At 69.4% G+C, this 54,815-nt stretch carries 61 protein-coding genes and 2 pseudogenes (1 of these 63 running past the window's edge); 34 read left to right on the top strand and 29 right to left on the bottom strand.

The window, feature by feature from the left end; translation table 11 throughout:
- Both ACFQ4H_RS25105 and ACFQ4H_RS25100 read left to right on the top strand, forming a co-directional pair.
- Positions 1-331 (top strand): annotated as a pseudogene (locus ACFQ4H_RS25105) (hypothetical protein); its annotated part reaches 554 nt to the left of the window's first position; the annotation flags it as partial.
- Positions 328-930, top strand: coding sequence for a hypothetical protein (locus ACFQ4H_RS25100; RefSeq protein ID WP_377574873.1), 603 nt, complete (start codon positions 328-330; stop codon positions 928-930). The pseudogene ACFQ4H_RS25105 and the gene ACFQ4H_RS25100, both read left to right, overlap by 4 nt.
- Positions 931-950: 20 nt before the next feature.
- Here the strand turns inward: ACFQ4H_RS25100 and ACFQ4H_RS25095 are convergent, their stop codons facing one another.
- A complete protein-coding gene (locus ACFQ4H_RS25095) occupies positions 951-1,652 on the bottom strand; it encodes an SDR family oxidoreductase (RefSeq protein WP_377574870.1) in 702 nt (233 codons plus the stop codon).
- 57 nt (positions 1,653-1,709) lie between these two features.
- Here ACFQ4H_RS25095 and ACFQ4H_RS25090 point away from each other — a divergent pair, with 57 nt between their 5' ends.
- Positions 1,710-2,183, top strand: coding sequence for a MerR family transcriptional regulator (locus ACFQ4H_RS25090; RefSeq protein WP_377574868.1), 474 nt, complete (start codon positions 1,710-1,712; stop codon positions 2,181-2,183).
- Here ACFQ4H_RS25090 and ACFQ4H_RS25085 read toward each other — a convergent pair.
- Entirely contained in the window at positions 2,167-3,198 is a 1,032-nt protein-coding gene (locus tag ACFQ4H_RS25085; protein WP_377574890.1) for a UDP-N-acetylmuramate dehydrogenase, read from the bottom strand. The genes ACFQ4H_RS25090 and ACFQ4H_RS25085 overlap by 17 nt on opposite strands.
- 123 nt (positions 3,199-3,321) lie before the next feature.
- Here ACFQ4H_RS25085 and ACFQ4H_RS25080 point away from each other — a divergent pair, with 123 nt between their 5' ends.
- Both ACFQ4H_RS25080 and ACFQ4H_RS25075 read left to right on the top strand, forming a co-directional pair.
- Entirely contained in the window at positions 3,322-4,098 is a 777-nt protein-coding gene (locus tag ACFQ4H_RS25080) for a maleylpyruvate isomerase family mycothiol-dependent enzyme (protein ID WP_377574865.1), read from the top strand.
- Between the two features lie 124 nt (positions 4,099-4,222).
- Positions 4,223-5,602: a GH1 family beta-glucosidase gene (locus ACFQ4H_RS25075; RefSeq protein WP_377574862.1), complete on the top strand. Its 1,380-nt coding sequence runs from the start codon at positions 4,223-4,225 to the stop codon at positions 5,600-5,602.
- 19 nt (positions 5,603-5,621) lie between these two features.
- Here ACFQ4H_RS25075 and ACFQ4H_RS25070 read toward each other — a convergent pair whose 3' ends face one another.
- Positions 5,622-6,365: an N-acetyltransferase gene (locus ACFQ4H_RS25070; protein WP_377574859.1), complete on the bottom strand. Its 744-nt coding sequence runs from the start codon at positions 6,363-6,365 to the stop codon at positions 5,622-5,624.
- A 215-nt stretch (positions 6,366-6,580) separates the two neighbouring features.
- Between ACFQ4H_RS25070 and ACFQ4H_RS25065 the strand changes: the two genes are divergently transcribed.
- Positions 6,581-7,192 (top strand): CatB-related O-acetyltransferase, encoded by a 612-nt coding sequence (locus ACFQ4H_RS25065; protein ID WP_377574888.1) that lies wholly within the window; start codon positions 6,581-6,583, stop codon positions 7,190-7,192.
- On the opposite strand, the gene ACFQ4H_RS25060 is transcribed toward ACFQ4H_RS25065, so the two are convergent.
- Both ACFQ4H_RS25060 and ACFQ4H_RS25055 read right to left on the bottom strand, forming a co-directional pair.
- Positions 7,183-7,428, bottom strand: coding sequence for a hypothetical protein (locus ACFQ4H_RS25060; RefSeq protein WP_377574886.1), 246 nt, complete (start codon positions 7,426-7,428; stop codon positions 7,183-7,185). The genes ACFQ4H_RS25065 and ACFQ4H_RS25060 overlap by 10 nt on opposite strands.
- 121 nt (positions 7,429-7,549) lie before the next feature.
- Entirely contained in the window at positions 7,550-7,831 is a 282-nt protein-coding gene (locus ACFQ4H_RS25055) for a hypothetical protein (RefSeq protein ID WP_377574856.1), read from the bottom strand.
- 389 nt (positions 7,832-8,220) lie between these two features.
- Between ACFQ4H_RS25055 and ACFQ4H_RS25050 the strand changes: the two genes are divergently transcribed.
- The 4 genes from ACFQ4H_RS25050 to ACFQ4H_RS25035 all read left to right on the top strand — a co-directional run bounded on the left by ACFQ4H_RS25050 (position 8,221) and on the right by ACFQ4H_RS25035 (position 10,549).
- The gene (locus ACFQ4H_RS25050; protein WP_377574853.1) at positions 8,221-8,985 is read left to right on the top strand and encodes a helix-turn-helix domain-containing protein; all 765 of its coding nucleotides are present in this window, start codon (positions 8,221-8,223) and stop codon (positions 8,983-8,985) included.
- On the top strand, positions 8,976-9,167 hold the full coding sequence (locus ACFQ4H_RS25045) for a DUF397 domain-containing protein (protein WP_377574850.1): 192 nt from the start codon (positions 8,976-8,978) through the stop codon (positions 9,165-9,167). The genes ACFQ4H_RS25050 and ACFQ4H_RS25045 overlap by 10 nt, the downstream gene beginning before the upstream one ends.
- A gap of 309 nt (positions 9,168-9,476) precedes the next feature.
- Positions 9,477-9,734, top strand: coding sequence for a hypothetical protein (locus ACFQ4H_RS25040; protein WP_377574847.1), 258 nt, complete (start codon positions 9,477-9,479; stop codon positions 9,732-9,734).
- A gap of 194 nt (positions 9,735-9,928) precedes the next feature.
- Positions 9,929-10,549, top strand: a complete 621-nt coding sequence (locus ACFQ4H_RS25035; protein ID WP_377574844.1) for a class I SAM-dependent methyltransferase — start codon at positions 9,929-9,931, stop codon at positions 10,547-10,549.
- A gap of 20 nt (positions 10,550-10,569) precedes the next feature.
- On the opposite strand, the gene ACFQ4H_RS25030 is transcribed toward ACFQ4H_RS25035, so the two are convergent.
- Together ACFQ4H_RS25030 and ACFQ4H_RS25025 are read right to left on the bottom strand one after the other, a co-directional pair.
- Positions 10,570-11,208 carry an NAD(P)-dependent oxidoreductase gene (locus tag ACFQ4H_RS25030; protein WP_377574841.1) on the bottom strand — a complete coding sequence of 213 codons (639 nt, stop codon included), beginning with the start codon at positions 11,206-11,208 and terminating at the stop codon, positions 10,570-10,572.
- Positions 11,209-11,211: 3 nt separating this feature from the next.
- On the bottom strand, positions 11,212-11,646 hold the full coding sequence (locus ACFQ4H_RS25025) for a hypothetical protein (protein ID WP_377574839.1): 435 nt from the start codon (positions 11,644-11,646) through the stop codon (positions 11,212-11,214).
- Positions 11,647-11,781: 135 nt separating this feature from the next.
- Between ACFQ4H_RS25025 and ACFQ4H_RS25020 the strand changes: the two genes are divergently transcribed.
- A complete protein-coding gene (locus ACFQ4H_RS25020) occupies positions 11,782-12,597 on the top strand; it encodes a helix-turn-helix domain-containing protein (RefSeq protein WP_377574836.1) in 816 nt (271 codons plus the stop codon).
- 11 nt (positions 12,598-12,608) lie between these two features.
- Here the strand turns inward: ACFQ4H_RS25020 and ACFQ4H_RS25015 are convergent, their stop codons facing one another.
- Positions 12,609-13,133, bottom strand: coding sequence for an O-acetyl-ADP-ribose deacetylase (locus ACFQ4H_RS25015; protein WP_377574833.1), 525 nt, complete (start codon positions 13,131-13,133; stop codon positions 12,609-12,611).
- 158 nt (positions 13,134-13,291) lie between these two features.
- Between ACFQ4H_RS25015 and ACFQ4H_RS25010 the strand changes: the two genes are divergently transcribed.
- Positions 13,292-13,663: a hypothetical protein gene (locus tag ACFQ4H_RS25010; protein ID WP_377574830.1), complete on the top strand. Its 372-nt coding sequence runs from the start codon at positions 13,292-13,294 to the stop codon at positions 13,661-13,663.
- A 29-nt stretch (positions 13,664-13,692) separates the two neighbouring features.
- Positions 13,693-14,568, top strand: coding sequence for an alpha/beta fold hydrolase (locus ACFQ4H_RS25005; RefSeq protein WP_377574827.1), 876 nt, complete (start codon positions 13,693-13,695; stop codon positions 14,566-14,568).
- Between the two features lie 102 nt (positions 14,569-14,670).
- On the opposite strand, the gene ACFQ4H_RS25000 is transcribed toward ACFQ4H_RS25005, so the two are convergent.
- Positions 14,671-15,483: an EI24 domain-containing protein gene (locus ACFQ4H_RS25000; RefSeq protein WP_377574824.1), complete on the bottom strand. Its 813-nt coding sequence runs from the start codon at positions 15,481-15,483 to the stop codon at positions 14,671-14,673.
- A gap of 76 nt (positions 15,484-15,559) precedes the next feature.
- On the opposite strand from ACFQ4H_RS25000, the gene ACFQ4H_RS24995 reads away from it, so the two are divergent.
- Positions 15,560-16,528, top strand: a complete 969-nt coding sequence (locus ACFQ4H_RS24995) for a helix-turn-helix transcriptional regulator (protein ID WP_377574821.1) — start codon at positions 15,560-15,562, stop codon at positions 16,526-16,528.
- Between the two features lie 70 nt (positions 16,529-16,598).
- Here ACFQ4H_RS24995 and ACFQ4H_RS24990 read toward each other — a convergent pair whose 3' ends face one another.
- The gene (locus ACFQ4H_RS24990) at positions 16,599-17,513 is read right to left on the bottom strand and encodes an SDR family oxidoreductase (RefSeq protein ID WP_377574884.1); all 915 of its coding nucleotides are present in this window, start codon (positions 17,511-17,513) and stop codon (positions 16,599-16,601) included.
- Between the two features lie 141 nt (positions 17,514-17,654).
- On the opposite strand from ACFQ4H_RS24990, the gene ACFQ4H_RS24985 reads away from it, so the two are divergent.
- The 3 genes from ACFQ4H_RS24985 (at position 17,655) to ACFQ4H_RS24975 (ending at position 20,727) form a co-directional block, all read left to right on the top strand.
- The gene (locus ACFQ4H_RS24985) at positions 17,655-18,464 is read left to right on the top strand and encodes a methyltransferase domain-containing protein (protein ID WP_377574818.1); all 810 of its coding nucleotides are present in this window, start codon (positions 17,655-17,657) and stop codon (positions 18,462-18,464) included.
- Between the two features lie 155 nt (positions 18,465-18,619).
- Positions 18,620-19,321, top strand: coding sequence for a nucleotidyltransferase domain-containing protein (locus ACFQ4H_RS24980; RefSeq protein WP_377574816.1), 702 nt, complete (start codon positions 18,620-18,622; stop codon positions 19,319-19,321).
- 197 nt (positions 19,322-19,518) lie between these two features.
- Positions 19,519-20,727, top strand: coding sequence for an MFS transporter (locus ACFQ4H_RS24975; RefSeq protein ID WP_377574814.1), 1,209 nt, complete (start codon positions 19,519-19,521; stop codon positions 20,725-20,727).
- Positions 20,728-20,754: 27 nt separating this feature from the next.
- On the opposite strand, the gene ACFQ4H_RS24970 is transcribed toward ACFQ4H_RS24975, so the two are convergent.
- From ACFQ4H_RS24970 to ACFQ4H_RS24955, 4 genes are all read right to left on the bottom strand, one after another.
- Positions 20,755-21,642: an alpha/beta fold hydrolase gene (locus tag ACFQ4H_RS24970; RefSeq protein WP_377574811.1), complete on the bottom strand. Its 888-nt coding sequence runs from the start codon at positions 21,640-21,642 to the stop codon at positions 20,755-20,757.
- Positions 21,639-21,953 carry a DUF2516 family protein gene (locus ACFQ4H_RS24965; RefSeq protein WP_377574808.1) on the bottom strand — a complete coding sequence of 105 codons (315 nt, stop codon included), beginning with the start codon at positions 21,951-21,953 and terminating at the stop codon, positions 21,639-21,641. Before ACFQ4H_RS24965 ends, ACFQ4H_RS24970 begins: the two co-directional genes overlap by 4 nt.
- Before the next feature lie 69 nt (positions 21,954-22,022).
- Complete coding sequence (locus ACFQ4H_RS24960; protein ID WP_377574805.1) at positions 22,023-22,868, bottom strand: hypothetical protein; 846 nt, start codon at positions 22,866-22,868, stop codon at positions 22,023-22,025.
- On the bottom strand, positions 22,868-23,491 hold the full coding sequence (locus ACFQ4H_RS24955) for a helix-turn-helix domain-containing protein (protein WP_377574802.1): 624 nt from the start codon (positions 23,489-23,491) through the stop codon (positions 22,868-22,870). The genes ACFQ4H_RS24960 and ACFQ4H_RS24955 overlap by 1 nt, the downstream gene beginning before the upstream one ends.
- 111 nt (positions 23,492-23,602) lie before the next feature.
- On the opposite strand from ACFQ4H_RS24955, the gene ACFQ4H_RS24950 reads away from it, so the two are divergent.
- A complete protein-coding gene (locus ACFQ4H_RS24950; protein WP_377574799.1) occupies positions 23,603-24,406 on the top strand; it encodes an alpha/beta fold hydrolase in 804 nt (267 codons plus the stop codon).
- 104 nt (positions 24,407-24,510) lie between these two features.
- Here the strand turns inward: ACFQ4H_RS24950 and ACFQ4H_RS24945 are convergent, their stop codons facing one another.
- The 6 genes from ACFQ4H_RS24945 to ACFQ4H_RS24920 all read right to left on the bottom strand — a co-directional run bounded on the left by ACFQ4H_RS24945 (position 24,511) and on the right by ACFQ4H_RS24920 (position 29,310).
- Positions 24,511-25,470, bottom strand: a complete 960-nt coding sequence (locus ACFQ4H_RS24945) for an asparaginase (protein ID WP_377574797.1) — start codon at positions 25,468-25,470, stop codon at positions 24,511-24,513.
- A gap of 163 nt (positions 25,471-25,633) precedes the next feature.
- Positions 25,634-26,014, bottom strand: coding sequence for a VOC family protein (locus ACFQ4H_RS24940; protein ID WP_377574794.1), 381 nt, complete (start codon positions 26,012-26,014; stop codon positions 25,634-25,636).
- Positions 26,015-26,120: 106 nt separating this feature from the next.
- Positions 26,121-26,960 carry a beta-keto acid cleavage family enzyme gene (locus ACFQ4H_RS24935; protein WP_377574792.1) on the bottom strand — a complete coding sequence of 280 codons (840 nt, stop codon included), beginning with the start codon at positions 26,958-26,960 and terminating at the stop codon, positions 26,121-26,123.
- Between the two features lie 99 nt (positions 26,961-27,059).
- Positions 27,060-28,172, bottom strand: a complete 1,113-nt coding sequence (gene ygfZ, locus ACFQ4H_RS24930) for a CAF17-like 4Fe-4S cluster assembly/insertion protein YgfZ (protein WP_377574789.1) — start codon at positions 28,170-28,172, stop codon at positions 27,060-27,062.
- Entirely contained in the window at positions 28,172-28,567 is a 396-nt protein-coding gene (locus ACFQ4H_RS24925; protein ID WP_377574881.1) for a Fur family transcriptional regulator, read from the bottom strand. The genes ygfZ and ACFQ4H_RS24925 overlap by 1 nt, the downstream gene beginning before the upstream one ends.
- An 80-nt stretch (positions 28,568-28,647) precedes the next feature.
- The gene (locus tag ACFQ4H_RS24920; RefSeq protein WP_377574787.1) at positions 28,648-29,310 is read right to left on the bottom strand and encodes a DinB family protein; all 663 of its coding nucleotides are present in this window, start codon (positions 29,308-29,310) and stop codon (positions 28,648-28,650) included.
- Between the two features lie 100 nt (positions 29,311-29,410).
- On the opposite strand from ACFQ4H_RS24920, the gene ACFQ4H_RS24915 reads away from it, so the two are divergent.
- On the top strand, positions 29,411-30,481 hold the full coding sequence (locus ACFQ4H_RS24915) for a helix-turn-helix transcriptional regulator (protein ID WP_377574785.1): 1,071 nt from the start codon (positions 29,411-29,413) through the stop codon (positions 30,479-30,481).
- Positions 30,482-30,568: 87 nt separating this feature from the next.
- Entirely contained in the window at positions 30,569-31,465 is an 897-nt protein-coding gene (locus ACFQ4H_RS24910) for an aminotransferase class IV (RefSeq protein WP_377574782.1), read from the top strand.
- 88 nt (positions 31,466-31,553) lie between these two features.
- On the opposite strand, the gene ACFQ4H_RS24905 is transcribed toward ACFQ4H_RS24910, so the two are convergent.
- Positions 31,554-32,153 carry a heme-binding beta-barrel domain-containing protein gene (locus ACFQ4H_RS24905; protein WP_377574779.1) on the bottom strand — a complete coding sequence of 200 codons (600 nt, stop codon included), beginning with the start codon at positions 32,151-32,153 and terminating at the stop codon, positions 31,554-31,556.
- 150 nt (positions 32,154-32,303) lie between these two features.
- Positions 32,304-32,408: a small membrane protein MtfM gene (gene mtfM / locus ACFQ4H_RS24900; protein ID WP_377574776.1), complete on the bottom strand. Its 105-nt coding sequence runs from the start codon at positions 32,406-32,408 to the stop codon at positions 32,304-32,306.
- A 14-nt stretch (positions 32,409-32,422) separates the two neighbouring features.
- Here mtfM and ACFQ4H_RS24895 point away from each other — a divergent pair, with 14 nt between their 5' ends.
- Positions 32,423-32,797 (top strand): DsrE family protein, encoded by a 375-nt coding sequence (locus ACFQ4H_RS24895; protein WP_377574773.1) that lies wholly within the window; start codon positions 32,423-32,425, stop codon positions 32,795-32,797.
- A 26-nt stretch (positions 32,798-32,823) separates the two neighbouring features.
- On the opposite strand, the gene ACFQ4H_RS24890 is transcribed toward ACFQ4H_RS24895, so the two are convergent.
- The gene (locus tag ACFQ4H_RS24890) at positions 32,824-33,750 is read right to left on the bottom strand and encodes a hypothetical protein (RefSeq protein ID WP_377574770.1); all 927 of its coding nucleotides are present in this window, start codon (positions 33,748-33,750) and stop codon (positions 32,824-32,826) included.
- Positions 33,751-33,771: 21 nt separating this feature from the next.
- The gene (locus ACFQ4H_RS24885; protein WP_377574879.1) at positions 33,772-34,200 is read right to left on the bottom strand and encodes a winged helix-turn-helix domain-containing protein; all 429 of its coding nucleotides are present in this window, start codon (positions 34,198-34,200) and stop codon (positions 33,772-33,774) included.
- Positions 34,201-34,539: 339 nt separating this feature from the next.
- On the opposite strand from ACFQ4H_RS24885, the gene ACFQ4H_RS24880 reads away from it, so the two are divergent.
- From ACFQ4H_RS24880 to ACFQ4H_RS24835, 10 genes are all read left to right on the top strand, one after another.
- The gene (locus ACFQ4H_RS24880; protein WP_377574767.1) at positions 34,540-38,925 is read left to right on the top strand and encodes a S8 family serine peptidase; all 4,386 of its coding nucleotides are present in this window, start codon (positions 34,540-34,542) and stop codon (positions 38,923-38,925) included.
- A gap of 267 nt (positions 38,926-39,192) precedes the next feature.
- The gene (locus tag ACFQ4H_RS24875; protein ID WP_377574764.1) at positions 39,193-39,801 is read left to right on the top strand and encodes a carbonic anhydrase; all 609 of its coding nucleotides are present in this window, start codon (positions 39,193-39,195) and stop codon (positions 39,799-39,801) included.
- Between the two features lie 660 nt (positions 39,802-40,461).
- Positions 40,462-41,373 (top strand): GHMP family kinase ATP-binding protein, encoded by a 912-nt coding sequence (locus ACFQ4H_RS24870; RefSeq protein WP_377574761.1) that lies wholly within the window; start codon positions 40,462-40,464, stop codon positions 41,371-41,373.
- On the top strand, positions 41,370-42,410 hold the full coding sequence (locus ACFQ4H_RS24865) for a cysteine synthase family protein (protein WP_377574758.1): 1,041 nt from the start codon (positions 41,370-41,372) through the stop codon (positions 42,408-42,410). Before ACFQ4H_RS24870 ends, ACFQ4H_RS24865 begins: the two co-directional genes overlap by 4 nt.
- A gap of 26 nt (positions 42,411-42,436) precedes the next feature.
- A complete protein-coding gene (locus ACFQ4H_RS24860) occupies positions 42,437-43,864 on the top strand; it encodes an argininosuccinate lyase (protein ID WP_377574755.1) in 1,428 nt (475 codons plus the stop codon).
- Complete coding sequence (locus ACFQ4H_RS24855) at positions 43,861-45,132, top strand: ATP-grasp domain-containing protein (protein ID WP_377574752.1); 1,272 nt, start codon at positions 43,861-43,863, stop codon at positions 45,130-45,132. Before ACFQ4H_RS24860 ends, ACFQ4H_RS24855 begins: the two co-directional genes overlap by 4 nt.
- Positions 45,133-45,170: 38 nt before the next feature.
- A complete protein-coding gene (locus ACFQ4H_RS24850; protein WP_377574749.1) occupies positions 45,171-45,989 on the top strand; it encodes a formyl transferase in 819 nt (272 codons plus the stop codon).
- Complete coding sequence (gene rarD / locus ACFQ4H_RS24845; RefSeq protein WP_377574746.1) at positions 45,986-46,948, top strand: EamA family transporter RarD; 963 nt, start codon at positions 45,986-45,988, stop codon at positions 46,946-46,948. Before ACFQ4H_RS24850 ends, rarD begins: the two co-directional genes overlap by 4 nt.
- Positions 46,949-46,957: 9 nt before the next feature.
- The gene (locus ACFQ4H_RS24840; RefSeq protein ID WP_377574744.1) at positions 46,958-47,704 is read left to right on the top strand and encodes an alanyl-tRNA editing protein; all 747 of its coding nucleotides are present in this window, start codon (positions 46,958-46,960) and stop codon (positions 47,702-47,704) included.
- Positions 47,701-48,360, top strand: a complete 660-nt coding sequence (locus tag ACFQ4H_RS24835) for a phosphatase PAP2 family protein (RefSeq protein ID WP_377574741.1) — start codon at positions 47,701-47,703, stop codon at positions 48,358-48,360. Before ACFQ4H_RS24840 ends, ACFQ4H_RS24835 begins: the two co-directional genes overlap by 4 nt.
- A 242-nt stretch (positions 48,361-48,602) precedes the next feature.
- Here ACFQ4H_RS24835 and ACFQ4H_RS24830 read toward each other — a convergent pair whose 3' ends face one another.
- The 5 genes from ACFQ4H_RS24830 to ACFQ4H_RS24810 form a co-directional block, all read right to left on the bottom strand.
- Positions 48,603-48,938, bottom strand: a complete 336-nt coding sequence (locus ACFQ4H_RS24830) for a DUF1416 domain-containing protein (protein ID WP_377574739.1) — start codon at positions 48,936-48,938, stop codon at positions 48,603-48,605.
- Between the two features lie 2 nt (positions 48,939-48,940).
- Positions 48,941-49,789, bottom strand: coding sequence for a sulfurtransferase (locus tag ACFQ4H_RS24825; RefSeq protein ID WP_377574736.1), 849 nt, complete (start codon positions 49,787-49,789; stop codon positions 48,941-48,943).
- A 171-nt stretch (positions 49,790-49,960) separates the two neighbouring features.
- A complete protein-coding gene (locus ACFQ4H_RS24820) occupies positions 49,961-50,038 on the bottom strand; it encodes an Ms5788A family Cys-rich leader peptide (RefSeq protein ID WP_311202345.1) in 78 nt (25 codons plus the stop codon).
- An 83-nt stretch (positions 50,039-50,121) separates the two neighbouring features.
- A complete protein-coding gene (locus ACFQ4H_RS24815; protein ID WP_377574733.1) occupies positions 50,122-50,916 on the bottom strand; it encodes an LmeA family phospholipid-binding protein in 795 nt (264 codons plus the stop codon).
- Between the two features lie 79 nt (positions 50,917-50,995).
- Positions 50,996-52,078, bottom strand: coding sequence for a hypothetical protein (locus ACFQ4H_RS24810; RefSeq protein ID WP_377574730.1), 1,083 nt, complete (start codon positions 52,076-52,078; stop codon positions 50,996-50,998).
- Between the two features lie 249 nt (positions 52,079-52,327).
- Here ACFQ4H_RS24810 and ACFQ4H_RS24805 point away from each other — a divergent pair, with 249 nt between their 5' ends.
- From ACFQ4H_RS24805 to ACFQ4H_RS24795, 3 genes and pseudogenes are all read left to right on the top strand, one after another.
- On the top strand, positions 52,328-53,041 hold the full coding sequence (locus ACFQ4H_RS24805) for a winged helix-turn-helix transcriptional regulator (protein ID WP_377574727.1): 714 nt from the start codon (positions 52,328-52,330) through the stop codon (positions 53,039-53,041).
- Between the two features lie 461 nt (positions 53,042-53,502).
- Positions 53,503-54,333 carry a polysaccharide deacetylase family protein gene (locus ACFQ4H_RS24800; RefSeq protein ID WP_377574876.1) on the top strand — a complete coding sequence of 277 codons (831 nt, stop codon included), beginning with the start codon at positions 53,503-53,505 and terminating at the stop codon, positions 54,331-54,333.
- A 45-nt stretch (positions 54,334-54,378) separates the two neighbouring features.
- Positions 54,379-54,815, top strand: a pseudogene (locus ACFQ4H_RS24795) (hypothetical protein); the annotation flags it as partial.

The following is a 54,815-nucleotide window of genomic DNA, read 5'->3' as shown; positions in this document are numbered from 1 at the left end:
GCTGATGACCATCCAGGTCGATGATCGCAGCCACCTCGCCTCCCCGAACGACCTCGTGCCGCAGATCGTGGCCCGGGTGTTCAGCAACCAGAGTCGATGCCCCGACGGGCTGAGTTCGTCGGTCGTGCGGGCGGCCACGTACTGGTTGGTCGGCACCGAACCGCCGGCGGAGCCTGGCTTCGACGACGGCGGCGAGTGGAACAACCAGGTCCGCCAACTGTGGCAGAGCCTGCGGGAACTACCCGAGGCGGAGGCGCTGGCCCGGGTGACGGCAGTACGCGAGGGCGCCCTGAACTGCGCCGACCTCGACGAGATCGTGCGCGGCAAATGATGCGGTGGCTGACGCTCTACCTGCGGTCACGTCGGGTACCGGTGGCCCTGGCCACGGCCCTCGGAAGCACGGTGGTGATGTGGGTGCTCGGATCGGTCGTCAGCGACGGCCCCCCGGGCGTCACGATGGTCGTGCTCACCGTTCTCCTGCTGGTCGTGGCGCTCACCGCCACGCTGGGCGGCCCCGACGAGGAGCTCGACCGCACCGCCGCGCTGCCCTGGGCACCGCGCCGGGTCACCCACCTGCTGGCCGCACTGGCCGTCGTGGTCGGCCTGCCGCTCCTGACCCACCTCACCGGAACCAGCTTCGGGCCAGCCTGGCTGGTGATCCGGGACGCTGCCGGCCTGCTCGGTCTGACCGCGCTGGGCGCGCCACTACTCGGGGCCGGCCGAGCCTGGTTCGTGCCGCTGGGCTGGACCCTTGCCGCAACGGTCTATCCGGCAACCGGCCACCTGCTCGGGGAGATCCTGACCTGGCAGTCCCAGGCACCCGGCAGCACACCGGCGGCAGTGACAGCCGTGCTGCTCGCGGTCGGCGGTCTCATCGCGTACGCGATCGCCGGCCCGGCCCGGCGCGCACCCGCCGAGACCGCCCTTTGAAGAACGGCTCGGTCGGCTGGCTACGTCTGCTGGCCGATCGGCCGGACGATCACGGTGTTGACGTCGACTCCGCTCGGCTGGTTGATCGCCCAGGTGATCGAGTCGGCGAGGTGGTCAGCGGTCAGGAGCTGGCAGTCCGGCAGGCCGCCGAGGTCGTCCCAGAACGGGGTTTCCACCCGGCCCGGCGCGATCAGGGTCACGCCGACCCCGTCACCGGTGACCATGCGCCGGGTGTTCTCGGCGAGCCCGGTCACCGCCCACTTGGTTGCTCCGTACACGTTGCCGGGCGAGGAGATGAACCCGGCGACGCTCCCGACCAGGATGATCCGTCCACGCGTCTCCTTCAGTGCCGGCAGGGCGGCCCTGATCAGCAACGCCGGGCCGAGCACGTTGGTCAGCACCATCTCGCGCCACTGGGCGGGATCACCGGTGGCCAGGTCGTCGCGGGTGGCGAAGCCGGCGTTGGCGACGACGTTGTCCAGTCGCCCGAACTCCTTGACGGTGGACTCGACGGCCGATTCCACCGCCGCGTAGTCGGCTGCGTCGCCGGGCAGGGTCAACAGCCCGGCCGGCTCGGCCAGCGACTCGGCAAATCGGCGGAGCCTGGCTCGGTCACGTCCGGTGACAGCGACCCGGTGCCCCTGGTCCAACAACCTTCGTGCGGAGGCCGCTCCTATGCCGCTGGAGCCGCCGGTGATCAGGGTGACAGGAGAGTTCGTCATGTCCGGGAACCCTAGAAGCTAGAGCCGACTCCAGGTCAAGGCGTTACCCTGGGCGCCATGCCTGAGGTCACCCCCGGTCTGACCATCGGCCAGGTTGCCGAGCGCACCGGGCTGAGCGTGCACACCCTGCGCTTCTACGAGCGTGAGGACATCCTCGCCGGTCCCGTACGACGCGGGCCGGGCGGTCGCCGCGCCTACACCGAGCAGGACGTGCAGTGGCTGATCTTCTGCACCAGGCTCCGCGCCTCCGGCATGCCGCTGACGACGATCCGCCGGTACACCGAACTCGTCCGGCTGGGCCCCGGCAACGAACCGGACCGGCTGGCCGTACTGCGCCAGCACCGCGAGGACGTGAGCCGTCAGATCAGCGAACTCACCGAGTGTCTGACCCTGATCAGCCACAAGGTCAAGATGTACGAGGACAGCCTCACCCGGGACGGCACCGGACCCTGGCGGCACGGGGCCGTCGAATCACCGGACCGCGACGGTTCGACCGACAGTGGTGGTTCGCCGGTCAGATCTCGCAGTTGACCAGGACCGGTTCCGGGTGCAGGGTGACCCCGAACCGGTCGTGTACGCCGTCACGGATCTCCCGGGCCAGGCCGAGCAGTGCCTCGGTCGTACCGTCGCCCCGGTTGGTCAGCGCCAGGGTGTGCTTCGACGAGATCGCCACCCCACCGGCCCCCTGGTACCCCTTGGTGAAGCCGGCCTTGTCGATCAGCCAGGCGGCGCTGACCTTGACCACTCCACCGGCTCCCGGCCAGGACGGCGGGTCGCCGATCTCCTTCGCACGGGTGCACAGTTCGGCGTACGCCGCCTCGTCGAGCACGGGGTTGGTGAAGAACGAGCCCACCGAACGGGTGTCCAGGTCGTCCGGGTCCAGCACCATGCCCTTGCCAGCGCGCAGCGTCAACACCGCCGACCGGGCGTCGGCCAACGGCACCCGGTCGCCGACCTCGACGCCGAGTTTGCGGGCGAGTTCGGCGTACCGGATCGGGGTGGACAGCGGTGAGCGGGCCAGCTTGAAGTCGACGGTGAGCACCGCCCAGCGGTCGCTGTGCCGGAAGATGCTGGACCGGTAGGCGAAGCCGCATTCGTCCGCGGGCAGTTGGACGGTCCCGCCGGTGACCCGGTCGTACGCCCCGACGGCGGTGACCGTCTCGGCGACCTCCTGGCCGTAGGCCCCGACGTTCTGGATCGGGGTGGCACCGGCCGAACCGGGGATGCCGGACAGGCACTCCAGCCCGGACCAGCCGGCCTCGACCGTGGCGGCGACCAGGTTGTCCCAGGTTTCGCCGGCCTCGGCCCGGACGGTCACCGTCGTCTCGTCCTCGGCGACGACCCGGAAGCCCTGGGAGCGGACCAGTACGACCGTGCCCGGGAATCCGCCGTCTCCGATGACGACGTTGCTGCCGCCGGCAAGAATCAGTACTGGCTGATCGAGCAGCTCGGCTTCCCGTACACTTTGTGCGATTTCATCCGCATTTTTCACCGTAATGAGCTGGCGCGGCGTTCCCCCGAGGCGCAGCGTCGTGTACCTCGCCAGCCTCTCCGGCTCGGCAGGGTCTACGGCGAAGCCCGATTGGGCACTAACGTCTGGCACACCTTCACCCTAGGCTGAAGGACAGCCGGAACACCCACTGGTAGGCCGGTCGCACGGGAGGACGTCATGAGCAGGCCGCATGGCAGCAAGGACTTCTGGGTCGGAGCACTACGCGTCGAAGGGCCGGCCTTCCGGGCCGCCGCCGCCGAGGCCCCGCCCGACACACCGGTACTCTCCTGTCCCGGATGGACCGTGACCGATCTGGTCCGCCACCTCGCCTCGGTCTACTGCGCGGTCCGTGGCTTCGTCACCCAGGGCAGCACCGAGCGGCCCACCAGCTTCCAGTCGATCGTCGACCCGCCGCCGGGGTCCACCGCCCTGGACCTGTGGCAACAGGAGTTCGACCAACTCGTCCGCCTGCTCGACGGTATCGACCCGGAAGCACCAGCGTGGAACTGGGCCCCACAGCCGAAGAAGGCCGGATTCTGGCCCCGCCGGGTCGCCCACGAGACCGCCATCCACCGGTGGGACGCCCAGATGGCGATCGCGGCCGGTGAGCCGATCGAGGCCAAGCTCGCCTCCGACGGGGTGAGCGAGGTACTGGACACCTGCCTTCCCGCCGGCCGACGACGCGCCTCCGACCAGCAGTTCCACGGCGTGGTGCAGCTCACCGCCTCCGACACCGACCAGCAGTGGTATCTGCGGCTGCGGGGCAGCGGCATCGCGCTGCTCGACACGGACACGATCCTGGACACCCACGACCCCCGCGCCCGCGTACACGCCACCGGCACGGCCAGCGACCTCCTGCTGGCGCTCTGGGGGCGGATCGGCCTGGACGTCCTGGACGTGACCGGGGACGCGAGTCTGCTGGAGGGACTGCGGGTAGGGATACCGGCCGACTGACCTACGCACCTCGACCGACCCCGGCACCGCCCGCGTCAAGGCACCGCCCGCGTCAAGGCACCGCCCGCGTCAAGGCACCGCCCGCGTCCCGGTATCGGCAGCTCGACGAAAGGCCTGGTCCCCCTTGAACAGTCCCGCCCCGGAGCCGATCACGTTTCCCGAGGACTTCGTCTGGGGTGCGGCCACGGCCGCGTACCAGATCGAGGGTGCCACCCACGAGGACGGCCGCGGGCCGTCGATCTGGGACACCTTCTGTCGTACGCCGGGCAAGGTGTACGCCGGGGAGACCGGTGACGTGGCCTGCGACCACTACCACCGCTACCGGGACGACGTGGCGTTGATGGCCGACCTCGGACTGCGGGCGTACCGCTTCTCGGTGGCCTGGCCCCGGATCCAGCCCGACGGTTCCGGCCCGGTCGACCCGCGTGGGCTCGACTTCTACGACCGGCTGGTCGACGAACTGCACCGGCGGGGGATCAAGCCGATCATCACGCTCTACCACTGGGATCTGCCCCAGGCGTTGGAGGACCAGGGTGGCTGGACCGCCCGGGACACCGCCGAACGGTTCGCCGACTACGCGACCGTGGTCCACCAGCGGCTCGGCGACCGGATCGGCACGTGGACCACGCTCAACGAACCGTGGTGCTCGGCCTACCTGGGCTACGGCAGTGGCGTACACGCCCCGGGTCGGCAGGATCCGGCGGCGGCCTTCACCGCCGTACACCATCTGCTGCTCGGGCACGGCCTGGCCGCACGGGCGCTGCAGGCGGCCGGCGCGACCACCGTCGGGATCACCCTCAACACGGCCGCCGTCGCCCCCGGCGATCCGGACAGCGACGCGGACCAGGCAGCGGTACGACTGGTCGACGGCCTGCACAACCGGATCTTCCTCGACCCGCTGCTGCGTGGCCGTTATCCGGCGGACATGCTGGAGCACATCGCCCGGTTCACCGATCTGGCCTACCTGCACAGCGGCGACGAGGAGATCATCGCCGCACCGATCGACCTGCTCGGCATCAACTACTACCAGCCGACCTACGTCGCCGCTCGGCCCGGCGATCCCGGCTGCGACGGGGCCTACCCGGGTACCGAGGGAATCGAGTTCCTCCCGCCAACCGGACCACTCACCGCGATGGGCTGGATGATCGAACCCGCCCACCTCACCATGCTGCTGGACCGGGTCGCCCGGGACTATCCCGGCGTACCGCTGATGATCACTGAGAACGGCGCCGCCTTCGCCGACACGATCGCGCCGGACGGGCAGGTACCGGACGCCGACCGGATCGCCTACCTCGACGGTCACCTACGGGCCGCACACGAGGCGATCCGCCGGGGCGTCGACCTGCGCGGCTACCTGGTCTGGTCGCTGCTGGACAACTTCGAGTGGGCCGAGGGCTACCGGAAACGGTTCGGAATCGTCCATGTCGACTACCCGAGCCAACGCCGGACGCCCAAGGACAGCGCCCACTGGTATCGGGAAGTGATCCGACGCAACGGCCTGTGACGTGCTGGCCGGCGACCAACTACAGCCGGTGCCGGACCCAGACGTTGGGCTCGACGTAGACAGCGTGGTCGTGGGTGACGTCGCAGTGCACCGGGGCGAGCGCCTGCGGAACGTGTACCGGACCGGTCGTGTCGAAGGGCAACCCGGTCCAGCGCCGCCATTCGGCGAGGGTGCCGGGAATGACCATGGAACGGGTGGCGACACCTTCGATGCGCCCACCGGCCCGTACATGCACCCGTAGCCACGGGTCGACGGGGAGGCCGTCGTCGCGGGTCTGCGTCACGTACTCGCTCATCGGCAGGTCGGGATGGATGTGCTTGCCGTTGGGGCGTACCGGTGCGATCAGGGTGTCGTAGCCGAGCCGACCGGCGTTGTCCCTCATCTCGGCCAGCATCCGGGCGGAGAGGCCGCCACCGCGCCGGTCGGGCTGGATGCAGATCTCCAGAGCCGACACGATGTTGGTGGGGGTACCGGCGAGGCGGTTGAGGGTGGCCCGCTGCACCACCCGATCCCAGCCGCCGTCGGGGAGGGCGTCCTCCTCCTTCCAGGCCAGTGGCACCGAGTACGCCCGGGCCACGGCACGTTCCGGCTGGGCCGGGTCGAGCGCCAGCAGGATGAACTCCGGATACAGCTCGTGCGCCACGCCGTAGTACAGGGAGGCCATCGGGTCCCAGCTCATGAACTCCGGCCAGGCAGCCTCGAAGCCGTCGAGTAGCGGGGCAAGGTCGGGCCGGTCCGCCAGAGTCACGATGTCGAGATCCACCGGGCGAATGCTAGGTCACGTCCAACCGGCCGCCCACCGCATTAGCCGGAAGACAGGGGTCGACGATCGCTGGACGTACCCGCCACATGCCTGCCGTACCCACAAAATGCCGGGCAGGGAGCGGGTGGGCTTTGCGATCATGGCAACGGCACCCGTCGACCAAGGAGCAGTACGTGACGCCAGAAGTCCCCGCCGACCCGAACGTGTTGCATCCGATGCCCGGCCAGCCGCGCGTGGTGCTGCTGAAGCCGCTGGTCACCTCACCGTTGATCGAGGTCGGCGAGTTCTCCTACTACGACGACCCGGATGATCCGACCGCCTTCGAGACCCGCAACGTGCTGTATCACTACGGTCCGGAGAAGCTGATCATCGGGAAGTTCTGCGCCCTGGGCGAGGGTGTGCGGTTCATCATGAACGGCGCAAACCACCGCATGGACGGGCCCTCGACCTTCCCCTTCCCGATCGTGGGCGGCTCCTCCTGGGCCAAGCACTTCGATCTCATCACCGGCCTGCCCGGACGGGGTGACACCGTGGTGGGCAACGACGTCTGGTTCGGCTACCGCGCGATGGTGATGCCCGGCGTCCGGATCGGCAACGGAGCGATCATCGCCTCCGGTTCCGTCGTCGTCGACGACGTCCCCGACTACGGCATCGTCGGCGGCAACCCGGCCCGGCTCATCCGCCGCCGCTACAGCGAGGAGGACGTCGCCCGCCTGCTGGCGCTGGCCTGGTGGGACTGGCCCATCCAGCACATCACCGAGCACATCCCCACCATCATGTCCGGCAGCATCGACGAGCTTGAGGCTGTGGCACCCGATCACCGGTAGCGGCTGGCCGGGGGGACACCCGGCTCGACCCGCCTCAATCCGGCGAGGCGTACGAAGATCGACCTTCGTTCGACCGCGTTGCCCGCCGAGTCGAGCTGATATCCGTCGAGCCAGGTCCATCCCCGGTAGGTGGGCCAGTCGCATCGCCGAATAACCCGGAAGAGAATCGGTACGGCGAACTGGGCGCTGGCGGTACGGGTCACCCGCAACAGGTCACCGCTCTCCGGCAACCGCACGGCACCGGTCACGTCATGGCCACATCGATCAGCAGGATTCCTGCACCGAGCCACAGGATTGCCGTGATCGCCTGGGTAATCAGCCGTACGGCGCGGACCAGCCAGAGCCCGACCAGCCAGATCACGGCTGCGGTCCCGCCTGGCAGGCCCGTCGGATCGCGTCGCGTTTCACCCGCAGTTCGACACACGGTGGGTGGTCCTCGACGTGCGCCCGGGTGCAGTCGAGTTCGTGCCCGACGATCCACACAGAGGCGTCGGTAGCGGTGGCAGTGCCGGTGTGGGCCACCGACACCACGATGTCGCGCTGGTAGGTGTCACCGACGCCGGTGGGGTGGTACCAGTCTTCGGACCGGAGATGGAGTCTGGTCCCAGCGGGGATGGGCGGCGTCTCGGACCCGGTCACCAGCGACCTCCGTTCGCGCGGAACCGATGCCGACTCCACATCAGACCGACCGCCTGTTGAACGTACGACGGGTGGCCGGCGTCGGTGCCATCTCCTCCTCGGCCGGGACGGCTTCCGTTGCCGGCTCGGGCTCGGGCTCATTGTCCATTCGCCGCGTGGGCGGTACGGGAATCCGCGGAACCGGCTCATAATCGCCGCTGTACATGGGCGTTGTCCTTTCACGTGGTCGACCCAAAAGGCAGCTCGCCAAGAAATCAGAATTGGTCTTGCAACTCCACTTGTCTCAGCGAGGCCGCTAGAAATAGCGTGCAGAACGCAGGGCGGGCAAAGCGACAGCGCCTCGGGACGATTTCGGACGTTCTTTGCGTCCTAAGGAAAGGATGGCGAACGTGAATGAGCCTCTGCGGCTAGCCATGTCGGCAGCCGGCGAGACCTGCGAGTCTCTGGCTGAAAAGGTTGGCGTCGACGCGAAGACAGTGGGTCGTTGGCTGTCGCCCGGACGGGTTCCGCACCCACGTCACCGTCGTGCAGTCGCCCGAGTCCTACAAAAGGACGCGATGGAACTGTTTCCCGACCGTCGTCGCGACACACCCTGGTTCCGCCCGTGGCGGGAGGTGGAGCAGGAAGCCCTGGCGTTGCGCAACTTCCAGCCGCTCGTCGTCCCGGGACTGTTGCAGACCGAGGCGTACGCACGGGCACTGTTCACCGGTGCCGGCCTGGTCCCGCGCGCGGACGCCGAGTCAAAGGTCAAGGGCCGGCTGGAACGACAACTCATCCTCGCGCGCCCACACCCACCGACCCTCACGGCGGTTGTCGACGAGAGTGTCCTACGCCGTGCCGTGGGCGGGCCGGCAGTCATGCGCCAACAAATGCTGCACCTAGTCGAGGTATCCGCCGAGTGTCCGCACGTCCGGGTGCACGTGGTGCCGTCCACGGCCGAGGCGTACGCGGGCCTGAACGGCCCGTTGGTGCTGGCCGACCTCAAGGGACCACGGGTGGTGGCGCATCTCGATTTCCAACTGGCCGGCCATACGGTCTCAGATGAGGCGGACATCTCGAGGCTAGTCTCCTCATGGGAGTCTTGCCGCAGCGAGGCGCTGCCGTACCGGCAGTCGGTCGAGTTGATCAGGGAGTTGGCGGAGACATGGAACTGAACGGGGCCATCTGGCGTAAGTCCAGCAGAAGCAGCGGCAACGGCGGTGACTGCGTCGAGGTGGCCGACAACCTGCCCGGCGTCGTCCTGGTCCGCGACAGCAAGGACCGCGACGGCGGCACCCTGACCTTTGCTCCGGACGCGTGGCGTACGTTCGTCGCACTGGCGAAGTCTCGCGGCTAGACACTCCAACCCGGCGCAGCCAGCAGAACCTGGCGGCCCTGCTCCGACACCGCGTTGATCACATCGTCGAGCACCGGTACGGGAGTTGGTACGAGCACAGCGGCCGGGTGATCGCGTTGGCCCTACACCCGTTCGTGATCGACCAGCCGTTCCGGCAACCGCCGTAACCGGGCGCCCAGCATCCGAGCGTGCCAGTCGAGCAAATCGTCGCAATGCGTACGAATACTCAGTTGGGGTGGACAACCCCCTTTACGATCTTCGCCGTACCCCCGGTTCGTGATCGGACCGACCGGATAGGAACGGAAACAGATGAAGAAGATCCTGCGTCGCCCGCGCCTCCGCAGCCTCCTCGCCGCCACTGCGGTAGCCGGTGGTCTGGTGCTGACCATGGCCACGCCCGCCCAGGCGGACTACACCAGCCCGATCTACCCGACGTTGAAGGCCTGCAACGACGCCCGCCCGAAGTACTACTCGTCGTGGACGGTGCCCCAGCAGTGCCACAAGATGTACGACTGGAAGGGCGAAAAGGTGGTCGGCTACGCCTTCCTGGTGAAGACCCGGTACTGAGCTGACGTCAGTCAGCTGACTTCAGGCACTGAGTTCCGGTGTGACGGTGGTCGTCGAAGAACACCGTCACACCGGCTTCAGTCCCCAGTGGACCGATCTCGAAAGATCTCGCAGGCGATGAGCGAACTCGTGAACCACCTGGACAGCCGCGACGACGTACGACTGGTCCCCGGCCCACCGAAAGTCTCCGCGCCATGACCCGGTCGACCGGAACACTCGTCGGCTACTGGAACCGGCAGGCAGCCACCTACGACGCTCGGATGGCCGGTCTCGAACGTCGGTTCTTCGCCGACAGCCGGGGCTGGGTGTGCCGCCGGGCACGTGGCACCACACTGGAGATCGCCGTCGGCACCGGCGCCAACCTCCCCCACTACCCCGGCGAGGTCGACCTGACCGGCATCGACTGGAGCCCCGCCATGCTCCAGGCCGCACGCCACCAGGCCGAACGGGTCCGTCGGGTGGTCACCCTCAGCCGGGCCGACGCAACCGCGTTGCCGTTCCCGGCGGAGACGTTCGACACCGTCGTCAGCACGTTCGCCCTGTGCTGCATCCCCGACGAACGCGCAGCTCTCAGCGAAGCGCTCCGTGTCCTGCGACCCGGAGGACATCTGCTGCTGGCCGACCACGTCGCCGCCTCCTTCTGGCCACTACGCGCCCTTCAACACATCGTCGACCTGGTCAGCGTCCCGCTGCATGGCGAGCACTACACCCGCCGACCGGTCACCACGCTGCTCAGCCTCGGCGTCACCATCGAGGAGAGCGAGCGGCTGGCCATGGGCGCGGTCGAACGTGTCCATGCCCGAAAGCCCCACTGATCCGATCGCTCGACCAACACTCACGGGCCGGTGACGCCGATCGCGTGGCGGACGGTGGTCGGGTCGGCCAGCACGTCGAGCAGCGCCGTGGCCAGGTCGGCGCGGGTCAGGCTGGAGCCGGCGATGTTGGCCTCGAACGCCGTACGGTAACGGCCGGTGCCGGGCTTGTCGGTCAACATCGGCGGTCGCACGATCGTCCATTCGGCGGCGCTGGCGACCAGAATCTGTTCCATGCGCGCCAGGTCGACGTAGATGCTCCGATGGAGCGCCCGCACGATCGGAAGCACGGTGCTTCGGAACCAGAACGGCTCCCCACCCCCGTTGCGCAGCACCGGCTGGGCGCTGATCGCCACGATCCGGCGTACGCAGGTCGACTCCATCGCCGTCAGGATGCTGCGTACGCCCCTCGCGCAGACCATCGAGGTGTCCTTGCGGCTCGGCGCGCCGAGCGCGGAGACGACCGCCTCGACGTCGGCGAGGGTCGGCCTGATGGCCGCTGGATCGAAGACGTCGGCCTGGTGGACCCGCAGGTTCCGATGCTCCAACGGAAGTCGGTCGGGGTCACGAACGACCGCCCGTACCTCGTGTCCCGCTTCCAGCGCCTGCTTGACGACGAGCCGGCCGGTGCCCCCGGTGGCCCCGAACACGGTGATCAGCATCGGTCAGCAGCCGCCCGCCTGGTAGCGCCGGTAGCCGACGAACTCCAGCGCCGCGCCGACCACGACCAACACCGCACCGAACAACACGAAGACGGTGCCGAACCCGGTCAGCGGCAGCAGGTCCGCGACGGTGAGCAGCACGAGTGCCACCCCGCAGAGCAGATTGCCCGCGACGACGGTCAGGGCGAGGCGGGCCGGGATCCGTGGGTAGCCGGCGATGAGGCCGAGCGCGGCAGCCCCGCCCAGCATCGCCACACCGAACGGGACCGACCAGGTGGTCGGCAGACCGAGCGGACCGCTGAGCCACGAGCCACCGGCCAGCAGGATGACGCCGAAGACGAGGGTGCTCCAGGCGTCGATCAGCAGGACGGTACGCAGCAGGGCCGGTGCCGGCCTGCCGTCCACCGTACGTGGGGCTGTCATGGTCGGGATGGTCATACCCGTCTCCTCGTCTCGTCAGCCCGGACCGGACCTGGCCCGGCTGCTGAGGAGACCGTGGCAGCACCGACGCCATGGACTCAATGACCTCCGAGGTCATGGCCCCGGTGATCCATCGACGGCTACCCTTCCGCCATGAAACTGGAGCAGCCATCCCGGGTGGGCACCCTGCTACGGGAATGGCGGCAGCGCCGTCGACTCAGCCAACTGGAGCTCGCCATCCGGGCGAACAGCTCGGCCCGGCATCTGTCCTGTGTGGAGACCGGTCGGTCGCGGCCGAGCCGCGCGATGCTGCTGCACCTGGCCACCGTCCTGGACGTACCGCTGCGCGAACGCAACACCCTGCTGTTGGCTGCCGACTACGCCCCGGCGTACCAGGAGAGCAGCCTGGACGACGAGGGCATGACGTCGATCCGGTCCGCGCTCGACACGATGCTGACGACACACGAGCCGTACCCGGCGGTCGTGGTCGACCGTATCTGGAACGTGGTGGCCGGCAACCGGGCGATGTCCGTACTCATGGACGGCATCCCGACGCACGTGCTGGAGCCACGGCCGAACGTGTTCCGGCTGACCCTGCACCCCGACGGGCTCGCCTCCCGGCTGGTCAATCTGGCCGAGGTCCGCGCCCTGTTCCTGGAACGGCTGCTCCGCCAGGTCCAGGCCACCGGGGACACCGAGCTGAGCAAACTGTACGAGGAGGTGCGTGCCTACCCCATCCCCACCGAGCCGGATGCCGGAGCGGATGCACCGGCGACCCGACCGTGTCCGGTGCAGGTGCCACTACGGGTCCGTACGCCGTGGGGTGAGCTGTCGATGTTCGGCACCATGACCACGTTCGGGGCACCGGCCGACGTGACGCTGTCGGAGCTGGGGATCGAGTTGTTCTATCCCCTCGACGAGTTCACCGCAGCGACCCTTCGCGAGTTGGCCGCCCTGACCGCCGGCTAGCCACACCGCCCTCAGTCCGTCGCGAAACCGGCGGCGACGGTCCGGGCGGCGGCAAGGGCGTCGGGGCTGAACAGCACCAGTCGGGCCTGCGCCACCCCGGCCGGCTCGGCCGCCCGCAGTACGGTCAGCGCCTGTCGTACGGCATCCTCGACCGGCCAGCGGTAGACGCCGGCGGAGATCAGCGGGAATGCGACCGAGGTCGCGCCCAGTTCGTCGGCGACCCGCAGACTGTTGGCATAGCAGTCGCGCAGCAACCGGGACCGGTCCTCGTCGGCGGACCAGACCGGGCCGACGGTATGGATCACCCAACGGGCGGGCAGGTTACCGGCGGTGGTCGCCACCGCCTGACCGGTCGGCAGACCCCGACCGTAGCGGGAGGCGCGCAGCGCCCGGCACTCTTCGAGGATCGCCGGTCCACCCCGTCGGTGGATCGCCCCGTCGACCCCGCCGCCGCCCAGCAGGGACGAGTTGGCGGCGTTGACGACGGCGTCCACCCGTTCCCCGGTGATGTCGCCCTGGACCAGCACGATCTCCATTCACGCCTCCTCGAACGGTTGCGGCGTAGCGACCGCGTAGAAGTTTGCCAGCGGGACGTATCGGGCGCGTCAAGACCCGTGACTGCCGCCGTACCACGCGCTGACATTGCCTCAGTCGGCCAGCAACGTGGGCGGGCCCGGGTCAGCAGAGGAAGTCGATGGCGGTGGTGTCCACCGATCCCGTTCCGGATCAAGAGGTCAGGCGTACGCCCATCGGCATCAGCCTCGCCGGGGGCTGTACGACGATCGTGGTCGCCGCGATCGTCGCCGCCACGGTCTTCCCGGCGGATGCCGTACCGGGACGTCTGCTGGTCGTCGCGGTCGCCGTCGGCGGGTACGCGGCGGTCGTACCGGATGTTCGCGCGACCATCGGCGTGGCCGGCTTCGCGATCCTGCTCTTCACCGGCTTCCTCGCCAACCGGTACGGCGAGTTGACCATGCGCGACGGCGACGTCTGGTGGTACGCCCTGCTGATCGGTTTCGCCGCGTTCCTCGGGTTGGCCCAGCGCTGGATGTCGACCGCGAGATAGTCGCTTGCCAGGCTGCATATCGTCATCTCGTGCACAGTCCACCTCCCGCCGAAGCGGTCGAGTCGATCAAACTGCCGGACGGCCGTCAGCTCGCCTGGTCACAGTGGGGACCGGCGGACGGCCAACCGGTGATCTTCTGTACCGGCGCGGGCATGAGCGGCTCCCTGGGCTTCGGTGTCGACGTACTGCCCGAGTTGGGTCTACGGCTGCTGGCCGTGGACCGCCCCGGACTCGGACGATCCACGACCCACCCGGCCAAGACGCTGGCCAGCTGGGTCGAGGACGTTCGTCACCTCGTCGAACGGCAGAACCTGGACCGGGTGACGGCGGTGGGCTTCTCCCAGGGCGCTCCCTTCGCCCTCATGCTCGGCGGGGCTGGCGTCGCCCGGGCGGTCGCGGTGGTGGCTGGCCAGGACGACCTGGCTACGGTCGAGCACCTCCTCCCCGAGGAGGTCGCGGGGATGGTCCGGGCGGCCCGGCAGGACCCCGTCGGGTTCGAGCGCCACTTCGCCGGCCTCGCCACGGCCGAGGGCATGTGGGACATGGTCATCGGCATGTCCGGTCAGCGGGACCGCGCCCTCTTCTCCGGCGGTAGTTTCGGTTCCGCCTACCTCCGGTCACTGACCGAGGGGTTCAGCCAGGGCCCGGCGGGCTACGCGCGTGACCTCGTCAACGCCGTCGGCCGGTGGCCGACCCCGGTGGAACAGGTCGACGTGCCGGTCGATCTCTGGTACGGCCAACTCGACACGAGCCCGGTCCACTCACCGGACTTCGGTGCGACCCTGGCCGGGCGGCTGCCGAATGCCCACCGGCATCTCTACCCCGCCGAGGGCAGCTCGATCCTGTGGACCCGGGCTGCCGAGATCCTCACCGTGCTGAAGCAACGGGCCGGCGAAGACTCCTGAGGTCAGGCAGGGCCTCCTGAGGTCAGGCAGGGCCTCCTGAGGTCAGGCAGGGCCTCCTGAGGTCAGACGCGGAGTCCCGGGATCAGGAATGGCCCCCTGCGGTCAGGCGCGAACCGTCACCGACGGGGTCTCCTCGATGGAGAGACCGAGCGAACGACGGGCCAGCAGCGTACCGCCGGCCACCGCAGCCGGCATGATCAGCACCGCGCCGAGCGGGACCAGGAAGCAGCAGAAGACGGCCACCCCGAAACCGAGGGCCATGGGCCGGTTCGTCCGCAGCACCTCCCGCCGGCCGGCCAACTGCTGACCGCGCCGTTGGAACGGTACGGCCACCAACTCCAGGGCGAGGATCCAGCCACCGAAGACGGCGGCGATGACCGGGATGACGATCTGTCCCACCAGCGGGATGAATCCGCCGAGGAAGAGCGGCAACCCGATCAGGATCGACAGGCCGACCAGCCGCAACGAGTCGACGATGCTGCGCCCGAGCGACCGCCACCAGGGCACCTCGACCTCGTTCGGCACACCGCCGAACCGGTCCTCCACCATCTCCGAGATCTTCTCGTAGAACGGGTCACCGATCAGCAGGGTCACCGCGGTGAAGGTGAGTACGGTCAGCAGGCCACCCACCGCCAGGAAGGCGATCGCGACGACCAGTCGGGTGGTGCTCCGCACCCCCTCCGACCAGTCGTCGGCGAACGGGGTGACCCACTCGGCCAGGTCACCGACGAAGTAGACCAGGGTGACGAACGCGCCGATGAACAGCAGACTGGAGATCAACGCCGGGATGATGCCGAGCAGCATCATGCCGGGGCTGCGGACGTACAGCTTCATGCCCCGCAGGAGCAGGCCGACCCCGGTGAAAAACTGTTTGGTCGTACTGACCGCCGGGGCGGTGACCCTGGAAACGTCCACGAGCGGGAAGCCTACTGCCCGGCCGCCAGCGCGGCCGAGAGGCAGTATTGCGTGGTGCGCGAGGAAGGATTGCCTGGTGCGTGCCGCTCGACTGATCTCCCTGGTGCTGCTGCTACAGGCCCGCGAGACGATGACAGCCACCGAACTGGCCCGTGAGCTGGAGGTCTCCGAACGGACCGTCTACCGGGACGTGCTGGCGCTCTCCGCCGCCGGGGTGCCGGTCTATGCCGACCGGGGACGGGCCGGCGGTTACCGACTGCTCGGCGGTTACCGGACCAGGCTGACCGGGCTGAGCCGGGCCGAGGCGGACGCGTTGTTCCTGTCCGGGCTGCCCGGACCGGCCGGAGACATGGGCCTGGCCGGATCCGTGGCCGCCGCCCAACTGAAGGTGCTGGCGGCGCTGCCACCCGGTCTGCGGGACGCCTCCGCCCGGGCGGGTCAGCGCTTCCACCTCGACGTACCCGGTTGGTTCCGCAACGCCGATCCGCCGCCCGCGCTGTCCGATCTGGCCGAGGCGGTCTGGCAGGACCGGACCGTACGACTGGACTACCGCAGGGGCGACCGGTCGGTGACCCGGACGGTGGAGCCGTACGGGCTGGTGCTCAAGGGTGGCGTCTGGTACCTCGTCGGCCGGGTCGGCGACGATCACCGTACGTACCGGGTCGACCGGGTGCTGACCGTCACACCCGAGGAGGCGACCTTCGTCCGGGACGAGACGTTCGACCTGGCCGGCTTCTGGGCCGACCGGGCGGCGGACTTCCTCCGGTCGATGCTGGCCGACCAGATCACCGTACGGCTGAGTCCGGCCGGTATGCGCGCGTTGCGGGTGGTCGCCGAACCACCGGCCGTGGCCGAGGCGGAAGCTGCGGCCGGCGAGCCCGACGGGCAGGGGTGGGTGACCACCCGGCTGCCCGTCGAGTCCATCGACGTCGCCTACCACGAGATGCTCCGGCTCGGACCGGAGGTGGAGGTGCTCGACCCGGCGGAGCTGCGCGACCGGATGGCCAGCGCCGCCCGCCGGCTGACCGGCCTGTACGCCGACTGAGCTGGCCGGCCGTCCGGCGGGACAGGGTCGGCGAGCGGCCCGGTCGGCGGTAACCGGTGGCGTCGCCCGGTCAGCGGTAACCGGTGGCGTCGGCCGGCTTGCCGGGGTCCTGCACCTCCACGATGTACCGCCACGCGTCGGGTTGGCTGCCGTCCAGGTCGGTGAAGCCGTACACCTTCGCGAGCTGTGCGCTGGAGAGCGACTGGCCGGACCAGCGGGCCTTGTCCGGGTCGGCTGCCAGGGCGGCGACCGCCCGCCCGACGAAGGCCGGGGACTCCGAGATGACGAAGTGCGGCTCGTTCACCGTCGCGTCCCGCCAGTTCTCCTCGGTGACGCCGAACAGGTCGAGCATCATCTCCGAACGCAGCCAACCCGGGGTGAGTGCCACCGCCGTGGCCCCATGTTCGCGCAGTTCCTGGGCCTGGCTGTAGGCCAGCCGGTTGACCGACGTCTTGGCGAGGTCGTAGAAGACCGACAGCCGGTAGTTGGTGGCGTTGTATTCGGTGGTGCCGTCGCCCATCTCGACCACCAGCCCACCCGGGTTGCGGATCAGCAGCGGCAGCGCGTAGTGGCTGGTGATGATGTGCGTGTCGATGGCCAGCCGGAGGGTACGGAAGCCGGCCTCCAGCGGCTGCTCCCACACCGGCTTGTGCCAGGTGAGCAGCTGGTCCGCTCCCCAGATGTCGTTGACCAGCACGTCCAGCCGGCCCTGCTCGGCGTCGATCCGCTCCACGAGGGCGCGTACCTCGTCGGGCACCAGGTGGTCGACGGGCACCGCGATGCCCACCCCGCCCGCCGCGTTGATCAGCTCGGCGGTCTCCTCGATCGTCTCCGGCCGGTCCATCTCGGAGCGCCGTTCGCGGGTGCTGCGTCCGGTGGCGTAGACGGTCGCGCCCGCCGCCCCCAGTTGTACGGCGATCTGACGGCCCGCGCCCCGGGTCGCCCCGGCCACCAGCGCGACCTTTCCGGTCAGGTCACCTGTCATGTCCTTCGTCATGTGACCGACCCTGCCAACAAAACTTGACAACCTGTGTCCGATTTTCTCGCCGCTGACCACGCCAGTCAGAACTTCCCGAATTTCGGGACAGCTTTCCCGTATTGCAAGACGCAAAGCTAGGGTCGAGGCATGACGGGCACGCCGAACGTGTACACCCATGGCCACCACGAGTCCGTACTCCGCTCACATCGGTGGCGTACGGCGGAGAACTCGGCGGCGTACCTTCTCCCCCACCTCGCGCCCGGGATGTCGGTGCTGGATGTCGGCTGCGGACCCGGCACCATCACCTCGGATCTGGCCAGCCTGGTCACACCGGGACGGGTCACCGCCGCCGAGCCCACCGAGACCGCACTCGGGCTCGCCCGGGCCGAGGCTGCCGCCCGTGGCCTGGACAACATCGACTTCGCCCTCGCCGACGTGCACGCGATGCACTTTCCCGACGCCAGCTTCAACGTGGTCCACGCCCACCAGGTCCTGCAACACGTCGCCGACCCGGTACGCGCACTGACCGAGATGCGCCGGGTCTGTCGACCCGGCGGACTGGTCGCCGCCCGTGACAGCGACTACTCGGCGTTCACCTGGTTTCCGTCGGTGCCCGCGCTCGACGAGTGGCTCGACCTCTACCGGCAGGCCGCCCGCGCCAACCACGGCGAGCCGGACGCCGGTCGACGGTTGCTCTCCTGGGCCCGCGCCGCCGGCTTCACCGACGTCACCGCCACCGCCGGCACCTGGTGCTTCGCCACGCCCGAGGACCGGCACTGGTGGGGCGGCATGTGGGCGGACCGGATCCTGAGCTCCGACCTGGCCCGACAGTTGCTGGCCACCGGCACCGCGACCCAGGCCGACCTCGACCGAATCTCGGCCGGGTGGCGGGAGTGGGCCGACGCCGAGGATGGCTGGTTCGTCGTCCTGCACGGCGAGATCCTGTGCCGCGCCTGAACCGCAGCAGCTTCCGGGACCACCTGTCCCCGCTGGCCGGCGGCTGTGGGAGCACCCACCCGCCCACCGGCCGGTGGCTGTGGGACCGCCCGCCCACCGGCTGACGTCAGGAATTCCGTTCGGCACCCGTCCCCTGGCTGCGGCATCCTGTCCGGGTGCATCTGCTGCTGGCCGGCATCGTCGGCTCCACCGCCTACGGCCTGGCCGGTCCCGGCTCGGACGTCGACCGGATCGGCATCTTCGCCGCGCCGACGGTCGCCTTCCACGGGTTGCATCCTCCCCAGGAGTCGATCGTCACCACCGAGCCGGACGTGACCTATCACGAGGCCGGCAAGTGGTGCCGGCTGGCGCTGAGCGGCAATCCGACCGCAACCGAACTGGCCTGGCTGCCGGACGACCTGTACGAGACACGGACCGAACTCGGTGACCGACTGATCGCCATCCGGTCGGCGTTCCTGTCCGCGCCCCGGGTCCGGGCCGCCTACCTCGGCTACGCGGCGCAGCAGTTCCGCAAGCTGGAGTCACGCGGCGACGGCTCGTTCTCGGCCGACACCCGCAGACGTACGGCCAAACACGCCCGGCACCTGGCCCGGTTGCTGCACCAGGGTCGGGAGTTGTACGCCACCGGTCAACTGCTGATCCGGCTCGAAGACCCGCAGTCCTTCCTGGACTTCGGGGAACGGGTCGCCGCCGGACACCTCGACGAGGCACGTGACCTGCTGGCCCGGACCGAGCGGGACTTCGACGGGATCCGTACACCGCTGCCACCGCAACCGGACGAGCCGGTGGTCGAACGCTGGCTGCTCGACGTACGCGCCGCCCACCTCCCCATGGACAAGAGCCGCTTTCCTGCATGAGCAAGGGGAAAGGCCGCGAGACCGAGGCCAACGACGACGCCCACGGCGTCGCGCTGGTCGGCACCCGGACACCTCCGTGCACCATGGGCGGCACGGGTCGCACCGCGACCGTGCCTGTCGTGGCATGCAGGTCACCAACCAACGGTCGCGGCTGAAAGCCGCCAGCAATCACCCGACGGCCGCTGTTGGCTTGGCCGGTGCCGAACCTGTCTCCACCCCAGACCGTCACCGCGCGTCGCGCCATCAGCAGGTCACCCCTCCTCGGCTGGCTGGCCGTGGGCTGGGTAGCGATGGGCATCTTCGCCATCGTCACCGCCGAGATCCTGCCGATCGGGCTGTTGACCTCGATCGGATCCACGTTTGCCGTATCCGACGGCACGGCTGGTCTGACGATGACCACACCGGGCGTACTGGCCGCGATATCGGCCCCCGCCGTCGCCGTCGCCGTCGGTCGGCTCAACCGGCGGACGCTGCTGTGCGGCCTGATGCTGCTACTGGCCATCGCAAACGTCCTGGCCGCCACCGCGACGTCATATCCGGTCGTGGTGGCGTCCCGGGCACTGGTCGGCATCGTGATCGGTGGATTCTGGTCGATCGGCGTCGGTCTCGCGGCACGGCTGGTACGGCCCGAACGTGTCGGTGTGGCAACCGCAGTGATCTTTTCGGCCGTACCGTTGGGATCGGTCTTCGGCGTTCCAGCCGGAACCCTCATTGCCCAGTACGGTGGCTGGCGTACCGCATTCGTCGTGCTCGGGGTACTCGCCGTGATCGTGTTGGTGGCACTGGTCGCGGTGCTGCCACCGTTGCCAGCCGAGCTACCGGTCAGGCCCGCCGCGTTGGTGGACCTGGTGCGCGGTCGCACCGGCCGCACCGCGGTGATCCTGACGGTCCTCGTCGTGACCGCGCACTTCGGCACCTACACCTACGTGACCCCGTTCCTGCAACAGGTCACCGGCGTTGGCTCGGTCACGCCGTACCTGCTGGTCTACGGCATCGCCGGTGTCGTGGGCAACTTCGTCGCCGGCACGACCGTACGGCTGCGACTTCGGGCGACCCTGATCGCCAGTGCTGTCATGCTCGCCTCGGCCATCGCACTGCTACCCGTGTTCGGTACTGAACCGATCGGTGCGACGTTGCTGCTCATCGCGTGGGGTGCCGCCTACGGGGCCATACCGATCTGCTCGCAGTCCTGGTTCGCGGCCACGGGCGCGACCGAGGCCTCGTCCGTGCTGTTCACAGCATCGTTCCAAGCCACCATCGCATTCGGCGCGGTCCTCGGCGGCGTCGTGGTCGACGCGGCATCACCCTCGGTCCTCATGGCCCTCGGCTCAGGTGTCGCCCTGCTCGTCGCGCTCGTCGCGGCAGGGTCGGCGAACCCGCTCCCCGGAATCAATCGCGCCGAATGAATCGGTGACGGTCTCAGCTCACCTACGTCAACCGTTGAGGAAGTCGGAGATCCGGGCCCGCAGGTCGGCCCGCTCGGTCCAGAGGACCCCCGGCTTGTCGTAGATGTGCAGGGTGGCGTTCGGCAGCGCCTGGGCGAGTTGCTCCGCGACCGGGGCCGGGTGCAGTTCGTCACCGGCACAGCCGATCACCAGCGCGTGGGCGGTGACGCTGGCCAGCGCCGACCGGTCCCGGACCGGGAACTGGTCGGGCAACGTGGACAGTGCCGGGGCAAGCCCGTCGCGCTGCAACTGTTCGAGCCGCTGACGTAGGTACGCCCAACCGGCGGGCGTGTTGCGTACCGCCGGCGGCAACTCCCGGGACACCTCCTCGGCCAGCTCCGACTCGTCACCGGACTCGATCGCGTCGAGCAGGTCGTCGAGCCGCTGGCGTACGGCCGGCGAACGGGGCTCGTCCAGCACCGCCGGCAGGTAGAAGACCACCCGGTCGAAGCGCTCCGGACTCTCCACCAGCAGCCGGCACAGTGCACCCGCCCCCAGACTGACCCCGAGCGCCCGGGTGGCCCCGCCCAGGTCGGCCATCGCCCGCAGGTCACGGGCAAGATCGAGGTAAGTCCACGGGCCGACCGGCGCGTCGGAACGCCCATGGCCCCGGAACTGGAAGAAGATCTTGCGGCCGGCTACGGCGCTACCCAACGGCCGCGTGGTGGCGATCCCGCTGCCCAGGCCATGGGCGAACACGGTGACCGGCTCGCCGGAGCCGGTGATGAGCCGCTCCAGCCGTACGCCGTGCGGGGTGTCGACCAGTTCGGTCTCCGGCTCGGGCAGGGCCGGTCGCCCGGTCCGGGGCGCGCTCGGTCCGGGACCGTACGTCCGGGGGCCGGCGTCGGGTGGCGGTGGCCAGCGGAAGTCTCTCACCAGAAGCCCTTACCGTCGGTAAGGTCGCGTAGCCCGACCCGAACGTCGAGCAGATAGACCAGTGCGGCGGCGATACCGATCAGACCGAAGATGCTGATCACACCGAAGCCGAGCAGGGTCAGTACGAGGCAGATGCCCAGAATGGCCAGCCAACCCGCCTTGGGCAGGGTGCCGATCGCCGGGAACGCCGCAGAACGCTGCGTGAGGCAGTGCACGAACGCGACCGCCTCGATGACGATCGCGAAGACGAGCAGCACGTTGTTGATTACTTCCCGAACATCGGCGAAGAACAGCGGCGCGGCAGAGACCATGCACTGAAGCTTATGTCGGTTGCCCCGGGTACGGGCCACCACGCCGCACCCGGGGTTGACAACCGGGAGTCACTCCGCCGTCGGCGGCGTGTCCTTCGTGGTCTTGCCTGCGGTCGACCTGGTGGCTCGGGTGGACTTCGCCGCCGGCTTGGTGGCCTTGGCCACTGTCGGCTTGGTGGCCTTCGTCACTGTCCGCTTGGTTGCCTTGGCCGCTGGCTTCTCCTCAGCCGGCGCGACCTCGACCCGCGCCACCACCTCGGCCGGTGTCACCATCTCGGCCGGTGTCACCATCTCGGCCGGTGTCACCATCTCGGCCGGTGTCACGTCGACCGGCGTGGTCGACTCGGTCGCCTCGATCAGCTCGGTCGGGGCCACGGTCGGCTCGACCGGCTTCACGGTCGGCTCGACCGGCTTCACCGTCGGCTCCACCCGGGTCGCGGTCGGCTCAGCCGGGGCTGCGGCCAACTCCGCTGGCGCCTCGGTGACCGCCATGTCAGCGTCGACCGTGTCGGCGGCCCGTACGATCCCCGAACCGACGACCCGCTCACCCCGGGCCACCAGGGTCTCGTACGCGGCACGGGCCCGTTCCTGGGCAACGTGGGCACCGGCCACCAGCGCGCCGGCGTTGTTGAGCGCCTGCGTACGCAGCCACTCGGCGTCGATCTTGCCGGATTCCGCCCGCTTCCGCAGACGGCCTGCGGCCGTGTTCGCGGTCCGCAACGCGGCAACGGCCTTCTCCCGCAGCTCGGCTGTGGTGGCCGCAGCCTTCTCCCGTAGCTCGGCACCCGAGCCCTCGGCCTTGCCGCTCAGTTCGTTGATCACCTCGGGCAACCGGCGCACCTGCTGGTAGGCGAGGTCACCGACCCCGGCTACGGCGTACAGCGGTGCGGGGATGCGGGTCCTGGTCTCGCTCATCACTTCTCCTCCTCGGTCACCGATGCGGTCTCGACGACGCTGGTCGGCTCGGGCTTGGCTTCAGGCTTGGCTGCGGGCTTGACGGGTGGCGGCGGGGTGGCACCCGTCTCGGTCACCGCCACGGATTCGATTACGTCCTCCAGCGAGGTTCCCGCCTGTGGCACGGGTGTCCCCGCCTGCGGCACGGCCGGTCCAGCAGCCGGTTCGACGACCGGGCCGCCGGTCGGCTCGACGGCCGGTTCGGCGACGGCATCGTCGGCGCCGGTGTCGGCCCGGTTGCGAAGGTTCTCCCGGCGGAACGTCTCGTAGATCTGGCTCAGGGACTGCTTCTGCGCCATGGTCAGATCGGGGTCGGCCGCGATGGCGGCCAGCACCCCCTGCCCCTCCCTGTCGTCGAGCAGCCCGGCCCGCAGGTACATCACCGGGGTCGAGACCCGTAGCGCACTGGCGAGTTGTTGCAGGACCTCAGCGCTCGGCTTACGCAGTCCACGCTCGATCTGGCTCAGGTAGGGATTGCTGACACCAGCCTGTTCGGCCAACTGCCGCAGCGAGATCTTGGCGTTCCGGCGGAGATCACGGATGAACCCGCCGATGTCGCGAGGTAGATCCTTGGGAGTGGCCATGACCCCACGGTACGTCGCACTGCTAGCTCCTGCAAGCAAACTGCTAACGGAAGCTAGCGATGCTGGTAAACCCTTTTGCCAAGGGCAGCCGACGCTGCATAACCTTCGCCGGTGACGAAGATCGAGGTGGCCGGGGCAGTGCTGTCGTACGACGACACCGGCGGTGACGGGTCGGTGGTCGTACTCCTGCATGCCGGCATCGCCGACCGGCGGATGTGGCATCACCAGGTCACCGCGTTGGCCGCCCGCCACCGGGTGATCTCCCTGGACCTGCGCGGGTACGGCGAATCGGAACTGCCCGACACCCCGTTCGCCCATTACGACGACGTGGCCGGCCTGCTCGACGCCCTGAACGTGGAACGTGCCGCCCTGGTCGGTTGCTCGTTCGGTGGGGCGGTGGCGATCGACACTGCCCTGGCCCATCCCGGGCGGGTGTCAGCGCTGGCGCTGCTCGGCACCGCCGTCTCCGGACACCGCTGGTCGGCCGAGGCGAACGACCTGTGGGATGCCCTGGCCGGCGACGTGGCCGACGACGACCTCGACGCCACCGCCGACGCCGAGGTGCGGTTCTGGGTGGTCGGGCCGAGCCGACAGCCGACGGACGTCGACCCCGAACTCCTCGCGTTTGCCCGGGAGATGGACCGTCAGGCCCTGGCCGGTGAGGCGGCGCTGGCCAAGGTGTCGGTACGGGACCTCGACCCACCCGCGATCGGCCGGTTGGCCGAGATCGACGTACCGGTGCTGGTGACAGCCGGTGCCGCCGACGTCCCGGACATTTCACGACTGGCCGACCGGATCGCGGCGGAGGTGCCCGGCGCGATCCGGTTGCCGGATGTGCCCGACGCCGGGCACCTGCTGCCACTGGAGCGCCCCGGTCCGGTCAACGACGCGCTACTGACCTTCCTGCCCGCCTGAGCCGGGCACGACACCACCTCAACCCGGCACGACACCACCTGGACCCGGCACGACACCACCTGAGCCGGGCACGACACCGCCTGGACCGGGCCCGACACCAGTCGTCAGACGGTCAGGGACGGGGCCTTCCGGACCACACCGCCGTCGGGCTGCGTCACCTCGGCCAACTCGTCGAGGACCGGGGCACGTACGCCCAGCCGGTGCAGTCCGGCTACCACCGCCGGTAGCCGGCCCCGCATCGCCCCATCGTCGATCTTGACGGCGACCGCGCCGTGCCCCGGCAGGGCCGCCACGATGACGCTCTCCGCCCCGCTCTTGGCCAGTAGCCCGGGTATGCCGGTCATCAGCCGGGTGTCCTCGGCATCGGTGCCGGCGACGAGCAGCGGGTGGGCCCGCATCGCGTCCGCGACGGTCCGCTCCACCGACCCCGGCTCGGCCGAAACCAGCCGCAGGTACGCCCCGGCCAGCCCGGTCAGCGACACGGCCAGCACCGGGGCCCCGCAGCCGTCGACCCCGACGGCAGCCGCCACCTCTCCGGTCGTCTCCTCGACCGCAGCCCGGATCCGCTGCTGCAACGGATGCTCCGGTCGCCAGTAGCCGTCCGTCGGCCAGCCCGCCACCAGGCAGGTCAGCAACATTCCGGCGTGCTTGCCGGAACAGTTCATCTGCAACCGGGTCGGCCCACCACCGGCCCGGTACGCGGCGATCCTGGCCGCCTCGCCCAACGGCAGGGCCGGTGAACAGCGCAGCGCCGCCTCCTCCAGGCCGGCGCTGCGCAGCAGGGCGCGTACCCGGGCCAGGTGGAAGTCCTCGCCGTGGTGACTGGCGCAGACCAGCGCGAGATCGGCCGGGTCGACCAGCCGCAGCCCGGAGCGCAGCATGCCGATCGCCTGCATCGGCTTGTTCGCCGAGCGCGGGAAGATCGGTGACGTGACGTCACCGGCCGACGCCAGCACTGATCCGGCCGCGTCGAGCACCACCATCGAGCCTCGGTGCGCGCCCTCCACGAAGCCGGAACGCACCACCTCAGCGAGCGGTACGCCGCCCGAGTAGATCTTTCCCATGTCGTGGACCGTACCGAGCCGCCCTGCGGCAACCTTAGGGAACCCTCAGGTCTGAGATCTACGGCAGAGAACTGCCGGAGTTCTGTCCCGAATTGTGCCTGGTCACGGCCACTTCGATGCCCACGCCGGGCGCCCCGCACCTGGTCACATGATCGATCAGCGCTCAGTCGTGCGACGCGCGCTCGGCCTCGCTCCGCTCGATGCAGAATTCGTTGCCCTCGGGGTCGAGCAGCGTGACCCAGCCCCGCCCATCTGCGACGCGGTGGTCCTCGTACAACTTCGCACCGAGGGCGACGACCCGCTCCACCTCCTCGTCGCGGGTCCGCTGGGTCGGCATCCAGTCGAAGTGAATCCGGTTCTTGACCGTCTTACCCTCGGGTACCCGGATGAACAACATGCCCGGCACGGGTGAGGGCGCCTCGACGAGAACCTCGGAGTCACCCGGTTCGTCCTCGTCGGACACCGGCCACCCCGTGACCTCGCTCCAGAACGTTGCCAGCGCGAATGGCTCGGCACAGTCGATCGTCACATGGCGAAGGATCATGGCGCCAACCGTAGTGGGGTGATCGGGAGAGCCGCCGCCCCGCCCGCCACCCCACCTCGATCGACGAACGACGCCAGCCGGCTGGGTCACAGGACCTGGCCGCCCACTATTCGCCGGTCGGGATGCCCAGCAGCTCACGGGCCTCCTGCGGGGACAGCGGAGCACGCTCGGCCAAGTGGGCGAACCCGACCGCCCGGGCGACCAGTTGCATGTTCGACTCGACCGGGCGGCCCTTGGCGTAGTTGAGCGTGTCCTCCATCCCGACCCGCAGGTGACCACCGGTCGCCAGGGAGGTCAGCATCACCGGAAGAGTGCTACGGCCGATGCCCGTCGCCGAGAACGTGGTCCCCTCGGGCAGGTCACGCAGGGCCTGCCGACAGGCGACCAGGGCCTCGGCCGTACCCGGCATGCCACCGGGCACCCCCATCACGAAGTCCACGTGTACGTGGCCACCGGCCGGCAGCCCATGCTTGCTGAGCAGCCGTTGCAGTGAGGTGAGCTGCCCCAGGTCGAAGATCTCGTACTCGGGCACGACGTTCCGCTCCTGCATCCGGGTGTGCAGGTCGACGATGAACTCCCAACGGTTGAGGAAGACGTCGTCACCGAAGTTGACCGTGCCCATCGTGCAGGAGGCCATGTCCGGGGCGGCGTCAAGCACCGCCAGGCGGTTGGCCTCCGGGTCGGTCACCGCGCCGCCGCTGGAGAGCTGCACGATCAGGCCGGTGCTGGTCCGTAGCGCCGCCACGGTCTCCCGCAACCGGCCGAGGTCCAGGGTCGGCCGGGCCTCGTCGTCCCGGATGTGGACGTGGATGACGGCTGCGCCGAGTGCCTCGCACTCCTTGGCCGTGAGCACCAACTCGTCGAGAGTCACCGGCAGTGCCGGCACGTCCGCCTTGGTCGACTCAGCACCGGTGGGGGCAACCGTGATCAACGTCCCTGTCGTCATGTCGGCGATCCTAGACGCTGACCAGGCGATCCGGTCAGACCCACTGAACGATGACTCAGGGCGAGTCGCTGCCGGCCGGTCGGACCGGGGCGACGATGGTCAGGCCGGGTCGATAGCCGCCGCGCTCTCCCCGATCATCAGCCGCGCGTCGTCCGCCACGTTGCGCTTGACCACGGCCAACGCGACCGGCCCCAACTCGAAGTGGCGCACCGCCGTACCGACGAACCCGACCGTACGGCCGTCGTTGGTCACCGGCGCGCCGACCGCCGGCAGCTCGTCGGTGGTCACCCCGTCCAGGTGCAGCAGTACGAGTCGCCGGGGCGGACGTCCCAGGTTGTGCACCCGGGCCACCGTCTCCTGACCGCGATAGCAGCCCTTGTCCAGGTGTACGGCCGGCGCGATCAGGTCCACCTCGGCCGGGATGGTGCGATGGTCGGTATCGAAGCCGACCCGGGGCAGCCGGGCGGCCACCCGGAGCGCCTCGTACGCCCACAGTCCGGCCACCGGCACGCCGGCACCGGTCAGCTCACCGACCACCTCGGCCATCGCGGCCCGGGGCACCAGCAGGTCGACACCGAGGCGGACGCGTCGAGCCCAACCGCCACCGGGCAGCGGCGCCACGTCGTACCGGATGGTGGGTCGGGGTGGAATCGAGCCGGCGGCGAACTTCGGACCCGGCACCTCGACGGTGTCCGGGTCCGCCAGTCCGGTGATGCCCAGCGCACCGGCCGCCTGGACCGCGTTCGGCCCGACCAGCGACAGCACCGCCCAGTCGGCGGTCACGTCGCGCGGGTCCACCTGGCTGAAGAACCGCATCTTCTCCAGGTAGGTGAGCAGGTCGGCGGTGCTGCCCGGCTCGGTGTCCAGCCAGGTGGTGTCGCCGACCTCGGCGACCATGGCGTGCTGCTCGATATGTCCGTGTGGCGATAGGACCAGCAGCTCGGTGCCCTGCCCGTCGGCCAGGTTGGCCAGATGCTGGGTGGTCACCGTGTGCAGCCAGGTTGTCCGCTCCACGCCCGGCACCGCCAGGACCCCCCGGTGGGAACGGTCGACCAGACCGACGTCGGTGGCCAGCGTCCGCTGCTCCCGCATCGGGTCGCCGTAGTGCGCCGCGACCCCGGCCACCCCGGCCGAGGCATGCGCCGGCTCGGGCTGGTCCCGCGTCTCCTCGTCGAGTGCCTCGACGGTTACCGCACCCGCAATGTCGATCATTACTTCTCCCCGCAGTTGCCACACACGCCGAAGAGCGAGACGTGGCCGATGTCGACCAGGAACCCGCGCTGGTCGGCCAACTGGCCGGCCAGCGGACCGAGCAGTTCCGGCTCGATCTCCTCCACCGCCCCACAGTTACGGCAGACCAGGTGGACGTGCTGATCCGGACCTGCCGCGTGATAGGTCGGCGAACCGTGCGACAGGTGTGTATGGGTAACCAGCCCGAGCCGCTCCAGCAATTCCAGGGTGCGGTAGATCGTGGTGATGTTCACACCGGCGGCGACCTCACGTACGGCGGTGTGCACCTGCTCCGGAGTCGCGTGCTTCAGGTCGAGGACAGCTTCGAGGATCAGTTGCCGCTGCGCCGTCAGCCGCAACCCGCGGGAGCGCAGCATCTCAGCCAGGGATGAGTCCGACACCGAACCAATACTAGGCCGTGGTACGTGGGTCGCGGCGTGCCCTGGCCGGGCACCGTTCAGCCCATGCTCTTGGCCCCGTCCAGGGACTCGCGGATGATGTCCGCGTGGCCGGCGTGCTGGGCGGTCTCGGTCATGATGTGCATCAGCACCCGTCGGGCCGACCAGCGCAGGCCGGACTCGAACCACGGGGCCTCCGGCAGCGGGTGGCTGACGTCCAGGTCGGGCAGGGTGGTGACCAGTTCATCGGTCCGACGGGCCGTTTCGGCGTAGTCGGCCAGCACCCCGGCCAGCGTCTCACCGGGCAACATCCGGAACTCGTCGGCCCGTCGGGCCCAGTCGGCCTCGGTCATCGTGTTGAAGTCCCCCATCGACGCCGGACCGTCCAGGATGAAGTCCACCCAGTTCCGCTCGGCCGCAGCGACGTGCTTGATCAGGCCACCCAGGCACAGCTCGCTGACGGTGGTGCGCTGCCCGGCCTGCTCGTCCGTGAGGTCACGGGTCGTGAAGATCAGGAAGTGCCGGTGTTTGGCCAGCATCGCCAGCAGGTCGGCCCGCTCCCCGGTGGCATCGGTGGTGACGGCCGGCGCACCGGCGGTGGCATCGGTGGTGACGGTCGACGCACCGGCGGTGACGGTCGACGCACCGGCGGTGACGGTCGACGCACCGGCGGTGGCGTCGGTGGCGTGGGTGGCGTCGGTGGTCAGATCGGTGATGGCCATGGGCTCTGCCTTCCGGTTGTTTCCGTTCGGTCGATCGAGAACGACGCTAGCGACCGTAGCGGCCACTTTCTGACCTAAATGGCGGGTGACAATCGGGAACATGGCGAACACCAGTACCCGGACGCTGCGGCTGCTCTCCCTCCTCCAGGACCGGCGGCACTGGCCGGGCAGCGAGTTGGCCGATCGGCTGGGCGTCTCAGCCCGCACCCTGCGCCGGGATGTCGACCGACTGCGCGAGTTGGGCTATCCGGTCCAGACACAACGCGGCGTGGACGGCGGATACCAACTGGCCGCCGGGGCGGCACTGCCGCCGTTGGTGATCGACGACGAGGAGGCGGTCGCCCTGGCCGTTGGTCTACAGACCGCCGCCCAGGGTGCGGTGGAGGGCATCGCCGAGTCCTCGGTACGCGTGCTGGCCAAGTTGGTGCGGGTCATGCCGGCCCGCCTGCGACGCCAGGTCGAGGCGCTACGCGCGATGACCGTGCCCGTTCCCTGGAACGGCCCGACCAGGGTCGGGGTCGACCCGGCAGTGCTTCCTGCGGTCGCGCTGGCCTGCCGGGACGGCGAGCAACTCCACTTCTCCTACACCGCCGCCGACGGCCGGCACACCAACCGGCACGTCGAGCCACACCGGTTGGTCTGGATCGGTCGCCGCTGGTACCTGGTCGCCTACGACCTCACCCGGCACGACTGGCGCAGCTTCCGCGTCGACCGACTCGCCGCGCCACAGGGCACCGGCACCCGGTTCCGGCCCCGGGATCTGCCCGCCGCCGACGCCGCCGCATTCGTCCGCGCCAGCCTGGACAGCCTGCCCCGTTCGTACCGGGTGGAGGCTCTGGTCGATACGCCGGCCGCGATCGTACGAGAGCGGCTCGGCAACTGGAGCACGGTCGAGGAGGTCGATGCCGGGCGGAGTCGGGTACACCTCACCACCGACTCGCTGGACTGGGTGGTCATGGCACTGGGCCTGCTCGATGCCGACTTCCAGGTCCTCAGCCCACCCGAACTGCTCAGGCAGATCCACGACTGGGGAGCCCGGTTCACCCGGGCCCGGGGTGCCGAGGACGCCGGAAACAGCCCGGGTGCCGGGGGTGCCGAGGGTACGGCCCTGGATGCCGGGGGCGCCGTGGGTATGGCCCGGGATGCCGGGGGCGTCCGCCCGGCCGACTGACTGGTACGGCCGACTGACTGGTACGGCGGCGTACCCGCTGCGGAAGTCCCGACCTTCGGCGTACCCGGTTCGTTAGTCTCAGTTCTCGTGTCCGGCCATCAGATCGTCGCAGTGCTGGGTCGGGGCGTGGTCCCGGCCGACCAGCCGGTGGTACGCGCCGACGACCTCGGGGTGCTGCACGGCGACGGGCTCTTCGAGACCATGCACGTCCGGGCCGGGCGGCCCTGGCTACGTGACGAGCACCTGGCCCGGCTGGCCCGGTCCGCCGAGACCCTCGACCTGCTCCTGCCGTCGACGACCGAACTGGCCGACCTGATCGACACGACGTGCGCCAACTGGCCGGTCGACACGGAGGGTGCCCTTCGGCTGGTCTGTACCCGGGGGCCGGAGGGCAGTGGCCCGGTCACCGTCTTCACCACCCTGTCGGAGGTCGGCCCCGCGATCCGCCGGGCCAGACAGGCCGGCATCACCGTCGCGACCCTGCCACTCGGCGTCGCCGCCAACTCACGAGCCGGTACGTCCTGGCTGCTGACCGGGGTCAAGTCGACGTCGTACGGGGTCAGTGCCGCAACCCGGCGCTGGGCCGTGGCCCACGACGTGGACGACGTGCTGTGGACCTCGATCGAGGGCTACGCCCTGGAAGGCCCGACGGCGAACGTGGTCTGGCTGGACGGCGACACGCTGTGCACCGTACCGGCGGACTCCACCGGCATCCTGCCCGGCGTGACGGCCGGTTGGCTGCTGGCCCACGCCGACCAACTGGGCTTCCCGGCTGCCGAACGGCTCGTCACACCGGCCGAGCTGCGTCAGGCCACCGGCGGGGTGTGGTTCACCTCGTCGGTACGGGGCCTGGCCGAGGTACGCACCCTGGACGGAATGCCGCTGCCCGCCTCACCGCACACGGCCGCGCTGCGGGAACTGCTCGGTTTCGCCGTCTCGGACCTCCAGACCGGGCCCGCCGGGGTCGTGTCCCGGCTGGTCTGACCCGCCCGATCGGTTGATCATGAAGTTGTTGCCCCGAAAACCCCCGTTTGCTGACAATAACTTCATGATCAACCAGATCGGTTGACGGTTAGCCGCCGACCCGGATGAGCCGGGCGGAGAGATGCGGAGAAAGGCTGTGCCCCATCGCGGCCATCTCCTGGGCGTAGAGCAGCGCACCCTCCACGATGCCGAAGAGCCGGTGACCGCCGGTGACCTCCTTGGCGGTGCCCGTACGCACCACCGCGTCGGTGGCGAACTCGACCCGGGTGCCGGTCAGCTTGCCCAGGTACAGCTCCATGATGCCGGTCGGGCTGGCCATCATCGCTTCCAGATCGTCGGTCGCCCGACCGTCCTTCATCACCGGACGCCACCAGCCGACCTCGCGGGCGGACTGCCGGATCGGCTGGCTCTGCTCGTCGAGCAGCCAGGCCCGCGACTCGTAGAACAGGAACGGCCGCCCGTCGTGGCTGATCCGGATCTCCTGCGCGTAGTCGAAGTCCTCGATCGTCGGGTAACCGCCCCGGCCCCGGCCCCGCCACACCCCGATGTAGGGCAACAGGCCGAGCAGCGCCGGGTGCAGGTCGGGACCGACCCGCAGGTCGTGGGTCTCCTCAAAGGGGTACGGGTCGACCGGCGGCGCGTTCAGCCACGGCGGCTGTAGGGGGTTCTCCTGCGGACTCGTACTCACCAGCAAACCTTCCGTTCGCGACTGCGGGGCTCGCTCCGCTCACTCCTCGCGCTCACCAACAAACCTTCCGTTCGCGACTGCGGGGCTCGCTCCGCTCACTCCTCGCGCTCACCAACAAACCTTCCGTTCGCGACTGCGGAGCTCTCCGCCTCACCAGCGTCCCCTTGAAATACGCACAGCCAGATAGACCAGGCCACCGGCGAGTATGCCGAAGCCCGCCACCAGCAGGCTGACGAACCCAATCTCGGTAACCATCGTCAGATCATCCTATGCTGGCCGCCATGGCTCGTTCTCTCGTCGTCAAGGTGACCGCCGGTGCGGACGCACCGGAACGCTGTGCCCAGGCCTTCACCGTCGCTGCTACCGCGATCGCCTCCGGGGTGGACGTTTCGCTGTGGCTGACGGGTGAGTCGTCCTGGTTCGCCCTGCCCGGCCGGGCCGCCGACTTCGAACTGCCGCACTCGCCGCCCCTGGCGGAGCTGCTGCACGTGATCCTGACCAGCGGGCGGGTCACCGTCTGCACCCAGTGTGCCGCGCGTCGCGAGATCACCGAGTCCGACCTGCTACCCGGCGTACGGATCGCCGGGGCGGCGGTCTTCGTCGAAGAGGCGATGGCCGACGGCGTCCAGGCACTGGTGTACTGACCCCGATACCGCACCCCGGTCGGGCGTCACCCGGTGCAGTCGACGCTGGTGGTCGTCACGCGGATCTCGCCGTCGACCGCCTCCACCACGACGCTGAGCGGCCCGCTGCGGTAGGCGTACCGGTCGGGCTGCTCGGCCAGCACGACGGCGTCGGCACCGGCCAGCGGTCGCAGGGTCGCGTCGAGCGACGCCGACAGCGCCCCCCGGCCAACCGACCGGGCCGTGTGCATCGACCCGTTGCCTGAGCAGGGCACGGTCACCCGGTTGACCGGATCACGGTCGGTCACACCGAGCGCGGCGAGCACCCGGGCCGGCTCCCCGTCGATCGGGAGTGCGGTCAGAGGCTGGTCATCGACGGCGAAGTCGGGTGACGACGGCCGGCAGCCGGTGCTCGCGGTCAGTTTCACCACGCCCGGGTCGGTCACTCCGCCCTTGATCGCGACGAACTCGCCAGCATCGGCCCGGAACGTCCCCGTGGCGGGCCGGACCGTCGCCCGGTACGAGGCGGGCAGCGCCAGCCCGATCCGGCTGAGCAACGGCCGGTCGTCGGTCTCCCTGGTACGGAACGTCACGTCCCGTTCCAGGGTCGCGCCTTCCCAGACCAGGCTCAGCTCACAGCCCTCCTCAAGCCGTGGGGTGGAAAGCTCCACGACCACGTCCGGACCGGCAGCGGCGACGAGTGCAGCGATTGCCCGCTCGACGACCGGGCTGGCCTGCGCGATGTCGTGCTGCTCCCGTACGGTCGGCACGTCGTCCCGGGCCGAGACGTAGGTGATCACCAGCAGCAGCACCGCCCAACCGGCGGCGGCCACGACGAGCCAGGGACGCCACTTCCGGCGGGGCGGCGGGACCGGCTGTCCCTGCGGCCACGAATAGGCCGGTGGGACCGGAACCGGGCTCTGGCTCGGGCTCGGTTGTCCGGCTGAGTCGGGGTGCTCGATCACGTCCGCCATGGTGGCACGAAATGTTCAGGATCAGCATCCGAGGGCGAGGCGGTAGCCGACCCCTCGTACGGTGTGCACCTGTGGCCCGTCCTCGACGGCGCGTAACTTGCGACGCAGCCGTTTGACGGCGGAGTGCAGGATCGCCGTGTCGCCGAGATAGGCTCCGCCCCAGACCGAACCGAAGAGCCGTTCGTACGTCCACACTCCGAGCGGTGGGCTGGCCAGTCGGGCCAGCAGTTCCCGCTCCAGCCGGGTCAACGCCAATGGCTGGCCGCGCCAGGTCACCAGGTGTTCGGCCAGGTCGACGGAGAGCTCACCGAGACTCACCGACTCGGGTGGGGGATCGGGGGCACCGTTCACCTGTGGAAACAGCATGGCCCGCAACTCGGACAGGTCAGCACAGATCACCACCGGTCCAACGTCGTCCAGCCGTCGGACGACGCGTTCCCGAACCGTCACATCGGCAGACACGCAGACGACGAGCGGAATCTCACCGTTAACCACCGTGCCCTCCCCCCGCCGGCCAGCCCCCACTAGCCAACGCCGTCCGATCAATGTAGTCAACAGTGATCCAGGCCGATTTCCGACAACAGCCCGAATCACGCCCAGTTACTGCTTGAATACTGCCTGCCTGAATCCATTGATCATTACCACTATGCTGCCTCAGCATGACTCCAAGCCGGCATGGGGGCCGCCAGCTTCAACCCGAGAGTGCCCACACGCCGTGCTGGCAGCGCCGGACATCCCGGAGCTGCGATCGGCGTCTCGGTTCGAGCGCCGAGACAGTGGGGAGGAAGCATGTCAAGACGCCAAAGGAGCTGGAGCGCGAACCGCTCCAGACTCTGGCGACCACTCGCCGTGGCAGCGGCCGTGGTTCTCGGCATCACCGCGCAACCGGCGGTCGCAACCGCGGCCGAGCCGGACGCGCCGGTGAGTTCCCAACTCCTGGCGGAGTTGGGCACGAAGGGCACCACCGGCTTCATGGTCTACTTCCGTGAGCGGGGAGACCTGAGCAAGGCGGCGAAGAAGACCGACGACGACGCCCGGGCCACCGAGGTGTTCCAGCAGCTCACCAGCACCGCGACCCGGAGCCAGCAGGGGCTGCGGGCCGAGTTGGACGAGCGTAAGGCCAAGTACACGCCCTACTGGATCGCCAACGCGATGCGGGTCGAGGGTGACAAGGCACTGGTGGACGAGATCGCCGCCCGGCCCGAGGTGGAGCGGATCGAGCACGTCCGCAGCTACAAGCTGATCAAGCCACAGCCGGCGGAGGCTTCCACCAGGTCCGGCGTCGACGTCCCCGAGTGGGGCCTGGTCAACATCGAGGCCCCCCGGGTCTGGAGCGAGTTCGGCGTACGTGGTGAGGGCGTCGTCGTCGCCAACATCGACAGCGGCGTCGACTACCAGCACCCGGCCCTGGTCGGCAAGTACCGGGGCAACCTCGGCAACGGGACCTTCGACCACAACTACAACTGGTTCGACCCGGCCGGCATCTGCTCCGGCGACGCCCCCTGTGACAACAACGACCACGGCACCCACACCATGGGCACCATGGTCGGCGACGACGGTGGCGCGAACCAGGTCGGTGTCGCCCCCGCCGCCAAGTGGATCGCCGCCAAGGGCTGCGAGACCAACAGTTGCTCGGAGTCGTCCCTGCTGGCCTCCGGCCAGTGGGTGCTCGCCCCGACCGACCTGAACGGCCAGAACCCCCGGCCGGACCTGCACGCCGACATCGTCAACAACTCCTGGGGCGGCGGGCAGAACGACCTCTGGTACCAGCAGACCGTCGCCGCGTGGCGGGCGGCCGGGATCTTCCCGAGCTTCTCCGCCGGTAACGACGGACCGGGCTGCGGCAGCGCCGAGAACCCCGGCGACTACCCCAACTCCTACGCGGCTGGCGCGTACGACGTGAGCAACAACATCGCCAGCTTCTCCGGACGGGGTGCATCCACCCTCGACGGCTCGATCAAGCCGAACATCGCCGCACCCGGCGTCAACGTCCGGTCGAGTGTCCCGGGCAACGGGTACGCGGCGTTCAACGGCACCTCGATGGCGGCACCGCACGTCTCGGGCACGGTGGCGCTGATCTGGTCGGCTGCCCCGAGTCTGCGTGGTGACGTCGTCGCCACGGAGACGCTGCTCGACGACACCGCTACCGACGTCAACGCCCTGACCTGCGGTGGCACCGTCGACGACAACAACGTCTTCGGCGAGGGCCGGCTCAACGCGTACCAGGCGGTCAACAACGCCCCGCGCGGACCGGTCGGTCAGATCACCGGTGCCGTCACCAACGCCGCCGGTGGCGCCGCCATCGCCGGCGCGACGGTCACCGTCGACACCCGTAGCGCCACCACCGGTGCCGACGGCCGCTACCGGCTGACCGTGCCGGCTGGCGAGCACGAGGTGATCGCCAGCGCGTACGGCTACGCCACCCAGACCGTCACGGTCACCGTCACCGAGGGGACTGCCGTCACGCAGAACTTCCCGCTGGTGGCGTCGCCGACGGTCACCGTCTCCGGCAAGGTCACCGACGGCTCCGGCCACGGTTGGCCGCTGTACGCCAAGATCGAGGTGGCCGGCCGGCCGGGTGGTCCGGTCTACACCAACCCGGCAACCGGTCAGTACTCGTTCACGGTTCCCGGTAACAGCACCTACAAGATGACCACGACGGCCAACTACCCCGGTTACCAGACGGTCGTCACCGACCTGACGGTCGCCGCGGCGGCCAAGACCGCCAACGTCGCGATGCCGATCGACCCGGGCTGCACCGCAGCCGGTTACTCGGCCGGTCTCAGCGACCCGCTGCTGTCGGAGACCTTCGACGGTACGGACACCCCGGCCGGCTGGTCGGTGGTGAACCGGACCAGTGGCGGCGGTTGGGGCTTCCAGGACATCGGCAACCGGGGCAACCTGACCGGTGGCTCCGGTGGCTTCGCCATCATCGACAGCGACAAGCTGGGTAGCGGCAAGACCCAGGACACCGACCTGATCACCCCGGCGCTGGACCTGACCGGAGTGAATGCGCCGGTGTTGCGGTTCAACAGCGACTTCCGCGCGCTCAGCAGCCCGGCCGACATCGACGTCACCGTCGACGGTGGGGCGACCTGGACCAACGTCTGGAACCAGACCGCCAGCCGGCGGGGCCCGGTCCTCGAAGAGGTTCCGCTGACGGCTGCCGCCGGTGCGGCCAGCGTCCAGGTGCGTTTCCGCTACAAGGGCAGCTACGCCTGGTGGTGGGAGGTCGACAACGTACAGGTGGTCAACCGGCTCTGCACCCCGATCCCGGGCGGTCTGCTGACCGGCTTCACCACGGACAAGAACACCGGTGCTGCGCTCAACGGCGTAGTTGTGTCCAGTGTGGATGCTCCGGCGGACAAGGGCACGTCGGTCGCGACGCCGGACGACCCGAACATCGGTGACGGCTTCTACTGGCTCTTCTCCAGCCAGGTCGGAGCGCACTCGTTCACCGCCACGAAGGCGCCGTACCAGGCGACCACGAAGTCGGCGACGATCGTCGCGAACGCCACCCGGAAGGCCGACTTCGCCCTCAAGGCGGGCCGGCTGACGGTCAGCACGGCCACGGTCGAGTCGCACCAGCCGTACGGCAGCACCCGCAGCACGAAGGTGACCATCAAGAACACCGGTAGCGCTCCGGCGAACGTGGAGATGTTGGAGCGTAACGGTCCGTTCGGACCGCTGCTCCTCCAGCAGGGCTCGCCGCTGGTCGAGCACACGGTCAAGGGGATCAGCAAGGCCCAGAACGGAGTCGCGTACGGCGCTGCGGGCAACGTCGCCCAGGCCGCGCCGCAGGTCGACGACGCGTGGACCCGGGTGGCCGACCTCCCGGCAGCCGTCTTCGACAACGCCGCCGTGACCCTCGATGGCAAGGTCTACTCCATCGGTGGTGGCAGCGGTACCGGCAACGAGAAGAAGATCTGGGTGTTCGACCCGGCGGCCAACGCCTGGACCGCCCTGCCCGACATGCCCTCCGCCCGTGCGAAGCCATCCGCGGCTGCGGTGAACGGCAAGATCTACGTCCTGGGTGGCTGGGCCAGCGGCGGCACGCCGGTCGCCACGGTCGATGTCTTCGACCCGGCGGCAGGCACCTGGAGCACGCTGAGCGGGGTCACCAACCCGTCACCGGCTTCGGCGGCGGGTACGGCAGTGGTCAACGGCAAGATCTACCTGACCGGTGGCTGCCTGGACGGCAACTGCACCGACTCGAACAAGCTGGTGGTCTTCGACCCGGCCGCTGGCTCGTTCAGCACGGGTGCGAACTACCCGCACGCGGTTTCGTGGATCGCGTGTGGCGGCATCGGTGACAACGTCTACTGCGCCGGTGGCACCGGTGAGACCGAGTACACCGACGGCTACGTCTACTCCCCCGCCTCGGACGGGTGGACGGCGCTGCCGACGATGCCGGCGGAGTTGTGGGGCTCGCAGTATGCCGCCGCTGGTGGCCTGCTCGTGCTGGCCGGTGGCGTGACCGCCGGTTCGACCGCGGTCTCCAACCGCACGCTGGCGTACGACCCGGCCGCCGGGTCCTGGCTGGAGCTGCCGAACGCGCAGTTCAGCCGCTACCGGGGTGCCGCTGCCTGCGGCGCGTACAAGATCGGTGGTTCGCCCTCGTCGTTCGTCGGCTCGAAGGAGACGGAGCTGCTCGGCGGACTCGAGATGTGTGACGCGGCCGGGGACGTGGCGTGGCTCTCCACCACGCCGACCACCTTCACCCTGGCTCCGGGTGCCTCCAAGACGGTGACGGTCAGCCTGGCCGCCACCGCCGAGAACGGCATCGCCCAGCCCGGTGCCTACACGGCCGAGCTGGGTGTCAAGTCGGACAGCCCGTACCAGGCACCAGCGGTGAGCGTGAAGATGAACGTCCAGCCGCTGGCCAGCTGGGGCAAGATCCAGGGCACCGTGGTCGGCCAGACCTGCGCTGGTGACCGCGTCGCGGTGAAGGCCACGGTCCGGCTCAACAACAACAGCGGTGGTTACACGCTGACCGCCGACGCCCAGGGCAAGTACGGCTACTGGGTGCCGAAGGGCAGCTACGAGGTGATCGTCGCGAAGGACGGCTGGATCCCCGAGGTCCAGCGGTTGCAGCTCGATGCCGGCTTCGTGTCGACCGTCGACTTCGTCCTCGATCCGGTGGTCGCGTGTGACAGCCGGGTGGGCGGGATCTGATCTGAACTGATCAGACTCGTCGCCTGAACCAGGCCGGTGGCCGTCGGACCCGTACCGGGTCCGACGGCCACCGCTCGTCTCGGCTTCCCGGCGGGAGCCGGCCGATCGGACGGGCAGGGCCGACATCTTATGTGATCATCTTTGCTGCTTGGATCATCAGAACGGCTGGTTACCGCGCCAGGTCGCCGGAATCGGCGTGAATCTCGTCTCGCATGATCTGGGCGACCAATACCCGGATCTTCGGGGTGTTGTCCGTACGCTGCGAACATGACCGAGCGCCCCGCGACACCCGAACTCGCACTGGCCGAACTACGCGCCGGCAATGAACGCTTTGTCACCGGCACCCGCATACACCCGAACCAGGACGCCGAACACCGGGCCGCCCTGGCCGGCGCACAGGCACCGTTCGCCGTGATCTTCGGCTGCTCCGACTCCCGACTCGCTGCGGAGATCATCTTCGACCGGGGGCTGGGTGACCTGTTCGTGGTCCGTACCGCCGGGCACACCGTCGGCACCGCGGTGCTGGGCAGCGTCGAGTACGCCGTCACGATCCTGAAGACGCCACTGGTGGTGGTGCTCGGCCACAACTCCTGCGGTGCGGTACGGGCCGCCTGCGACGCGGTCTCCGAGGGAACCTCACCGTCGGGCTTCCTGGGCGCCGTCGTGGACGCCGTCATCCCCAGCGTCGCGCTGGCGGCCAGCCAGCAGGTCAACGACGTCGACCAGATCGTCGACATCCACATCCAGCGCACCGTCCGGCAGTTGCAGCACCTCTCCGAGACGCTGTCCAGGGCGGTGGCCGAGGGGCGCTGCGCCGTGGTGGGAATGTCCTACCAGCTCAGCGACGGGAAGGCCCGCATCGTCAGCACCGGCTGACCGGGGATGGCGAGGTGACCGGTCGCCGTTCGAGGTGACCGGTCGCCGTTCGAGGTGACCGGTCGCCGTTCGAGGTGACCGGGGTCCGGGTGACGGCGGGCCAGCGGGTGCGAGGACGTGGGCATCCGGCTGGCCCACCGGCCGCCCGGCGGTACGCACCGGAGGCGGAACCGGGCAGGTAGCTCTGCGCCGGGTACCTGACCATGCACACGGGAGCCGACCTCGACCGAACGTTGCGAAGAGGTTGGCGGCGACGTCATGTCCCGGCAACCATTGTTGACGAGAATTGCCTGCACACCCCGTACGGCCGAGGTGTCCGATGCAGGTTCACCGCCCCGGGCTGATGATCCGTATACCACCGCCGCCGACCCGCCTGTTGGCAATGTCTCCGCAGGTAAAACGACTTCTCCGCAGCACCGGATCCGAATGATCGAACAATCTGCGGTTAACGTGGAAGCATCCCGCGCCAGGCAATACGAATTCTGCTAACATTTGCGTGTTTCAATATATAGGTCCGCCATGGCATTCTCGCACAACACCACGACCAACGCACCTGTCTGCCATTCGGAAGGATCAACACGAGAGAGGAACGGTGATGCTGCCGTGCTGATCGCGGCGTCCAACCGCATTCGTGACCACCGAGCGATACCGGTTCGAGACGTGGGTCGTGGCCACGCCATCGGACACCATGGAGAACTACTACAGGGCACCTTCCAGGACCGGTCCGGTAGATCACACCGGGCACTCGTGACCATGCCACTACCCGGTCTGGTCACCACGGCCGAGTTCCGGCCGCTGCTCGACCGGGCACCGGACGCCCCGTTGGTGACGGTCCGACCGGCGTGGCGGCGCAAGGCACAGGCCGCCGCCGAACTGATGCTCCGGGAACACCTGCCGACCGCCAGCGGCGGTGAACTCGTCCTGTCCGGACAGGCGCAGCCCGGACTCGGTCTCGGGTCGTCGACCAGCGACGTGACGGCCACCCTCCGGGCCGTCGCCGACTGCTACGGGCTACGGCTGTCCACTGCCGAGATCGCCGCCCTCGCCGTACGTGCCGAGGGGGCCTCCGACTCGGTGATGGTGGAGGACCGTGTGGTGCTGTTCGCCCACCGCAGCGGGCGCATCCTGGAGGAGTTCGACAGCAGACTTCCGGGCATGCTGGTGGTGGGCTGTGACACCGACCCGGCCCGGGGCGGCGTCGACACCCTCGCGTTCCGCCCGCCCGAGCACACCCCCGCCGAGGTGGCGAGCTTCCGGGTGCTGGTCGGCCTGCTGCGGCACGCGCTGGCCACCCGCTCGGTGGCGCTCCTGGCCCAGGTGGCCCAGGCCAGTGCCCGGATCAACCAGCGATACCTGCCGACCCGTGGATTCGCCACGCTGTGTCGTACCGCCCGGGAGGCCGGCGGACTGGGCGTGCAGGTGTCACACAGCGGCACGGTGGCCGGGGTGATCTACGACGCCGGCCGCCCCGACGCGGAACGACAGGCCGACCGATGCGTACGGCTGCTACGAAGACGTGGTTTCGCCGATCCGCAGATCCTGACCGTGACGTCGGCTGGAGCACTGGTGTGAGCCGGACACAGGCATACCGTGACGTGGTCGAGGCGCAACGACTGCCGCGCCTGATCCGATTGGGCCCCAACTACTACGCCGCCGTCTTCACCCTGATGAAGCTGCTGCCCGCCTGGTACATCCTGCGGTCCGCCGCCGACCGGGGTGAACTCGGCCCCGACACCGTCGTGGTCGAGACGACCTCGGGCACCTTCGGCCTGGGCCTCGCACAGCAGACGGCGCTGACCGGCCACCGGCTGATCCTGGTCGGCGATCCGGCCATCGACGACCGGCTGCGCCGCCGCCTGGAGACCCTCGGTGCCGAGGTGCAGATCGTCCAACAGCCGGCACCGGTCGGTGGGATCCAGGCGGCCCGGCTGGAACGGGTCCGCGAGATCCGGGAACGCCACCCCGACTCGTTCTGCCCCAACCAGTACGGCAACCCGGACAACCCGCTGTCCTACTCGTACGCGGCAGCGGCCATCGCCGAAGCGGTCGGACAGGTGGACTGCCTGGTCGGGCCGGTCGGCTCGGGCGGCTCGATGTGTGGCACCGCCACACACCTACGGACCGCCTTCGACGACATGCGGGCCGTTGGCATCGACACCCACAACAGCGTCCTCTTCGGTCAACCGGACGGACGCCGGGCACTGCGTGGTCTCGGCAACAGTCTGCTGCCGCCCAACCTCGACCACCGGGTCTTCGACGAGGTGCACTGGCTCGGTCCGGCCGAGGCGTACGCCGGTGCCCGTGAACTGCTGGCCCGACACGCCCTCTTCATGGGCCCGACCAGCGGTGCCGCGTACGTGGTCGGCAGGTGGTGGGCAGCGGAACACCCGGACGCCACGACGGTGATCCTGTGCCCGGACGAGGGCTACCGCTACCAGGACACCGTCTTCGACCCGGACTGGATCGCCGCACAGGGATTGGACCGGCCCGGCCCACCGGAACCGACCCCGGTGTTCCACCCGGCCGAGGTCGACACCGGCTGGACGTACCTGGGCTGGAACCGGCGCGGGCTGGACGAGGTGGTCCGGCAGCCGGCCACCCGTGGTTGACCACGGACGGAGGAGGAGGGTTTTCCATGGCGGACGACACCGGCCGCATCGTCAGACCACTCACGCCGACCGCCCGGCGGATCGTGTTCGGCGCCACCGCCGACCAGGACATCGACGCCGAACTCTGGCCGATGACCGACATCGACCTCGCACACGTCGTCGGCCTCGTGGAGCGTGGGCTGGTCGGCACCGAGCGGGCCGCGCCGCTGCTGGCCTGCATCCTGGACCTGCGTCGACGGAACTTCGACCCGCTACGTGGCCGACCCGCGCCACGCGGTCTCTACCTCATGTACGAGGACTTCCTGATCGGGAAGGTCGGTACGGACGCCGGCGGCAGCCTGCACACCGGCCGGTCCCGTAACGACCTGAAGGCCACCGTACTCATGCTGCGGCTGCGCCGGCACGTCGACGAACTGCTGGACGAGACTCTGCGGTTGCAGGCGATCCTGTTGTCCCGGGCCCGACGTCACGCGGACCAGGTGCTACCGATCTACACCCATTTCCAGCCGGCCGTCCCGGTCACCTACGGACACTATCTGCTGGGCGTGGCTGCCGCCCTCGACCGCGACCTGGTCGGCATCGAACAGGCTGCGGACGGGCTGCGGGCCAGCCCGATGGGGGCATGCGGTGTCGGTGGCACCGACCTGCCGCTGGATCCGGCCCGGGTGGCCCACCTGCTCGGTTTCGACCGGTCGGCGATCAACAGCATCGACGCCGTGGCCTCCCGGGACACCAGTCTGCGGTTGCTGTTCGCGGCTACCGCCGCATCACTGACCACCAGCCGGTTCGCCACCGACCTGCAACTGTGGAGCAGCCAGGAATTCGGTCTGCTCCGGTTCCCGGACGAGCTGGTCGGGTCCAGCTCGATCATGCCGCAGAAGCGCAACGTGTTCCTGACCGAGCATGTAAAGGCCAAGCCCGCCCTGGTGTTCGCCGCCGCCCAGACCCTCGCCATGGCGACCAGGGGCACCCCGTTCACCAACTCGATCGAGGTGGGCACCGAGGGGGTGTCCGGGGTCTGGTCCGGCCTGTCCGCCGCCCTCGAATCCGTGGTGCTGACCAGGCTGCTGGCCATGGGCGCGGAGCCCGTACCGGACCGGATGACCGAACGTGCCGAGCAGGGGTGGACCACCGCGACCGCGATGGCCAACCGACTGGTTCGGGACGGCGTGCCATTCCGGTCGGCACACCACGAGATCGGTAAATTGGTACGGCGTGGCCAGCGGGTCGACGACATGCCGACGGCGGCCGATGTGGCACGCGACAGCGAATTCGGCGGTGGACCCGGCCCCGCCTCGGTAGCCGCCCAGCAGCAGCTGTTACGGGGCCGGTGGGCGGCACACCTCGCCGTGCATCGATCCCGGCGGGACACGTTGCGCAGTCGGGCGGCCGAGTTGGAGAAGGCCGTCGAGGCGATCCTCGGCGACGTCGACGACAGGAGGTGGTTGGCATGACCGACTCCACACAGCACCCCTGGCTGGTGCTGGTCGAGAGCAACACCACCGGGACCGGCCGACTGTTCGCCAGCACCGGTCGGGCACTCGGCTTCACCCCGGTGCTGCTGACCGCGGACGACAGTCGTTATCCGTACGTGGCCGCCGACGGTGTGGCCTTCCTGCGGGTGGACACCGGCGACCCCGCTGCCCTGGCTGCGGCCTGTACCGGACTGGTCGCCCGCGCGCCGATCGGTGCCGTGCTGTCCAGCAGTGAGTACTTCGTGGCCGCCGCCGCCCGGCTGGCCCGTCAGCTCGACCTGCCGGCCCCCGACCCGGACGCGGTGGTCCGGTGCCGCAACAAGGCCATGCAACGGCGTACGCTGGCCGGCCACCCCGGCGCGGTGCGGTACGTCGAGTGTTCCGACGCCGACCAGGCGGCCGAGGCCACCCGGCAACTCGGCGGCAGTGTGGTGGTGAAACCCTGCTTCGGCTCCGGCTCGGAGGGCGTCCGGGCCTGTTCCGGGCCGGACGAGGCGGCTGCCTGGGCACAACGGCTGCTGGCGGTACGGCACAACGAACGGGGCCTGCCGATCGAGCCACGGATCCTGGTCGAGGAGTTGGTCACCGGTCCGGAGTACTCCGTGGAAGTGCTCGACGGCACCGTGTATGGCATCACCGCCAAGCACCTCGGCGAACCGCCGTTCTTCGTGGAGACCGGGCACGACTTTCCGGCCGTACTCGCCCCCGCCGACGCCGACCGGCTGGCGGAGGTCGCCCGCCGAGCCGTCGAGGTGCTCGGACTCGACCACGGTCCGGCGCACGTCGAGCTGCGGCTGTCCGCCCGGGGACCGGTGGTGATGGAGGTCAACCCGAGGCTGGCCGGCGGGCTGATCCCGCAACTGGTCCGGCTGGCCACGGGAATCGACCTGATCGCCGCGACGATCCGGTCCGCCGCCGGCCGGGGCCCGGGTGGCCCGGTCACCCGGGGGGCCGACCACCACGCCTCGATCCGGTTCCTCCTGCTACCCGACGACGGGGAGGTCCGTACGGTCAGCCTGGACCGGGCGTGGGCGGTTCCGGGCGTGGTGGAGGCGGTCTGTACGGCCACCGCCGGTGAACGGCGGCAGCATCACCACTCGTTCCGGGACCGGATCGGACACGTACTGGCGTTGGGCGAGACCGCCACGGACGCGGCCTCCGCCGCCGAAGCGGGTCGCCGCGCCGTCACGGAAGCGCTGACGGATGGGCCCGTACCGGTCGTCGAGCCGGCGGCTGCCCGTCCCTGACCCCGATCGAGCCGAAGCCGAGCAGAACGGAGACGACCATGCCCTCCCTCCGGGTAGCTGTCCTGCGCGCGGACGATCACCACCACCGGTACCTGGAGTCGATGCTCCGGTCCCGCTTCGACGTCGTGTTCACCGCCGTCGAACCGGGCTCGGCCAAGGTACGACGGCTGTGGACCCGGCGGCGTTACCGCGACTACGCCTACTACCGCTACCACGACATTCGGCGCCGGCTCACCGGCAAGGACCGCTACCGCCGCGACTACTTCCGCCACGATCCGCCGATGTACCTGGGGGCGGCCGACGCCGTCACGGTGTCGTCGATCAACGATCCCGAGGTCTCCACCGGCCTGGCGCAGGCCCGGCCCGACGTCACCGTGGTGATCGGCTGCTCCATCCTCGGTGCGAAGGTGCTCGACACGGCCGGTGACCGGATCGTCAACGTGCACGGCGGTCACCTGCCGGACTACAAGGGCAACCACTGCGTCTTCTTCGCCCTGTACGACGGTCAGCCGGAGAAGGTCGGCGTGAGCATCCACCACGTGAACCAGGGGGTGGACACCGGGGCACTGATCGACGTGGTCCGCCCTCCGGTGCATGGCGGGGAGACCGCCGAGCAGCTGTACTGTCGCGCCGAAAAGCTCGCCATCCACCGGCTGGTCGGGCTGCTGGGGCAGCTTGAGGCCGGCGTCGACCTGCCGGCAATCCCGCAGCCGCAGCGCGGCCGGACGTACCGGACCCGTGACCGGGGCCCGACGCACGACCTGCGGATGTGGGCCCGGAAGCACGGATTCGGCCGGGCCTCTCGGCGGCGGACCGCCATCCCGGGTACGCGGCCGGCACCGGAGACCAACGCATGACGGCCAACCGCACCGGTACCACCGACCTGATCGAATCGTCCGCCGACAGCACCGGACCGGATCGGCGTCGACGCGGCGGCGGGGTGCTGGCGGGCACGGCGGCGTACGCCCTGTGGGGCCTGCTCACCCTCTACTGGCCGCTGCTCGAACCGGCCCAGCCGCTGGAGATCCTGGCGCACCGGATCGTCTGGTCGTTGGCGCTGGTCCTGGTGGTGCTGGCGGTACGCCGGGACTGGCAGTGGCTGCGCACCCTGGGCAGGGACCTGCGCCGGCTGGGACTGCTGCTGGCCGCCGGTTGCTTCGTCGGCGTCAACTGGGGCCTCTACATCTGGGCGATCAACAGCGGGCATGTGATCGAGACGGCGCTCGGCTACTACATCAACCCACTGTTCAGCGCGATGCTCGGCCTGCTGGTGGTACGCGAGCGGCTGACTCCGGCGCAGTGGGTGGCGATCGGGCTGTCCGCCGCCGGTGTGCTGTGGCTGGCCATCGACTCGCAACGGCCGCCATGGATCGCACTGGGGCTGGCGGCGACGTTCGCCTGCTACGGTCTGGCCCGGAAGAAGGCCGACATGCCGACCTGGCAGGGGCTGGCGGTGGAGACCGCTCTCCTGACGGTGCCCGCCGTCGGCTATCTCATCGTGTTGGCGGCAACGGGTGAGGGGCATTTCGGCGGCGACACGGTGGACTCCCTGTTGCTGGTGAGCACCGGCCTGGCGACGGCCGCGCCCCTGCTGCTGTTCGGCTTCGCCACCGTACGCACACCGTTGACGGTAATGGGAATGTTGCAATATCTACTGCCGACGATCCAGTTCCTCATCGGTCTGTTCGGCCTACACGAAACGATCACCCCGGCCGGGCTCGGTGCGTACTGTCTGGTCTGGGCCGGTGCGATCATTTTCCTGGTGGCCTATGGCGCGGCCAATCGTCGAGCTGATCGCGCGCTGGAAAATATGTAGGGTCTCCCCATGGGATTTGAGCATCATGGACGTACCCAGCGTCTGGACTGGGTGGATCCGTCGATCCGGGAATGGGACTGCGTGGTGGTCTGGTCCGATCCCGCCGATCCGGAGGCCGGAATCGTGCTCGACCGTTCCGCGTTCTATCCGGGCGGTGGCGGGCAACCACCGGACTTCGGGGTGCTGCTGTGGCAGGGGGTGAAGACCCGGATCGTCGGATCACGCAAGGGCGACGACCTCTATCTGCTTCCCGCGCCCGGCGACCCGGTTCCGCCCACCGGCACCACCGTCACCGGTGCGATCGACGACGAGCGTCGCAGCAGCCTGATGCGGGTCCACTCCGGGTTGCACGTGTTGTGCGGCACGGTCTTCCGCGACTTCGGCGCACTGGTCACCGGCGGCAGTATGCAGCCCGGCGAGGCCCGGATGGACTTCAACCTTCCGGAGATCCCGCCCGGGTTCAAGCAGTCCCTTGAGGATGCCGTCAACGCCGAGATATCGGCCGATCGGAAGATCGTCGTCCGGGTCCTGCCCCGGGAAGAGGCGTTGGCCATTCCCGATCTGGTTCGTACCCAGGACGCGCTGCCGCCGTTGGAGACGCCGGAGATTCGCGTGGTGGACATCGTCGGGCTGGATGTCCAGGCCGATGGCGGCACCCACGTCGCCTCGACCGGTCAGATCGGTCGCGTACAGGTGCAGAAGGTGGAGAGCAAGGGCCGGCAGAACCGGAGGGTACGCATCAGACTCACCCAATGAGCGATCGATGGACCATCGACGTCTGGCATGATCCAACGGTGACAGCAGCCACCGATGTCGACCACCCGACCCGCTCGATCACCCACCGCGCCGCGAAGGTCGTCACCGAGACGTTCGCGCCCGCGGTCCTGGCCGCGCTGATGCCACTGATCATCGCCCTGCACGTCAGCGCCGACCTGCTGACCGGTCTCGGTTGGGCAGCCCTGGCAGTGTTCTTCTCCGCGGTGATCCCGTTCGGGGTGATCCTGCTGGGCGTCCGCCGGGGCCAGCTCACCGACCACCACATCGGTCGCCGGGAGCAGCGCCGCAAACCGTTGCTCTTCGGCCTCGTCTCGGTGGTCACCGGGCTAACCCTGCTGATCGTCCTCGGGGCACCACGCGAACTCGTCGCCATGGTCGTGGTGATCTTCGGAGTGGTGCTGATCCTGACCGTGGTCAACATGTTCTGGAAGCTCAGCGGGCACGCCGCGGTGGCCTCCGGCTCCGCCTCCGTACTGGTGATCATGTTTGGTCCCGCGCTGCTGGCCGCATTCGCGGCCGTCGCGGCCGTCGGTTGGTCCCGCGTCGTGCTACGCGCCCACACCACCACCCAGGTGATCACCGGCACCATCGCCGGCATCCTGATCGCCACCCCGGCATACCTGTTGATGGCGTAGTCGTGGGCCACGATGGTCGGTGAGCCGGCCCGCCACCGATGTCGGCCGGCGTGGCACCGACGGTCGTTGGCGGTACGTCATCGACAACCCCTTCGGCGTGGCACAGCTACCCGAGCAGGCGTTCCACCCCCCTCAGGCGAACCTCTTGACCAACCCGAGGGGTGGGGCGGGGCAGTGAAAAGCGGACGCCGCCCGGACCTGATCCGGTCCGGGCGGCGTCCGCTACCACTACAGCCGTACGGTCAGCCGACGGTGACGCCGACCTCGTTGAAGCCCCGCGCAGCGGTGACCGACAGGTCGCCGTTGCCGTGCCGGGACAGGGCACGCAGCGTCCAGGTCCCCGGAGCGGCGAAGAACCGGAACTGGCCGGCCGGCGAGGTGACCACCTCGGCGGTGAACTCACCGGTGGAGTCGAGCAGCCGGACGTACGCCCCGGGCACCGGCTCGCCGGAGTCGATGCGTACGACGCCGGTGATCACGGTTTCCTTCTCCAGGTCGAGGCTGGCGGGCAGCGGAGCGGCCTGGTCCGGAGCCGCGCAACCGGCGGCGGTGTTGGCGGTGGAAACTGGTGCGGTCATCGTCAGGCCTCCCCGGGCTCGTCACCGAGTGCGACCGGCACGCCGACCAGCGAGCCGTACTCGGTCCAGGATCCGTCGTAGTTCTTCACGTTCCGGTGGCCGAGCAGCTCCTTGAGCACGAACCAGGTGTGCGAGGAGCGCTCGCCGATCCGGCAGTAGGCGATCGTGTCCCGGTTGTCGTCCAGGCCGGCCGCCGCGTAGATCGCCCGCAGTTCGTCGTCGGACTTGAAGGTGCCGTCCTCGTTGGCCGCCTTGGACCACGGCACGCTGACCGCGGTCGGGATGTGGCCGGCCCGCTGCGCCTGCTCCTGCGGCAGGTGGGCCGGGGCCAGCAGGCGTCCCGCGAACTCGTCGGGGGACCGTACGTCGACCAGGTTCTGCGTGCCGATCGCAGCCACGACCTCGTCCCGGAACGCCCGGATCGACGCGTCCGGCTCCTGTGCGACGTACTGCGTGACCGGGCGAGTGACCGGGTCGCTGACCAGCGGCCGGGCGTCCAACTCCCACTTCTTGCGGCCACCGTCGAGCAGCCGGACGTCGCCGTGCCCGTAGAGCTTGAAGTACCAGTACGCGTACGCGGCGAACCAGTTGTTGTTGCCGCCGTACAGGATGACGGTGTCGTCGTTGGCGATGCCCCGCTCGGAGAGCAGCGCCTCGAACTGCGACTTGTTGACGAAGTCCCGCCGGATCGGGTCCTGCAGGTCGGTCCGCCAGTCGAGCTTGACCGCACCGGCGATGTGGTTGGTGTCGTAGGCGGCGGTGTCCTCGTCGACCTCGACGAAGACGACGCCCGGGGCGTCGAGGTTCTTCTCGGCCCACTCGGCCGAGACGAGCGCGGTGTCGCGACTCATCAGTTCACTCCCTGTAAGGATGGTGTGAGTCAGCGCGTGAACAGTGCGCGATGTGGACGGTCGCACCCCACACGCGAGACCCATGGAAGACGGATCACGGGGGTTGTGCGACGGCGCCGCTGCCGGGCGTGGAGAGGTGTCAAAGGGTACGCAGCACGAGCAGCCCCGCCGTCAGATGACGGGGCGACACAGGCAGGTGGCCACGCGGCACAGGTCGACCGCGCGCCGTTTGGTGAGGAGCGTCCCCATAGCCTCGGAGCCTAGCAGCCGTACCAGCACTTACCCAGGGCTGACCACGATCCGGGATAAGCACCATCCGGGGGCGTCGGCAGTTACGCCACCGAGTTGAGTGGGACGTTCTTGGCCGTCGCCCGTACGGCCAGCCCCTCCGGCAACGGGCGCACCTCCTGCACGTCGAGCTGGAACGGCAGTGCCGGCAGCGGCAGTTTCACGGAGATCTGCTGGGCGTACGCCTTGATCAGAGCCTGGACCAGCGGGTTGTTCGGTGCTCCCTCGACGGTGAGTTCGTCGAACTTGATCGACACCCGCCCCTGGTCGACGGAGAGGTCACCCGTGCCGTGAATTGCCCGGTCCTGCCCCATGACCTTCAGCGAGCCGGCCACCTCGAGTTTGCCGTTCTTCTCGGCGAGGGTGATCCCGGGCTTGTTCATGAACTCCGCGACGGTGTCGTAGGAGATCGTCCCGGTGCCCACCACGGTTTCCGCGGTCACCGTTCCCTGACCGGAGCGCAGCGCGTCCAGCGGCGCGTCGACGTTACGGGCATCGATGTCGACCTTGGGTAGGCGCACGCTCTGTCCCCGGACCGGGCCCTGGAGGTCGTGTACCACGATGTTGATCGACTCGTACCGTCCGCTGGCGACCTGGGTCAGGAACGGGAAGCCACCGACGCTGGCCTCCGGTTTCGACGAGGAGATCTGCTGCCGGGCGATCTCCCGCTCGACCTGTTCGGCGATGGCCCGCTCGGCGACCCCGACCGCCAGCCGGTCGGCCACCACCAGTATGCCGCCCAGCACGAGAAGCAGGACGACCAGTGTGATGAGCAGGCGACGTCCCCGCCGCCGCCGCCGAACCGGTTGCTCCGGGTACGCCTGATAGCTGTCTGCCACGCCGCCTCCTGACTCATCCGGTGCTGTCAGAGCACCGATACGTACCCGACATCGTTGATCCCCAATCCAGGTTGCTGGATCAGAGGAAGAGCACGCTCATCGCGTATGCGGCCGGTGCGGCCAGGGCGAACCCACCGAGCGGGCCCTGCATGTGGCGGGCCACCCACATGGTCGGCGGTTCACCGGCCATCTGTCGGCCCGCCTCGGCGTAGCCGACCGCGAGGTCGGTCAGGGCGGCGGTGGCCGCAGCGATCAACCCGACCACGGCGGCACTGGTCGGGCTGAACCCGACGAGGAAGATGCCGATCACTCCCGCCGCCAGCGTTCCGACCATCGCGCCGATGACCACCCCGGCCGCTCCCCGGGGCACCTGTGGGGCCAACCGGGGCCAGGGCAGCACCGCATCGGTCAGTCGGGCCACGGTCAGTGAGATGCCGGCCGAGGCCAGGCAGACGAAGATCGCCTGCGTGCCGATGGGTACCCGGCCGAGCACGATGAGGGTCGCGAGGGCGACGACACCGACCACGATGAGCAGGGTGGAGCCGAGCGAGTCGGTGACCCTGACCCGGTCGGCCCGGCGGACGAGTTGGCCGAGGACCCCGGCGACGAAGCCCGCCACCGCCACGTAGCCGAGCGGAGCCAGTCCGGCGACCTCCGCTGTGACGGCGGCCACGTCAGCGGCGACGGCGGCGGCGATGGCGACCCCGGCAACCAGGAAGAGTGCCGGTGGACGCATGGCCATGGTCCAGGCGAGGACGAAGAGCACCTGCACCCCGAACACGACCACCGCGAACGGGATCCGGGCACTGCCCGGGCCGGCCAGTTGCGCCCCGAAGACCAGACCGATGCCGAGCAGCGCGGAGAAGCCGGCGATCGCGATCGCCAACGACCGGCGGACCGGGACGACCTCGATCTCTTCTTCTTCCAGGTCCTCGTCGACGGGCGGCGGACCGGGTACCAGCTCACCCCTGGGCCGTCGGCCGACGCCGAACTCACTCCACTCGTCGTGCGGTGATTCGTCGATCGCCATCGGCGGACGTGCAGGTCCAGCCGGCCCGGGCTGGCCCGGGGGGACCGGCGTACGGCCACGGCCGGGCGGGCCGGGCCGTGGTCCGTCGGCCCAGGAGTCGCGACCGGTCTCGGGGGGCATCGAGGGGTACACGCACTGATCGTGCCAGACCGGACGGGTGTCCCGCCGACCACGGTTTCCACGAAGTAAAAACCTGTGCCTACAGAGCAACAAAAACGACAAATCGATCAGGCGCCCAGAGGATCTAGCAGCGGAATCAGTTAAGCTCAGCCCGAATCGCCCGTCAGCGACGCCGGGACCGACACCAGTCTCCAGCGGCGCCCGCAAGTCGGAACACCGCTGGCCACCGCGCGGCGAAGCCGCCGGGACGGAGGTGATTGCGTGGAGATCCTGCTGCTGGTGACCGCGCGTGCGGGCGAACCCTCGGCCGTACTGCCGGCCCTCGACCTACTACCCCACTCGGTGCGTACCGCCCCGCGTGACGTCCGCACCCTGGTTTCCGGTCCGAGCCCGGACGCGGTACTCGTGGATGCCCGGTCGGAGCTCAGTGACGCCCGCGCCACCTGCCGCCTGTTGCACTCCACCGGTATCGGGGTACCCCTGCTGGCGGTGGTCACCGAGGCGGGTCTGATCGCGCTCAACGCCGACTGGGGCGTCGACGACGTGATCCTCGCCAGTGCCGGCCCGGCCGAGGTGGAGGCCCGGCTCCGACTGGCCGTCGGCCGGCTCAACAATGCGACCGCCGGGGCCAGCGGACTGATCCGCTCCGGTGAGCTGACCATCGATCCGGACACCTACGCGGCCAAGCTGAAGGGCCGTCCGCTCGACCTGACGTACAAGGAGTTCGAGCTGCTCAAGTTCCTCGCCCAGCACCCGGGCCGGGTCTTCACCCGGGACCAGTTGCTGCGGGAGGTCTGGGGCTACGACTACTTCGGCGGCACCCGGACAGTCGACGTGCACGTACGTCGGCTGCGCGCCAAGCTCGGTTCCGAGTACGAGTCGATGATCGGCACGGTTCGTCAGGTGGGTTACAAGTTCGTCGTCCCGCCAGCCCGTTCGCTGCCCGAGTCGGAGCCCGCACCGGTGCCCGTCTGACCGCCAGCCATCTCCCCTGACCGCCAGCCACCTTCCCTGAAACGTCACACCTCACCTGACCACCAGCCACCTCCGCGGAACGTCACCGCCTCACCTGATCGCCAGCCACCTCCGCTGAAACGCCGCCGGGCCGACGTCCGGTGGCGTTTTTTCGCGTCCCGGCACGCCGGACCTCGGTTTCCGGCCCTCGACCGCCGGTTGGACGTACCTCGGGTGTGGAGGCCGGCAGCCACGACCAGTCCCGCCCCGGGCACCCCCACCATCCGAGTGAAGATGGGAGAAAGTTTTACGTAGCCCGAAATGCCGTACCTATCCTGATTTCCGGCTTGAAACGAAGGAGGGCGGTCCGTGACACCGGTGACCAGGGAGTCGGCGTGGACCGGGTCCGCCAGCAGGAAGTGGCGGGTCCGTTGATGGCAAAGGTATCGGCCACGCGCGTATTGACCATAACCACTTTGACCATGTGCTCGATCCTGGCCGGGGCCTTCGCGCTCGGACTCAGCCACAACCCGACCAGACGGGACCCGGCGCGTCAGGCCGCAGCCTCGACTCCGACCGATCCGGCACAAGCCGTCGCCGCCGACCATCCGCCATCCACCGCCACGGACACACCGCCCGAGCCGTCGCCCACCCCGAGCCCGGACGAACCCACCTATCCCCCGCTGCCGCCCGAGGAGGGTGGCCCGTTCGGCAGCCGGATGACCACCGGCTCGCGCGAGGTGGCGCTCACCTTCGACGACGGCCCGGACCCGCGGTACACACCGCAGGCCCTCGCCCTGCTGCGCGAGTACGACGTCAAGGCGACGTTCTGCCTGGTCGGAACGAACGTGACGCAGTATCCGGAGTTGGTCCGGGAAATCGTCGAGGACGGGCACACGCTGTGCAACCACTCCTGGTCCCACGACATCGGGCTGGGGGCCCGGGCCGAGTCGACGATCTGGACGGACCTGTACCTGACCAACGAGGCGATCCGGGACGCCGTACCCGGAGCGCGGATCGCGTACTACCGCCAGCCGGGTGGAAACTGGACCTCCAGCGTCGTCGCCGTCGCCCGCGACCTCGGGATGACCCCACTGCACTGGACGGTGGACCCTCAGGACTGGACGCTACCGGGTGCCGGCAGCATCGCGGCCACGGTCACCGCCGACACCCTTCCCGGGGACATCGTGCTGCTGCACGACGCCGGCGGTAACCGGGAGGGCACCGTACAGGCACTGCGTACGATCCTGCCCAACCTGGCACGACGCTTCTATCTCGATGCGCTGCCCACCCGGTCCAGCGAGCCGAGTTAGCGTCGTCACCCGTACGGGAGCAGGAATGCCGGCTAACGTAGCGAGGTGAGCAACGACGCGTCTCCGATGGGTGTCCACATTGAACTCCCCGGGAGCCTGGACGACGACGTCATCCGGGACGTCCTGGCCCTCGCCCGTGCGGCGGGGGACACCGACGGGGCGGACCCGTTCTCCGAACACACCCTCCTCCGCCTCCGGCAGGGGTACGGTACCCACCTGCTGATCCGCGACCCGGACGGCACCCTCGCCGGCTACGCCCACCTGGAACTCGCCACGGGGGGCACCGACAGGACCCGCGCACCGGAAACCGCCGACGTGAACGCAGCGGCCGACGTAAAGGCAGCGTCCTACGTGGACGCAGCGGCCGGCGTGGAGGCAGCGGCCGGCGTGGAGGCAGCGGCCGATGTCGAGGCAGCGGCCGAGCTGGTCGTACACCCGGCTCGCCGGCACCGGGGCCTCGGCCGCGCCCTGGTCACCGCGAC

This window comes from Micromonospora sonneratiae, assembly GCF_042679305.1.
Lineage (GTDB): Bacteria > Actinomycetota > Actinomycetes > Mycobacteriales > Micromonosporaceae > Micromonospora_H > Micromonospora_H sonneratiae.
The sequence above is the reverse complement of the archived record's forward strand: the minus strand, read 5'-3'. Positions and strand labels throughout refer to the sequence as shown.

Bases quoted from the DNA above. Each gene is read 5' to 3' on its own strand.
- ACFQ4H_RS25035 (WP_377574844.1), top strand. From the start codon at position 9,929: ATGACCCGGTCGACCGGAACACTCGTCGGCTACTGGAACCGGCAGGCA.
- ACFQ4H_RS24825 (WP_377574736.1), bottom strand. From the start codon at position 49,789: ATGAGTCGCGACACCGCGCTCGTCTCGGCCGAGTGGGCCGAGAAGAAC.
- ACFQ4H_RS25090 (WP_377574868.1), top strand. From the start codon at position 1,710: ATGCCTGAGGTCACCCCCGGTCTGACCATCGGCCAGGTTGCCGAGCGC.
- ACFQ4H_RS24960 (WP_377574805.1), bottom strand. From the start codon at position 22,868: ATGAGCGAGACCAGGACCCGCATCCCCGCACCGCTGTACGCCGTAGCC.
- ACFQ4H_RS24990 (WP_377574884.1), bottom strand. From the start codon at position 17,513: ATGACAGGTGACCTGACCGGAAAGGTCGCGCTGGTGGCCGGGGCGACC.
- ACFQ4H_RS24860 (WP_377574755.1), top strand. From the start codon at position 42,437: ATGGCGGACGACACCGGCCGCATCGTCAGACCACTCACGCCGACCGCC.
- ACFQ4H_RS24830 (WP_377574739.1), bottom strand. From the start codon at position 48,938: ATGACCGCACCAGTTTCCACCGCCAACACCGCCGCCGGTTGCGCGGCT.
- ACFQ4H_RS24940 (WP_377574794.1), bottom strand. From the start codon at position 26,014: ATGATCCTTCGCCATGTGACGATCGACTGTGCCGAGCCATTCGCGCTG.
- ACFQ4H_RS24945 (WP_377574797.1), bottom strand. From the start codon at position 25,470: ATGGGAAAGATCTACTCGGGCGGCGTACCGCTCGCTGAGGTGGTGCGT.
- ACFQ4H_RS25080 (WP_377574865.1), top strand. From the start codon at position 3,322: ATGAGCAGGCCGCATGGCAGCAAGGACTTCTGGGTCGGAGCACTACGC.
- ACFQ4H_RS24955 (WP_377574802.1), bottom strand. From the start codon at position 23,491: ATGGCCACTCCCAAGGATCTACCTCGCGACATCGGCGGGTTCATCCGT.
- ACFQ4H_RS24800 (WP_377574876.1), top strand. From the start codon at position 53,503: ATGTGCTCGATCCTGGCCGGGGCCTTCGCGCTCGGACTCAGCCACAAC.
- ACFQ4H_RS25015 (WP_377574833.1), bottom strand. From the start codon at position 13,133: ATGGAGATCGTGCTGGTCCAGGGCGACATCACCGGGGAACGGGTGGAC.
- ACFQ4H_RS24895 (WP_377574773.1), top strand. From the start codon at position 32,423: ATGCTGGCCGCCATGGCTCGTTCTCTCGTCGTCAAGGTGACCGCCGGT.
- ACFQ4H_RS24890 (WP_377574770.1), bottom strand. From the start codon at position 33,750: ATGGCGGACGTGATCGAGCACCCCGACTCAGCCGGACAACCGAGCCCG.
- ACFQ4H_RS25040 (WP_377574847.1), top strand. From the start codon at position 9,477: ATGAAGAAGATCCTGCGTCGCCCGCGCCTCCGCAGCCTCCTCGCCGCC.
- ACFQ4H_RS24935 (WP_377574792.1), bottom strand. From the start codon at position 26,960: ATGACGACAGGGACGTTGATCACGGTTGCCCCCACCGGTGCTGAGTCG.
- ACFQ4H_RS25025 (WP_377574839.1), bottom strand. From the start codon at position 11,646: ATGACCATCCCGACCATGACAGCCCCACGTACGGTGGACGGCAGGCCG.
- ACFQ4H_RS24880 (WP_377574767.1), top strand. From the start codon at position 34,540: ATGTCAAGACGCCAAAGGAGCTGGAGCGCGAACCGCTCCAGACTCTGG.
- ACFQ4H_RS24985 (WP_377574818.1), top strand. From the start codon at position 17,655: ATGACGGGCACGCCGAACGTGTACACCCATGGCCACCACGAGTCCGTA.
- ACFQ4H_RS25100 (WP_377574873.1), top strand. From the start codon at position 328: ATGATGCGGTGGCTGACGCTCTACCTGCGGTCACGTCGGGTACCGGTG.
- ACFQ4H_RS24875 (WP_377574764.1), top strand. From the start codon at position 39,193: ATGACCGAGCGCCCCGCGACACCCGAACTCGCACTGGCCGAACTACGC.
- ACFQ4H_RS24925 (WP_377574881.1), bottom strand. From the start codon at position 28,567: ATGCTGCGCTCCCGCGGGTTGCGGCTGACGGCGCAGCGGCAACTGATC.
- ACFQ4H_RS25020 (WP_377574836.1), top strand. From the start codon at position 11,782: ATGAAACTGGAGCAGCCATCCCGGGTGGGCACCCTGCTACGGGAATGG.
- ACFQ4H_RS25095 (WP_377574870.1), bottom strand. From the start codon at position 1,652: ATGACGAACTCTCCTGTCACCCTGATCACCGGCGGCTCCAGCGGCATA.
- ACFQ4H_RS25065 (WP_377574888.1), top strand. From the start codon at position 6,581: ATGCCCGGCCAGCCGCGCGTGGTGCTGCTGAAGCCGCTGGTCACCTCA.
- ACFQ4H_RS24915 (WP_377574785.1), top strand. From the start codon at position 29,411: ATGGCGAACACCAGTACCCGGACGCTGCGGCTGCTCTCCCTCCTCCAG.
- ACFQ4H_RS24850 (WP_377574749.1), top strand. From the start codon at position 45,171: ATGCCCTCCCTCCGGGTAGCTGTCCTGCGCGCGGACGATCACCACCAC.
- ACFQ4H_RS25010 (WP_377574830.1), top strand. From the start codon at position 13,292: ATGGCGGTGGTGTCCACCGATCCCGTTCCGGATCAAGAGGTCAGGCGT.
- mtfM (WP_377574776.1), bottom strand. From the start codon at position 32,408: ATGGTTACCGAGATTGGGTTCGTCAGCCTGCTGGTGGCGGGCTTCGGC.
- ACFQ4H_RS25030 (WP_377574841.1), bottom strand. From the start codon at position 11,208: ATGCTGATCACCGTGTTCGGGGCCACCGGGGGCACCGGCCGGCTCGTC.
- ACFQ4H_RS24840 (WP_377574744.1), top strand. From the start codon at position 46,958: ATGGGATTTGAGCATCATGGACGTACCCAGCGTCTGGACTGGGTGGAT.
- ACFQ4H_RS24965 (WP_377574808.1), bottom strand. From the start codon at position 21,953: ATGGTCTCTGCCGCGCCGCTGTTCTTCGCCGATGTTCGGGAAGTAATC.
- ACFQ4H_RS25045 (WP_377574850.1), top strand. From the start codon at position 8,976: ATGGAACTGAACGGGGCCATCTGGCGTAAGTCCAGCAGAAGCAGCGGC.
- ACFQ4H_RS24835 (WP_377574741.1), top strand. From the start codon at position 47,701: ATGAGCGATCGATGGACCATCGACGTCTGGCATGATCCAACGGTGACA.
- ACFQ4H_RS24920 (WP_377574787.1), bottom strand. From the start codon at position 29,310: ATGGCCATCACCGATCTGACCACCGACGCCACCCACGCCACCGACGCC.
- ACFQ4H_RS24855 (WP_377574752.1), top strand. From the start codon at position 43,861: ATGACCGACTCCACACAGCACCCCTGGCTGGTGCTGGTCGAGAGCAAC.
- ygfZ (WP_377574789.1), bottom strand. From the start codon at position 28,172: ATGATCGACATTGCGGGTGCGGTAACCGTCGAGGCACTCGACGAGGAG.
- ACFQ4H_RS24820 (WP_311202345.1), bottom strand. From the start codon at position 50,038: ATGGGGACGCTCCTCACCAAACGGCGCGCGGTCGACCTGTGCCGCGTG.
- rarD (WP_377574746.1), top strand. From the start codon at position 45,986: ATGACGGCCAACCGCACCGGTACCACCGACCTGATCGAATCGTCCGCC.